General features: G+C 68.8%; 55 protein-coding genes, 1 tRNA gene and 1 pseudogene (1 of these 57 running past the window's edge). 33 read left to right on the forward strand and 24 right to left on the reverse strand.

The features are described 5' to 3' along the window. The first annotated feature begins 188 nt into the window (after positions 1-188). The 3 genes from CBM2594_RS00005 (at position 189) to CBM2594_RS00015 (ending at position 2,528) form a co-directional block, all read left to right on the forward strand. Positions 189-575, forward strand: a complete 387-nt coding sequence (locus CBM2594_RS00005; protein WP_116357630.1) for a DUF488 domain-containing protein — start codon at positions 189-191, stop codon at positions 573-575. Between the two features lie 66 nt (positions 576-641). Continuing rightward, on the forward strand, positions 642-1,886 hold the full coding sequence (locus CBM2594_RS00010; protein WP_116355041.1) for a nucleoside recognition domain-containing protein: 1,245 nt from the start codon (positions 642-644) through the stop codon (positions 1,884-1,886). Between the two features lie 363 nt (positions 1,887-2,249). Beyond that, positions 2,250-2,528 carry a DUF1488 domain-containing protein gene (locus tag CBM2594_RS00015; RefSeq protein WP_018006086.1) on the forward strand — a complete coding sequence of 93 codons (279 nt, stop codon included), beginning with the start codon at positions 2,250-2,252 and terminating at the stop codon, positions 2,526-2,528. Positions 2,529-2,564: 36 nt separating this feature from the next. On the opposite strand, the gene CBM2594_RS00020 is transcribed toward CBM2594_RS00015, so the two are convergent. Next, entirely contained in the window at positions 2,565-3,035 is a 471-nt protein-coding gene (locus CBM2594_RS00020) for a universal stress protein (RefSeq protein ID WP_116355042.1), read from the reverse strand. Between the two features lie 200 nt (positions 3,036-3,235). On the opposite strand from CBM2594_RS00020, the gene paaA reads away from it, so the two are divergent. The 7 genes from paaA (at position 3,236) to CBM2594_RS00055 (ending at position 8,788) form a co-directional block, all read left to right on the forward strand. Further along, positions 3,236-4,255: a 1,2-phenylacetyl-CoA epoxidase subunit PaaA gene (gene paaA, locus CBM2594_RS00025; RefSeq protein ID WP_116355043.1), complete on the forward strand. Its 1,020-nt coding sequence runs from the start codon at positions 3,236-3,238 to the stop codon at positions 4,253-4,255. Positions 4,256-4,281: 26 nt separating this feature from the next. Further along, positions 4,282-4,569, forward strand: a complete 288-nt coding sequence (gene paaB, locus CBM2594_RS00030; protein ID WP_012354162.1) for a 1,2-phenylacetyl-CoA epoxidase subunit PaaB — start codon at positions 4,282-4,284, stop codon at positions 4,567-4,569. A 10-nt stretch (positions 4,570-4,579) separates the two neighbouring features. After that, positions 4,580-5,431, forward strand: coding sequence for a 1,2-phenylacetyl-CoA epoxidase subunit PaaC (gene paaC / locus CBM2594_RS00035; protein ID WP_116355044.1), 852 nt, complete (start codon positions 4,580-4,582; stop codon positions 5,429-5,431). Between the two features lie 31 nt (positions 5,432-5,462). Continuing rightward, positions 5,463-6,032, forward strand: coding sequence for a 1,2-phenylacetyl-CoA epoxidase subunit PaaD (gene paaD / locus CBM2594_RS00040; RefSeq protein ID WP_116355045.1), 570 nt, complete (start codon positions 5,463-5,465; stop codon positions 6,030-6,032). Between the two features lie 24 nt (positions 6,033-6,056). Then, positions 6,057-7,145, forward strand: a complete 1,089-nt coding sequence (gene paaE, locus CBM2594_RS00045) for a 1,2-phenylacetyl-CoA epoxidase subunit PaaE (protein WP_116355046.1) — start codon at positions 6,057-6,059, stop codon at positions 7,143-7,145. 218 nt (positions 7,146-7,363) lie between these two features. Then, positions 7,364-8,161 carry a DUF1835 domain-containing protein gene (locus CBM2594_RS00050; protein ID WP_116355047.1) on the forward strand — a complete coding sequence of 266 codons (798 nt, stop codon included), beginning with the start codon at positions 7,364-7,366 and terminating at the stop codon, positions 8,159-8,161. A 9-nt stretch (positions 8,162-8,170) separates the two neighbouring features. Then, a complete protein-coding gene (locus CBM2594_RS00055) occupies positions 8,171-8,788 on the forward strand; it encodes a TetR/AcrR family transcriptional regulator (protein ID WP_116355048.1) in 618 nt (205 codons plus the stop codon). 28 nt (positions 8,789-8,816) lie between these two features. Here the strand turns inward: CBM2594_RS00055 and kefC are convergent, their stop codons facing one another. Next, complete coding sequence (gene kefC, locus CBM2594_RS00060) at positions 8,817-10,631, reverse strand: glutathione-regulated potassium-efflux system protein KefC (protein ID WP_116355049.1); 1,815 nt, start codon at positions 10,629-10,631, stop codon at positions 8,817-8,819. Then, positions 10,628-11,182 carry a glutathione-regulated potassium-efflux system oxidoreductase KefF gene (kefF, locus tag CBM2594_RS00065; protein WP_116355050.1) on the reverse strand — a complete coding sequence of 185 codons (555 nt, stop codon included), beginning with the start codon at positions 11,180-11,182 and terminating at the stop codon, positions 10,628-10,630. Before kefF ends, kefC begins: the two co-directional genes overlap by 4 nt. Before the next feature lie 326 nt (positions 11,183-11,508). Here kefF and CBM2594_RS00070 point away from each other — a divergent pair, with 326 nt between their 5' ends. Beyond that, positions 11,509-12,207, forward strand: coding sequence for a GNAT family N-acetyltransferase (locus tag CBM2594_RS00070; RefSeq protein WP_116355051.1), 699 nt, complete (start codon positions 11,509-11,511; stop codon positions 12,205-12,207). A 98-nt stretch (positions 12,208-12,305) separates the two neighbouring features. Here CBM2594_RS00070 and CBM2594_RS00075 read toward each other — a convergent pair whose 3' ends face one another. The 5 genes and pseudogenes from CBM2594_RS00075 to CBM2594_RS00095 form a co-directional block, all read right to left on the reverse strand. Further along, positions 12,306-12,800: an Lrp/AsnC family transcriptional regulator gene (locus CBM2594_RS00075; protein WP_010813460.1), complete on the reverse strand. Its 495-nt coding sequence runs from the start codon at positions 12,798-12,800 to the stop codon at positions 12,306-12,308. Positions 12,801-12,940: 140 nt separating this feature from the next. Continuing rightward, a pseudogene (locus tag CBM2594_RS00080) lies at positions 12,941-13,177 on the reverse strand (EF-hand domain-containing protein); the annotation flags it as partial. 154 nt (positions 13,178-13,331) lie between these two features. Further along, entirely contained in the window at positions 13,332-14,129 is a 798-nt protein-coding gene (locus tag CBM2594_RS00085) for a type II secretion system protein N (RefSeq protein WP_116355052.1), read from the reverse strand. A 126-nt stretch (positions 14,130-14,255) separates the two neighbouring features. Then, positions 14,256-15,476 (reverse strand): globin domain-containing protein, encoded by a 1,221-nt coding sequence (locus tag CBM2594_RS00090; protein ID WP_116355053.1) that lies wholly within the window; start codon positions 15,474-15,476, stop codon positions 14,256-14,258. Between the two features lie 93 nt (positions 15,477-15,569). Then, positions 15,570-16,022, reverse strand: coding sequence for an RrF2 family transcriptional regulator (locus tag CBM2594_RS00095; RefSeq protein ID WP_116355054.1), 453 nt, complete (start codon positions 16,020-16,022; stop codon positions 15,570-15,572). 243 nt (positions 16,023-16,265) lie between these two features. Between CBM2594_RS00095 and gspG the strand changes: the two genes are divergently transcribed. The 11 genes from gspG to gspF all read left to right on the forward strand — a co-directional run bounded on the left by gspG (position 16,266) and on the right by gspF (position 27,923). Then, positions 16,266-16,727 (forward strand): type II secretion system major pseudopilin GspG, encoded by a 462-nt coding sequence (gspG, locus tag CBM2594_RS00100; RefSeq protein ID WP_116355055.1) that lies wholly within the window; start codon positions 16,266-16,268, stop codon positions 16,725-16,727. 33 nt (positions 16,728-16,760) lie between these two features. Next, positions 16,761-17,261, forward strand: coding sequence for a GspH/FimT family pseudopilin (locus CBM2594_RS00105; protein ID WP_116355056.1), 501 nt, complete (start codon positions 16,761-16,763; stop codon positions 17,259-17,261). Then, positions 17,258-17,671 carry a type II secretion system minor pseudopilin GspI gene (gspI, locus tag CBM2594_RS00110; RefSeq protein WP_116355057.1) on the forward strand — a complete coding sequence of 138 codons (414 nt, stop codon included), beginning with the start codon at positions 17,258-17,260 and terminating at the stop codon, positions 17,669-17,671. Before CBM2594_RS00105 ends, gspI begins: the two co-directional genes overlap by 4 nt. After that, a complete protein-coding gene (locus tag CBM2594_RS00115; protein WP_116355058.1) occupies positions 17,649-18,356 on the forward strand; it encodes a PulJ/GspJ family protein in 708 nt (235 codons plus the stop codon). The genes gspI and CBM2594_RS00115 overlap by 23 nt, the downstream gene beginning before the upstream one ends. Next, positions 18,353-19,402: a type II secretion system minor pseudopilin GspK gene (gene gspK, locus CBM2594_RS00120; protein WP_116355059.1), complete on the forward strand. Its 1,050-nt coding sequence runs from the start codon at positions 18,353-18,355 to the stop codon at positions 19,400-19,402. The genes CBM2594_RS00115 and gspK overlap by 4 nt, the downstream gene beginning before the upstream one ends. Before the next feature lie 271 nt (positions 19,403-19,673). Continuing rightward, positions 19,674-21,119 carry a type II secretion system protein GspL gene (gene gspL, locus CBM2594_RS00125; RefSeq protein WP_116355060.1) on the forward strand — a complete coding sequence of 482 codons (1,446 nt, stop codon included), beginning with the start codon at positions 19,674-19,676 and terminating at the stop codon, positions 21,117-21,119. A gap of 16 nt (positions 21,120-21,135) precedes the next feature. Then, entirely contained in the window at positions 21,136-21,741 is a 606-nt protein-coding gene (locus CBM2594_RS00130; protein ID WP_116355061.1) for a type II secretion system protein M, read from the forward strand. Next, positions 21,741-22,550, forward strand: a complete 810-nt coding sequence (gene gspN, locus CBM2594_RS00135) for a type II secretion system protein N (protein ID WP_116355062.1) — start codon at positions 21,741-21,743, stop codon at positions 22,548-22,550. Before CBM2594_RS00130 ends, gspN begins: the two co-directional genes overlap by 1 nt. 34 nt (positions 22,551-22,584) lie before the next feature. Next, on the forward strand, positions 22,585-25,089 hold the full coding sequence (gene gspD / locus CBM2594_RS00140) for a type II secretion system secretin GspD (protein ID WP_116355063.1): 2,505 nt from the start codon (positions 22,585-22,587) through the stop codon (positions 25,087-25,089). 125 nt (positions 25,090-25,214) lie between these two features. After that, the gene (gspE, locus tag CBM2594_RS00145) at positions 25,215-26,690 is read left to right on the forward strand and encodes a type II secretion system ATPase GspE (protein ID WP_116357631.1); all 1,476 of its coding nucleotides are present in this window, start codon (positions 25,215-25,217) and stop codon (positions 26,688-26,690) included. A gap of 15 nt (positions 26,691-26,705) precedes the next feature. Next, complete coding sequence (gspF, locus tag CBM2594_RS00150; protein WP_116355064.1) at positions 26,706-27,923, forward strand: type II secretion system inner membrane protein GspF; 1,218 nt, start codon at positions 26,706-26,708, stop codon at positions 27,921-27,923. A gap of 283 nt (positions 27,924-28,206) precedes the next feature. Here gspF and CBM2594_RS00155 read toward each other — a convergent pair whose 3' ends face one another. Then, positions 28,207-29,496, reverse strand: a complete 1,290-nt coding sequence (locus CBM2594_RS00155; RefSeq protein WP_116355065.1) for an NYN domain-containing protein — start codon at positions 29,494-29,496, stop codon at positions 28,207-28,209. A gap of 339 nt (positions 29,497-29,835) precedes the next feature. On the opposite strand from CBM2594_RS00155, the gene CBM2594_RS00160 reads away from it, so the two are divergent. Then, the gene (locus CBM2594_RS00160; RefSeq protein WP_116355066.1) at positions 29,836-33,453 is read left to right on the forward strand and encodes an indolepyruvate ferredoxin oxidoreductase family protein; all 3,618 of its coding nucleotides are present in this window, start codon (positions 29,836-29,838) and stop codon (positions 33,451-33,453) included. 156 nt (positions 33,454-33,609) lie between these two features. Here CBM2594_RS00160 and CBM2594_RS00165 read toward each other — a convergent pair whose 3' ends face one another. Continuing rightward, a complete protein-coding gene (locus CBM2594_RS00165; RefSeq protein ID WP_116355067.1) occupies positions 33,610-34,221 on the reverse strand; it encodes an HD domain-containing protein in 612 nt (203 codons plus the stop codon). A gap of 188 nt (positions 34,222-34,409) precedes the next feature. Between CBM2594_RS00165 and CBM2594_RS00170 the strand changes: the two genes are divergently transcribed. From CBM2594_RS00170 to CBM2594_RS00185, 4 genes are all read left to right on the forward strand, one after another. Next, positions 34,410-34,760 carry a GFA family protein gene (locus CBM2594_RS00170; RefSeq protein ID WP_116355068.1) on the forward strand — a complete coding sequence of 117 codons (351 nt, stop codon included), beginning with the start codon at positions 34,410-34,412 and terminating at the stop codon, positions 34,758-34,760. Positions 34,761-34,764: 4 nt separating this feature from the next. Continuing rightward, positions 34,765-35,184: a VOC family protein gene (locus tag CBM2594_RS00175; RefSeq protein WP_116355069.1), complete on the forward strand. Its 420-nt coding sequence runs from the start codon at positions 34,765-34,767 to the stop codon at positions 35,182-35,184. 109 nt (positions 35,185-35,293) lie between these two features. Beyond that, positions 35,294-36,580 carry an MFS transporter gene (locus CBM2594_RS00180; protein ID WP_198048077.1) on the forward strand — a complete coding sequence of 429 codons (1,287 nt, stop codon included), beginning with the start codon at positions 35,294-35,296 and terminating at the stop codon, positions 36,578-36,580. Then, a complete protein-coding gene (locus tag CBM2594_RS00185; RefSeq protein ID WP_116355070.1) occupies positions 36,577-37,776 on the forward strand; it encodes an MFS transporter in 1,200 nt (399 codons plus the stop codon). The genes CBM2594_RS00180 and CBM2594_RS00185 overlap by 4 nt, the downstream gene beginning before the upstream one ends. A 4-nt stretch (positions 37,777-37,780) precedes the next feature. On the opposite strand, the gene CBM2594_RS00190 is transcribed toward CBM2594_RS00185, so the two are convergent. Further along, positions 37,781-38,677, reverse strand: coding sequence for a DODA-type extradiol aromatic ring-opening family dioxygenase (locus CBM2594_RS00190; RefSeq protein WP_116355071.1), 897 nt, complete (start codon positions 38,675-38,677; stop codon positions 37,781-37,783). Between the two features lie 270 nt (positions 38,678-38,947). Between CBM2594_RS00190 and CBM2594_RS00195 the strand changes: the two genes are divergently transcribed. Next, positions 38,948-39,280 (forward strand): hypothetical protein, encoded by a 333-nt coding sequence (locus tag CBM2594_RS00195; protein WP_116355072.1) that lies wholly within the window; start codon positions 38,948-38,950, stop codon positions 39,278-39,280. Positions 39,281-39,375: 95 nt separating this feature from the next. After that, entirely contained in the window at positions 39,376-40,686 is a 1,311-nt protein-coding gene (locus CBM2594_RS00200; RefSeq protein WP_116355073.1) for an MFS transporter, read from the forward strand. 70 nt (positions 40,687-40,756) lie between these two features. Here CBM2594_RS00200 and CBM2594_RS00205 read toward each other — a convergent pair whose 3' ends face one another. Then, positions 40,757-41,113 (reverse strand): DUF2314 domain-containing protein, encoded by a 357-nt coding sequence (locus CBM2594_RS00205; RefSeq protein WP_116355074.1) that lies wholly within the window; start codon positions 41,111-41,113, stop codon positions 40,757-40,759. A 105-nt stretch (positions 41,114-41,218) separates the two neighbouring features. Here CBM2594_RS00205 and CBM2594_RS00210 point away from each other — a divergent pair, with 105 nt between their 5' ends. After that, positions 41,219-41,845, forward strand: a complete 627-nt coding sequence (locus tag CBM2594_RS00210) for a DNA-3-methyladenine glycosylase I (RefSeq protein WP_116355075.1) — start codon at positions 41,219-41,221, stop codon at positions 41,843-41,845. Positions 41,846-42,201: 356 nt separating this feature from the next. Here the strand turns inward: CBM2594_RS00210 and CBM2594_RS00215 are convergent, their stop codons facing one another. Further along, positions 42,202-43,146 carry a cation diffusion facilitator family transporter gene (locus CBM2594_RS00215; protein ID WP_116355076.1) on the reverse strand — a complete coding sequence of 315 codons (945 nt, stop codon included), beginning with the start codon at positions 43,144-43,146 and terminating at the stop codon, positions 42,202-42,204. Between the two features lie 205 nt (positions 43,147-43,351). On the opposite strand from CBM2594_RS00215, the gene CBM2594_RS00220 reads away from it, so the two are divergent. Continuing rightward, positions 43,352-43,603 (forward strand): hypothetical protein, encoded by a 252-nt coding sequence (locus CBM2594_RS00220; RefSeq protein ID WP_018006124.1) that lies wholly within the window; start codon positions 43,352-43,354, stop codon positions 43,601-43,603. Between the two features lie 75 nt (positions 43,604-43,678). On the opposite strand, the gene CBM2594_RS00225 is transcribed toward CBM2594_RS00220, so the two are convergent. Continuing rightward, entirely contained in the window at positions 43,679-44,401 is a 723-nt protein-coding gene (locus CBM2594_RS00225; protein ID WP_116355077.1) for an aspartate/glutamate racemase family protein, read from the reverse strand. 973 nt (positions 44,402-45,374) lie between these two features. Between CBM2594_RS00225 and CBM2594_RS00230 the strand changes: the two genes are divergently transcribed. Together CBM2594_RS00230 and CBM2594_RS00235 are read left to right on the forward strand one after the other, a co-directional pair. Next, positions 45,375-47,147 carry a hypothetical protein gene (locus tag CBM2594_RS00230; protein WP_232346538.1) on the forward strand — a complete coding sequence of 591 codons (1,773 nt, stop codon included), beginning with the start codon at positions 45,375-45,377 and terminating at the stop codon, positions 47,145-47,147. 202 nt (positions 47,148-47,349) lie between these two features. Further along, positions 47,350-48,429: a hypothetical protein gene (locus CBM2594_RS00235; RefSeq protein ID WP_147310395.1), complete on the forward strand. Its 1,080-nt coding sequence runs from the start codon at positions 47,350-47,352 to the stop codon at positions 48,427-48,429. A gap of 90 nt (positions 48,430-48,519) precedes the next feature. Here CBM2594_RS00235 and CBM2594_RS00240 read toward each other — a convergent pair. The 10 genes from CBM2594_RS00240 to CBM2594_RS00285 form a co-directional block, all read right to left on the reverse strand. Further along, a tRNA-Ala gene (locus CBM2594_RS00240) sits at positions 48,520-48,595 on the reverse strand. Between the two features lie 73 nt (positions 48,596-48,668). Beyond that, positions 48,669-50,390: a thiosulfohydrolase SoxB gene (gene soxB, locus CBM2594_RS00245; RefSeq protein WP_116355078.1), complete on the reverse strand. Its 1,722-nt coding sequence runs from the start codon at positions 50,388-50,390 to the stop codon at positions 48,669-48,671. Positions 50,391-50,447: 57 nt separating this feature from the next. Beyond that, a complete protein-coding gene (locus CBM2594_RS00250) occupies positions 50,448-50,942 on the reverse strand; it encodes a redoxin family protein (RefSeq protein WP_116355079.1) in 495 nt (164 codons plus the stop codon). Between the two features lie 5 nt (positions 50,943-50,947). Then, positions 50,948-51,610, reverse strand: coding sequence for a sulfur oxidation c-type cytochrome SoxX (gene soxX, locus CBM2594_RS00255; protein WP_116355080.1), 663 nt, complete (start codon positions 51,608-51,610; stop codon positions 50,948-50,950). A gap of 19 nt (positions 51,611-51,629) precedes the next feature. Further along, positions 51,630-52,457: a sulfur oxidation c-type cytochrome SoxA gene (gene soxA, locus CBM2594_RS00260; RefSeq protein ID WP_115663621.1), complete on the reverse strand. Its 828-nt coding sequence runs from the start codon at positions 52,455-52,457 to the stop codon at positions 51,630-51,632. 79 nt (positions 52,458-52,536) lie between these two features. Beyond that, complete coding sequence (locus tag CBM2594_RS00265; RefSeq protein ID WP_116355081.1) at positions 52,537-53,001, reverse strand: DsrE family protein; 465 nt, start codon at positions 52,999-53,001, stop codon at positions 52,537-52,539. Positions 53,002-53,093: 92 nt separating this feature from the next. Continuing rightward, positions 53,094-53,405, reverse strand: a complete 312-nt coding sequence (gene soxZ, locus CBM2594_RS00270) for a thiosulfate oxidation carrier complex protein SoxZ (protein WP_116355082.1) — start codon at positions 53,403-53,405, stop codon at positions 53,094-53,096. A gap of 56 nt (positions 53,406-53,461) precedes the next feature. Further along, positions 53,462-53,917 carry a thiosulfate oxidation carrier protein SoxY gene (soxY, locus tag CBM2594_RS00275; RefSeq protein ID WP_092316643.1) on the reverse strand — a complete coding sequence of 152 codons (456 nt, stop codon included), beginning with the start codon at positions 53,915-53,917 and terminating at the stop codon, positions 53,462-53,464. A 156-nt stretch (positions 53,918-54,073) separates the two neighbouring features. Further along, the gene (locus CBM2594_RS00280; RefSeq protein WP_018006137.1) at positions 54,074-54,400 is read right to left on the reverse strand and encodes a c-type cytochrome; all 327 of its coding nucleotides are present in this window, start codon (positions 54,398-54,400) and stop codon (positions 54,074-54,076) included. Positions 54,401-54,517: 117 nt separating this feature from the next. After that, on the reverse strand, positions 54,518-55,301 hold the 3' portion of the coding sequence (locus CBM2594_RS00285; protein ID WP_116355083.1) for a c-type cytochrome. The gene runs 254 nt beyond the window's last position; 784 of the gene's 1,038 nt are visible here — the last part of the coding sequence; its start codon lies beyond the right edge, outside the window — the gene reads right to left on this strand; its stop codon occupies positions 54,518-54,520.

Genomic DNA, 55,301 nt, shown 5'->3' on the forward strand with positions numbered 1-55,301 from the left:
AATAGTAAGCGACGAAGACGGCGTTGGCAAGCGGTTCCACGAAATAATTCGATGACGCCCGAAAAGGGCGGCCCAGGCAGCGCCGGTTTGTCAGCCGCGGCACCATGATTCATGATCTGTCTGGGCTGAAGCAGACCCGGCACACCGCCGCGGCCTTGCAGGGCGGCCAGACCCAAACCGGGACCCTCATGACCATCAGAATCGTAAGACTGGGTACACCGCGCGCGGCCGACGAGGGCCTGCGCATCGGTACCGTGCGCAGGCCGCCGCGTGGCGTCCCCAAATCGGAGTTTGCGAGCCGCGATTTCTATGATGTCTGGTATCCGGTGCTTTCACCGTCCCCGGAGTTAGTGGCGCAGGCGCTACATGCGACCGACGATAAACAATGGCGAGTCTTCGTGCGGCATTTCCGCAAGGAAATGGCCGAGCCGGACGCCAGCCGCACGCTGGACCTGTTGGCAGCGCTGTCGCACCAGACCAATTTCTCGGTGGGCTGCTATTGCGAGGACGAAGCGCGTTGCCACCGCTCCGTCTTGCGCGAGCTGCTCGCCGAACGCGGGGCCGTGATCGGCTGAGTCGCACAGCGTGCCGGGGTTCGTCCCGGCTTTGTTCTCACGTTTTCCCGCTTCCTCCATTTTCCGATGGCGCTGAACGTAGTCTGGCTCGGCTTCTTCCTGATTTCCTTCTTCGCCGCCTGCGTCCGCGTGGCACAGGGCGACCTCGCCATCTTCCCGGCGATGCTAAGCAGCCTGTTCGACAGCGCCCGCACTGCCTTCGAGATCGCGCTCGGACTGGCGGGCGTGATGAGCCTGTGGCTGGGCATCATGCGCATCGGCGAGCGCGCCGGCGTGGTCGACGCCTTCGCCCGGCTCGTGAACCCGCTGCTGCGGCACTTCTTTCCCGGGGTGCCCCAGGGACACCCGGCGCAAGGCGCCATGATGATGAACGTGTCGGCCAACCTGCTCGGGCTGGACAACGCCGCCACGCCGCTGGGGCTGAACGCCATGCGCGAGTTGCAGACGCTGAACCGCCGCCCGGACGTCGCTACCGACGCCCAGATCATGTTCATCGTGCTCAACTCTGCCGGGCTGACGCTGATCCCGACTTCGGTCATCGCCATCCGCCAGGCCATCGCGGTCAAGCAGGGGCTGGTCGGCTTCAACGCCGCCGACATCTTCTTGCCGACGCTGCTGGCCACCGGGGGCGCATGCCTGGCAGGGTTGCTGGCGGTGGCATGGGTGCAGCGGATCAACCTGCTGCGCCCCGCGGTACTGGTGGCGTTCGGGCTGGTGACCGCGCTGCTTGGGGCGATGTTCGCGTGGTTGCGGCATGCGCCGCCCGAACAGGTCAGCACTTTCACGGCGCTGGCTGGCGCCGGCTTCATCCTGTCCCTGATCACCCTCTTCCTGATTTGCGGTGCGCTGCGCCGGGTCAACGTGTATGAGGCGTTTATCGACGGCGCCAAGGAAGGCTTCGGCGTCGCCGTGCAGATCATTCCCTATCTGGTGGCGATCCTGGTCGCCATTGGCCTGTTCCGCGCCGCCGGCTGCATGGAAGTGCTGATGGCCTGGCTCATGCAGGGCTTCGCAATGCTGGGCGTCAACACCGACTTTGTCCCGGCGCTGCCGGTCGGTCTGATGAAGATCCTGTCCGGCGCCGGCGCGCGCGGGCTGATGGTCGACGTGATGACGACCTACGGCGTGGATTCCTTCCAGGGACGGCTGGCGGCGATTATCCAGGGGTCGACCGAAACGACCTTCTATGTGCTGGCGGTCTACTTCGGCAGCATCAATGTGCGCAATACGCGCCATGCGCTTGGCTGTGCTCTTGTGGCAGACACTGCAGGGATCTTTTGTGCAGTCGGCGCCGCGTACCTTTTCCGCTGACCTCGTCAGTCCCGCCAATTTGTCGCCTTCTTACAACGGCATTGTGCGCACCATCGTACATTGACACATTGCACTTGGTGCGTCGCAACAAACCATGTATAGTGAAGTCTGTCTCCTCCACCACCTCGGTGGATTCCAACCCACGCACAACCTGCGTGGGTTTTTTTTCGCCTGTGTTGGGTAGCTGCCGTGATGGATTTCCGCACTGCAACAACAGCGGCGCGGGCGAAGGCATGGCAGTTCAGCGGGAAATCGACGGCGAAGGAAACATCGGCTGGATGGTCGCAATTGCCGTGGGACTTTACGGAACGCGGCCTTGGCCTATATTGATTGGATACGTCCGCCGCCAGCACGAGGCACGCCATGCCAGACATCACGTTCCCTCGCAGCCTCCCCACCTACTGTGCAGCCAGCCTGACGCTGTCCTGCCCCGCGACGGTCAACGGCAGTCCCACCTTGTATTCCGTCACCGCCGAGGCGCTCGAGGCCCATTTCGGCGCGCGCTCGCCGCGCGAGGAAGACCTGGTGGCGGCCTTTACCAATAACCGCCAACGGATCGAGCGCCTGGCCGAAAGCCTGTTCGAGCTGACCGAGGCGCGCGAGATCGTGCTGCGCAGCGGCCATTTTCGCTTCGCGGGCTGAACCTGCCGCCCGCGTCCGGGGCGCATTGTCCTGGCGTCAGTCGGCTTTCGCTTCGCCGCGCACCAGCAGCACCGGCATAGTGGACTGGCGGATCACCGCCTCGGCAACGCTGCCCAGCACCAGCCGGCGCACGCCGCGGCGGCCATGCGTGCCGATTACCAGCAGGTCTGCGCCCCATTGGCGCGCGGCCTCGTTGATTGAGGCACCGATGTCTCCCGGCACCGCGGCCGCGCTCACCAGCCGGGTTTCATGCGCCACGCCGGCGCCCGCCAGGCGCTGCGCCGCGCCCTGCAGGGCGCGCTGGCCGCTTTCCTCGAACGCCTTCTGCAACTGGCTCGGGTCGTAGTAGCCGGCGTCGAACATGGGCGTGCCGATGTCGACGATATAGAGCGCCAGCACGGTTGCGCCGCCGGGCGAGGCCACGCGAATGGCTTCGTCAACCGCCAGGTCTGACGTGCTGCTGCCGTCCACTGCTACCACGATCTTGCTGTATGCCGCGCTGGTCATGAGCGTACCTCCGTCGATGGAAAGGAATGCGGCGCGGGGGCCGCCTGTATTGGATAGTACACAGCGGCCGGTGCCCGCGTCATGCGCGGCGGCAAGCGACCAGCAGCCCGCCCCTTTAATTGACCGACCGGTCGGCTTATATATAATAGGGCCAGCCGTGCCGGACCGGATTGGCGCGGCGCCCCGCCAGAGGAGACGATATGTACACGCAGAGTCTTGACCTGCCCGGCCAGCACGCCGATGCGGCGCAGGCCAGCGCGCCCGCGGACGAAGCCGCCCGCCAGGCGGCGTTCGATGCCTGCATGGCCGCCGACGGCAAGATCGAGCCGCAGGACTGGATGCCGCAGGCCTACCGCAAGACGCTGGTGCGCCAGATCTCGCAGCATGCGCACTCGGAAATCGTCGGCATGCTGCCGGAGGGCAACTGGATCAGCCGGGCGCCGTCGCTCAAGCGCAAGGCCATCCTGCTGGCCAAGGTGCAGGATGAAGGCGGCCACGGCCTTTACCTGTATTCGGCGGCCGAGACCCTGGATGCCTCGCGCGACGACCTGGTCGATGCGCTGCACAGTGGCAAGGCCAAGTATTCGTCGATCTTCAATTACCCGACGCTGACCTGGGCCGACGTAGGGGTGATCGGCTGGCTGGTCGACGGCGCCGCGATCATGAACCAGATCCCGTTGTGCCGCTGCTCATACGGGCCGTATGCGCGCGCCATGATCCGCATCTGCAAGGAAGAATCGTTCCACCAGCGCCAGGGCTTCGACGCGCTGCTGGCCATGATGCGCGGCACCGACGCCCAGCGCGAGATGGTGCAGGACGCGGTCAACCGCTGGTGGTTCCCGGTGCTGATGATGTTCGGCCCCCCCGATGCGGCCTCGACCAACAGCGCGCAGACCATGGCCTGGGGCATCAAGCGCATCTCCAATGACGACCTGCGCCAGAAGTTTGTCGATGCCACGGTCGAGCAGGCGCGCGTGCTGGGCGTGACCCTGCCCGACCCCGGCCTGCAATGGAATGCCGAGCGTGGCCACTACGACTACAGCCCGCTCGACTGGGACGAATTCTGGCGTGTCATCAACGGCGACGGCCCCTGCAACAAGGAACGCCTCGCCACCCGCGTGAAAGCGCACGAGGACGGCGCCTGGGTGCGTGAAGCCGCGCTGGCCCACGCCGCCAGGCTGGCCGAACGCGAAGCCGGCGCCGGCCGCGCGGCCGCCTGACCACCGACATCGCCGAGGAGACCACCATGCAACGCAAGGAATGGCCGCTGTGGGAAGTGTTCGTGCGCAGCAAGCAAGGCCTGGAACACAAGCATTGCGGCAGCCTGCACGCGGCCGACGCGCAGCAGGCGCTGCACATGGCGCGGGACGTCTATACGCGGCGCCAGGAAGGCGTGTCGATCTGGGTGGTGCCGTCCGCGGCCATCACCGCCAGCGTGCCGGAGGAAAAGCCGGAGCTGTTCGACCCCATGGCCGACAAGATCTACAGGCATCCGACGTTCTACCAGCTGCCCGACGAAGTCAACCACATGTAAGGCCCGCACGATGACCGCGTCCCCACAGCCTGCCACGCCTGCCTCGCTGGACCACCTGCCGTCTGAGCGCTCCGCCGCGCTGCGCTACGTGCTGCGCCTGGCCGACAACGCCCTGATTCTCGGCCAGCGCAACGCCGAATGGTGCGGCCACGGGCCGGTGCTGGAAGAAGACATCGCGCTGGCCAATATCAGCCTCGACCTGATCGGCCAGGCGCGGCTGCTGTATGGCCGCGCCGGCGAACTCGAGGGCGAGCTGACCGGCCTGCCGCGCCACGAGGACGACTACGCCTACTGGCGCGCCGAGCGCGAGTTCCGCAACTGGACGCTGCTGGAGCTGCCGCATCGCGGCCCGCTCGCCGGCAACGCCGCCGCCGAACGCGACTACGCCGTCACCATCATGCGCAACTTCCTGTACAGCGCGCTGATGGTGGAGCTCTGGCGGGCCTTGCAGGACAGCCGGGACGAACCGCTGGCCGCGATCGCCGCCAAGGCGGTCAAGGAGGCGCGTTACCACCTGCACCATGCGGCGGGCTGGGTGGTGCGGCTGGGCGACGGCACCGAGGTTTCGCACGCGCGCATGCAGCGCGCGCTGGAGCACCTGCTCCCCTATATGAACGAGTGCTTTGCCGAAGACGCGGTCGAGATCGAGGCCGCCGCGCAGGGCGTCGGCGTGGTCACCGCCACGCTGCGCCCGGCCTGGGACGACACCGTCGCCGAGACGCTGCAGGCCGCCACGCTGGTCTTGCCGCCGGCCACGGGTTTTGTCTCGACCGGCAAGCACGGCGTGCATTCGGAACACATGAGCTACCTGCTGGGCGAAATGCAGGGACTGGCGCGGGCCCATCCGGGCGCGCAATGGTGAGCGCCCGCTTCAGCGCAAACGGTTGATCCACATGAACGTCACCGCCCTTCCCTCCTATCACGTGCACAACGCGGGCGCCACCGGCGAGCGCGTCGCGCGCGCGTGGGCGGCGCTCGAAGCGGTGCCGGACCCGGAGATCCCGGTGGTATCGATCCGCGAACTTGGCATCCTGCGCGAGGTGGTATCGGCGCCGGACGGCGTGCTGGAGATCGTCATCACGCCCACCTATTCCGGCTGTCCTGCGATGTCGCAGATCGCTGAGGACATTGGCCAGGCGCTGGACCGCGCGGGGCTGGCGCCATGGCGCATCCGCACCGTGCTGGCGCCGGCCTGGACCACGGACTGGATCACGCCGGCCGCGCGCGAGCGCCTGCGCGCGTACGGCATCGCGCCGCCGGGCCAGTGCGGTGCGCCGGCCGGAGCGCAGCCGCTGCGCTTCGTGCCACGCGCCGCGCGTGCCGGCGCGCCCGATGCCGTGGCCTGCCCGCGCTGCGGCAGCGTCCATACGCAGGAGATCTCGCGCTTTGCCTCGACCGCCTGCAAGGCGCTGTACCGGTGCCTGGACTGCCGCGAGCCGTTCGACTATTTCAAACCCTACTGAGCCCCCGGGCCGAGCCAGGCTGCCATGACTCCACAGTTCCACCCGCTGCGCGTGGCGCAGGTTCGCCCCGAGACCGCCGACACCATCTCGATCGCGTTCGAGGTCCCGGACGCGCTGCGCGATGCCTACCGCTTCACGCAGGGCCAGTTCCTGACGCTGAAGGCGCCGGTCGACGGCAACGAGCTGCGGCGCTCTTACTCGATCTGTTCGGCGGTGCAGGACTATGACGCGCACGGCGAATTGCGCGTCGCGGTCAAGCTGGTGGAGGACGGGCTGTTTTCCAGCCATCTGCACGATTCCATCGCCCCCGGGCAGGTGATCGACGTGATGACGCCCGACGGGCGCTTCCACGTGCCGCTCGATGCCGATGCCGCGCGCCACTATGTCGCCTTTGCCGCCGGCAGCGGCATCACGCCAGTGCTGTCGCTGGTCCGCACCACGCTGCAGGCCGAGCCGCGCAGCCGCTTCACGCTGGTCTACGGCAACCGCAATGTCGACAGCATCATCTTTTCCGAGGCGCTGGAGGACCTGAAGAACCAGTACCTGGCGCGCTTCACGCTGTACCACGTGCTGTCGCGCCAGCCGCAGGAGGTGGACCTGCTCCACGGCCGCCTCGACCACGCGCGGGTGACGGCTTTCCTGCAGACGCTGATCCCGGTCGACGACATCGACGCGGCCTTTGTCTGCGGCCCGGCGTCGATGATCGACGAGGTCGAGGCGGCGCTGCGCGACGCGGGCCTGGACCCGCAACGCATCCACGCCGAGCGCTTCGGGGTACCGCTGGCCCAAACCCGGCGCAAGCCGGCCGCCGCGCACGCCGATCACGCCGGCACGGCGGAGCTGGTGGTGGTGCTCGATGGCAAGCAGCACAGCATGCGCCTGCCGCTGGCGGATGCCAACGTGCTCGACACCGCGCTGGCCGCGGGGCTGGACCTGCCCTATGCGTGCAAAGGGGGGGTCTGTTGCACCTGCCGCGCCAAAGTGCTGGAAGGCAAGGTCGAGATGGAAAAGAACTACACGCTCGAGCCCTGGGAGATGGACAAGGGCTTCGTGCTGACCTGCCAGGCACGCGCGCTGACGCCGCGGGTGGTGGTCAGCTACGACGAACGCTGAGCCCGGCACGCCGCCGCGTGCGTCGTCAGACAATCGCCGACATTGGCCAGCACGGGCCGTGACTACAATGGCGGCAGGCGGCGCCCTGCTGGCGCGATGCTTGCAGGCGGGTGAACAGGCGCGCGGTGCGGGCGGCTTTCGACAGAGCCGCCGGGCAGTTGTCGTGCCGCCGCCGCGGCGGCGCCAGCGAACCGCCCCACCCATATACAATCACGGCCATGCAATATATCCACGTCGTCAACGGTGATGTAGCAGGCACGACCCTGCGCCAGGCGCTGGCCCAGGCTGCGCGGCCGGACCCTGTCGTGGTGCTGCGCGACGATCTCGCCGTCGGCCCGCTGGCCGACATCGACAGCACCGGGATGATCCGCTCCGGCTTCTGGCAGCGCGTCGCCCCGCACACCGACATCGACTTCGCCGCCGAGATGCGCCAGGCGCTGGACCAGCTGCTGGCGCTGCGGCAGGACGACATGGAAGTGGCGATCTGGCACGGCCAGAGCGCGGCCGACCAGCTGATGCTGCGCCGGGTGGTGTTCCACCTGTACCAGGCGCCGCAGCGGATCAACGAGGTGGCGATGGACCTGCGCGAACTCGAAATGCCCGCGCAGGGCAACCTGGCGGCGATCGGCATGTATTCGCCGGCGCGGCTGGCGCGGCGCTTCTCGACCATCGCCCCGGTCTCGGTGCTGCGCCTGGGGCGCCTGGGTTACGAATGGCAGCAGAACGTCAAGGAAAACGCCGACGTGCGGCTGTGGAAGGGCAACACCCTGGTGCCCGCGGCCTACCGCACCATCGACGACATCATCATGGAGCGCGCCCCGTCCGACTGGACCCCCGCGGCGCAGGTGGTGGGCAGCGTGATGGGCGCGATCGAGGGCCTGCTGGCCAGCGACTGGTTCGTGTTCTGGCGCTGCCGCGAGCTGATCGCCATGGGCCAGTTGGTACTGCGCGGCAACGCCGACTCGCTCGATACCTGCGAGCTGCGCCGCCACGCCGGCGGCAGCGGGGGCGAATAAAAAGAATATATGGCCCGTACCAAGGCACCCGATTTCGAGGCGCAGCGCGAGCAGATCCTGGACCTGGCCGCCGCCGCCTTTGCCAACAGCAGCTACCCCAGCACCTCGATGGCCGACCTGGCCGCCGCCTGCGGCACCTCCAAGGCGCGGCTGTATCACTACTACGAGAGCAAGGAAGCGATCCTGTTCGACCTGCTGGACCGCTACACGCGCCGGCTGATGCTGCTCGTCACCGAAGTGGAAGCCGACGCCGAGCGCCATGCCCGCACCGACAAGGACGCCTTCGGCAACCTGATCCGCGCGTTCCTGGCCGAGTACGAGACCTCGCAGACGCGCCATATCGCCCTGATCAACGACGTCAAGTTCCTGGCCGAGACCCAGCGCGACCTGATCCTGGGCCGCGAGCGCGACGTGGTCGCGGCGTTCTCGCGCCTGCTGCGGCGTGCCTACCCGGAGCGCGTCACGCGCGAGAACCAGACCGCGCTGACCATGACCGTCTTCGGCATGATCAACTGGACCTTCACCTGGCTCAAGCCGGGCGGCCGGCTTTCCTACGCCGACTTTGCCGAGATGGTGGTCGACCTGCTCGAAGGCGGCCTGCCCGGCCGCGCCGGCGCCGGGCGCTGAACCCGCCGCGCCGGCCGCCGCAGGCCGCTTACATCCACTCGGCCTCTTCACGCTGGCGCCGCTGCTCGCGGTCCTGGCGGAACATCTCTTCCAGTTCGTCGCGCGCCTGGCGCGCCAGCGAGACCAGCTTCTTCTGGTCGGTGTAGTGCGGGTAGAAGCGGTCGATCGCCTCGATGTTGTGGCGCCGGAACCGCAGCGCCACGTTGCGCGCCTCGCCCGGGTCGAAGCCCAGCCCTTCCAGTACGCGCCGGCCCAGCATCAGCGAGCCCTCGAACATCTCGCGCTCGAACAGCTGCACGCCGCGGTCCTTGAGCTGGTAGACGTGCGAGACATGGCGCGCGCGGGCGTAGATCTGCAGATCCGGGAAGCGCTCGCGCACGCGGTCGATCAGCGCCAGGCTGTCGTCCATGCTGTCGATGGCGACCACCAGGATGCGCGCATCGGCGATGCCGGCCGCCTCCAGCAGGTCCAGCCGGGTGGCGTCGCCATAGAAGACCTTGAAGCCGTACTGGCGCAGGAATTCGATCTGGTCCGGATCGTGGTCCAGCACCGTCACGCCCACGCCCTGGGTGTACAGCAGGCGCCCGATGATCTGGCCGAAGCGGCCGAAGCCGGCGATCAGCACCGGGTTGTGCTGCGGCGTGATGACTTCGTCGGCCCGCGCCTTGCCGGCACCGATGCGCGGCGCCACCAGCCGGTCATAGGCCAGCAACAGCAGCGGCGTGGCCACCATCGACAGCGCCACCACCAGCACCAGCAGGGCTTCGGTCTCGCGCGGCAGCAGCCCGGCGCCGCCGGCGACGCCGAACACCACGAAGGCGAATTCCCCGCCCTGCGAGATCAGCAGCGCGAACAGCAGGCGCTGGCCGCGGGCAATCGAAAAATGCCGCGCCAGCAGTGCCAGCACCGCGGTCTTGGCCACCACGAAGGCTGCCACCAGGCCCAGCACCAGCCACGGCGAGCGTGCCAGCACGGCAAAGTCGATCGACATGCCGACCGCCATGAAGAACAGCCCCAGCAGCAGGCCCTTGAACGGCTCCAGGTCGGCCTCGAGGGCATGGCGGTATTCGGAATCGGCCAGCAGCACGCCGGCCAGGAAGGTGCCCAGCGCCATCGACAGGCCCACCGCATCCATCATCAGCGCGATGCCTACCACCAGCAGCAGCGCAAAGGCGGTGAACATCTCGCGCATATCGGTGCGGGCGATGAAGCGCAGCGCCGGGCGCACCAGGTAGCGGCCGCCGGCCACCACCGCGCCGATGACCGCCACCGCCTTGCCCGCCGCCAGCCAGCCGGCCGCGCCCGCGCCGGCGCCTGCGGCGCCTTGCGTGGCCAGCAGCGGCAGCAGCGCGATCATCGGGATCGCGGCGATATCCTGGAACAGCAGGATGCCGAAGCTTGCCGCGCCCGCCGGCGTGCCGAACAGGTTGCGCTCGGTCAGCGTCGCCAGCGCGATCGCGGTGGACGACAGCGCCAGCCCCAGCCCCGCCACCAGCGCCACCTGCCAGGACGCGCCGGCCAGCACCGCGGCCGCGCCGAGCACCAGCGCGCAGGCGGCAAGCTGCGCGCCGCCGTAGCCGAAGATGCTACGCCGCAGCGCCCACAGCTTGCGCGGCTCCAGTTCCAGGCCGATCACGAACATCATCAGCACCACGCCGAACTCGGAGAAGTGCAGGATCGATTCGACATCGGTCACCAGGCGCAGCGCGAACGGCCCGATCGCCGCCCCCGCCAGCAGGTAGCCCAGCACCGCGCCGAGCCCGCCGCGCCGCGCCAGCGGCACCGCCACCACGGCCGCCACCAGGAACACCAGCAGCGCAATCAGGAAGTCATGCTGGTTCATGCCTGCGCCTCCGCCGGCGCCGCATGGGTGCCGAGGCGCCTGCAGACGTGGGCGATGTGGTCGGCCAGCGCCTGGGCGTCGGCATTGTGCGCGTCATGCAGCACCACCGGCGGCAGCCACGTCATGCCGCACAGCAAGGCGGTCTGTTCAAGCGGCAGCAGGAATTCGGCAATCGGGTGGCCATGCGTGCCATCGGGGCCGTACGCATCGGCCGTGCCGCCGGTGCTGACCACCGCCAGCAGCGACTTGCCGCGCAGCGCGGTGCCGCCCGGGCCATAGGCCCAGCCCGGCTCCAGCACTTCATCCAGCCACAGCTTGAGCAGGGCCGGCACGCTGTACCAGCGCACCGGGAACTGCAGCACGATGGTGTCCGAGACCGACAGCACGCGCTGCTCGGCCACGACGTCGATGTCGTAGTCGACATAGCTGCGGTAAAGGTCGCGGACCTGGACTTGCGACAGCGTAGCCAGCGCGTCGGCCAACGGACGGTTGACGCGCGAGCGGCTCGGCGTCGGGTGCGCGTAGATCACAACGATGGGGGGCTCGGTCATCGAAAGCGGTTGGGGCTGGATTGATCGAAAAATCGGCGGGGCCGGAGGAATTGCCGCGTTGCACCAAATCCACACTTGACGGCGCGCAACAATTCATCACATTTTTTTAAGTGTTTGTTTTTACTCGTAATTATTTGCCAGCCTGACCGGGCGGGCGTCTGTTGCGGCGCAGGATGCTTACGTCAAACTGACAATTCCACTACAATACTTTTCGTGCCGCATCAAGTTGGTGTTTCCCCGAGTCTCGCACGAAGACCAGCAAAAGTGCCTGGAAAAACACCATCGCAGTGCCTATTTTTTATCTGACAGCACCGGAAGGAATCATCGTGAACCCGCTCGAACTGAGCAAGGCCGTCGGCGCACTGACCGACGAAGATCTGCGCAAGGCAGCCGAAGCCGCCCAAGCCGCCCATCGCTCCACCGTACTGGTGCGCGAACTGTCGGCCCACCACCGCTCGCGCCTGCTGAAGCATTTCCTCGCCCTGGGCGAGGAGGATCGCCTGCTCCGTTTCGGCCAGTCGGTGGGCGACCACGTGATCGAAGCCTATGTCGACAGCATCGACTTCGACCATGACAGCGTGTTCGGCGTCTACGACGACAAGCTCGAGCTGATCGGCGTCGGCCATTTCGCCAACCTGCGCGACAACGCCCAGGGGCGCGTGGCGGAGTTCGGCGTGTCGGTGTCGGGCAGCGCCCGCGGCCGCGGCATCGGCAGCGCGCTGTTCGAGCGTGCCGCCATCCATGGCCGCAATACCAGCGTCCGCACGCTGTACATGCACTGCCTGTCGCGCAATGCCGCGATGATGCATATCGCCAAGAAGGCCGGCATGAAGGTCCAGTATGCCTACGGCGAAGCCGACGCCTACCTGGAACTGCCGCCTGCGGATACCGCCAGCCGCCTGAGCGAGGCGCTGGACGAGCAGCTCGCCGACCTCGACTACGCGGTGCGCCGCAACCTGCGCGACGCACGCCGCTTCGGCCTGCGCTTCTGGCGCACCATGGTGCCGCAGAAGCATACCGCCTGACCGGCCCGGCCCACCGGCCGCACATAACCGACGGCATCGACAAAAACGGCGCATCGCAACGATGCGCCGTTTTGCCTTGCGGGCCCGGGCCGCGCCGCTCAGGCCGCGCCGCCCACCGGCAGCGCGGTGGTGTCCTTGATGCTTTCCAGCGCGAAGCTCGAGCGCACGTCGATCACCGACGGATGCGCCAGCAGCTGTTCCTGCATGAAGCGCGCAAAGTGTTCCATGTCCTCGACATAGACCTTGAGCAGCAGGTCCATCTCGCCGGTCATGGCATGGCAGGCCGCCACCTCCGGCCACACCGCGATGGAAGCGCGGAACAGGTCCAGCGGGGCCTTGCCCTTGGGCGCGCCGCCATGCTTTTCGAGCCGCACATTGATATAGGCCAGCAGGCCGAGCCCGATCTTGTTGGGCTCAAGCAGCGCCGCGTACTGCCGGATCACGCCGATCTCTTCCAGCCGCCGGATGCGGCGCAGGCAGGGGCTGGGCGACAGGTTCACGCGCTCGGCCACCTCCAGGTTGGTCAACCGGCCGTTGGTCTGCAGCACTTCCAGGATCTTCCGGTCGATCTTGTCCAACTCCACCTTGCTCACGATATTGTTGCTCCGCAATATGTTTATTGGCAATTTTTTTGCGCAAATTTAGCAAGCCGTGCACAAGTACGCAATTTTTTGTGAGATTACGTCCGATCTGCGCTCGATTTTGTGGGGTCGGCAGCCTTATCGGTCACTCATGCGTCGGCCTCGGCCTTGGAAATGGCGCCATCGCCGTCGGTATCGATCGCCTTCATCCACATGCCGCCGCCATGGTGGCGATGGTGGTGGCCCATGCCGGGCTTGCCGGCCGGTGCCGGCGATGTGCCCGGTGCAGTGGGGGCGCTGGCCTGGGCAAAGGCGCCGCCGGCAACCAGCAGGGCGGCCGAGGCGGCCAGGAACTGTTTCAGGATCTGCGGCTTGTGATTGCGTTGCATGTCTTGCTCCTTGTCATCACGTTGGCATGTACGGATTAGAACGCAGACGATGCAGCGAAGTTGGCGCTTTTAATACGATGTTACCCGCCTCACAGAAAGCCGGGGGCGGCGTAAGGGAACGCAAGCAAGCGCGAATAATTGCGGCGCCGGCAGCCTAGGGCTGCCCTTTCGGCGCCATCTGGCCGTCCTCAGCGGCCTCGGGCGACACCGACTGGTACTGGCGCGGATCGACGGGCTGAGGCTGGGGCTGGGCCGGCTGGCCCGATTGTGCCGGCTGGACCGGCTGTGGCTGAGGTGGAATCTGCGGCTGGATCTGCGGCTGGGCTTGCTGCGCCGCGGGCTGGGACTGTGCCTGGGCCTGTTGTCCCAACGGCTGGCTGCGCGGCGGCTGGCCTGGCGCGGGCTGGGCAGCGGCCTGCGCCGGGGGCGGCATGGGCGTTGCCATGGGCGCCGCGGCGCCGGCTGGCGGCGTCGGCAGCGGGCTGGCCGCACGCGGCGCGCCGCGCGTGGCCCCGGTCTGCAGCGGCAGGACGATCTCCTGGCGCACGCCATTGCGCTCGATCACCACGCCGCGCTGGCGCACTTCCACCAGCCGGATCTGCGGCGCAAGGTCCGCCCCCATGCGCACCGCCTTGGCCGGGCCGCCATCGATGGAGACGATCGCCGCGCTGGCGCCACCGCCCAGCTCGGCCACCACGCCGAGCAGCTGCACGTTGCTCGGGCCGGCCTGGGCCGAGCCGCCGAACAGCGTCGCGACCGCGCCGGTCTCGACCGCCTCGGTCTGCGCCACGCGTGCGCTCTTGGGCACCGGGATGGTCCGCATCGCGCTGAACGTCAGCACCCAGTAGGTGAGCAGCGCGCACAGCGCGATAAACAGCACCACGCTGGCCAGGCGCGGCAGCCACAGCGCGGAGGCGTCGAAGCGGAACGAAGGCCGGAGGGACAATTGCATGGATCGGGACCCTGGAAACCCGCCGCGGCGGGTCATGGCGCGAAAGCGCGGACGCGCCAAGCGTACCAGAGCCCCATGACGCTGTCTGCCGCGCGGGCGAGGCCCGCGGCGCCTCGGCCGCCCCCCTTAAAGCAGGTCGTCCAGCAGGTCGGGGCCGAACACTTCGCGCTCGATATGCGCCACCGGCACGCCTGCGCTGAGCAGCGCGTGGCGCTGCGCCTGCATGAAGCCCAGCGGCCCGCACAGGTAGAAGCGGCCATCGACAAAGCGCTGCAGGTCGGACTGGCGCAGCAGGTCGGCCAGCGGCATGGTGCCGGCATGGTCGTAGTCGCGGCCCGCGGCGTCGCCGGCTTGCGGGAACTCGTAGCTGATGTGCGTGACCAGCCCCGGCAGGCGCTCGCGCGCCCATTGCAGGTCGGCGCGATGGGCATGGTGGTGGCCGTCGCGGGCGGCGTGGGCGAACAGCACCGGCCGCTGCGAGCCTTGCGCGGCCAGCGTGCGCAGCACCGACAGCATCGGCGTGATGCCGATACCGCCCGACAGCAGCACCAGCGGTCGGCGGCTTTCCAGCTGCGGCGTGAACTCGCCGAACGGCGCGCTCACCTTAAGTTCGACACCTTCCTGGGCGTGGGCATGCAGCCAGTTCGAGACCGCGCCGGCCGGCGTGGCCTGGTCGCCGTCCTCGCGCTTGACCGAGATGCGCCAGGTCGGCAGGCCTGCCTCGGCCGACAGCGAGTACTGGCGCAACTGGCGCACACCGTTGTCCAGCCGTGCCTCGACGCTGATGTACTGGCCCGGGCGGAAATCGCGCAGCGGCTGGCCGTCGGCCGCCGCCAGCGTCAGCGCCACCACCTGGCCGCCCTGCGCCTCGCGGCGCACCACGCGCACCGGCATCAGTTTGCCGGCGGCCACGCCGGTGCGCTGGTACAGGCGCGCCTCGGCGGCGATCAGTTCGCCGGCCAGCAGCCAGTAGGCCTCGTCCCAGGCGGCCAGCAGCGGCGGCGTGGCGGCTTCACCCAGCACCGCGGAAATCGCCCCAAGCAAGTGGCGGCCGACGATCGGATAGTGCGCCGGCGTGATGCCCACGGCCGCGTGCTTGTGCACGATGCGCTCGACCACCGGACCCAGCGCCGCCGCATTGTCGATGTTGGCCGCGTAGGCGAACACCGCCGACGCCAGCGACTGCTGCTGGCTGCCGTTGGCCTGGTTGCCCATGTTGAACAACTGGGTCAGCTCGGGCCGGTCGGCGAACATCTCGCGGTAGAAATGCGTGGTGATGGCCAGGCCGTGCTCGCGCAGCACGGGCACGCTGGCATCGATATAGGGGCGGGAAGCGGCGGACAGCATCGGGTATCACTCCGTTTTATTCATGCAATGGAGATGCATGTTTTTGGACAACAAAAAACCGGCATTCGCCGGCCACGCGCGGATCCCGTCCGCTCAGGCCGAACGCCGGTTCAGGAAATCACGATGCAGGCGGATGATCGATTCGGCGGTGTGGCTGCCGGTGACATCGGCCAGCGTGACGTCGTCGAGCGCGCGGTAGAACGCCTGCTCGGCCACGTCCAGCGCCCGCTTCAGGCGGCAGTTGCCGTTCAGCGCGCAGGGCGGGTTGTCGCAGTCGATCACCGGCCGGTGCCCTTCCAGCTCGCGCAGGATGGTGCCGACGGTCAGGCGCTCGGCGCCGGGGCCCAGCTGCAGGCCGCCATGGCGGCCGCGCGTGGCGCTGATCCAGCCCAGCTTCGACAGCCGCGCAGCCACCTTGACCAGGTGGTTGTGCGAGATGCCGAACTGCTGGCCCACCTCGGCGATCGTGATGGGCCGGCTGCCGTCGCCACGGGCGACGTACATCAGCAGGCGCAGCGCATAGTCGGAGAAGCGGGTCAGTTGCATCGTGGCGCTATGTTAAGAAAAGATGCATCCTGGATGCAAGTTATTTTTTGCGCCGGCATGCTACGGTTCGGGGTCGCCGAATGGTGCCGGTGTACTTTGTGATTCACAGCAAACTTTCCTGCGGCCCGTACAGGGGCCGCCCATAAAAGAGTCATAAGGCGCCGGTTATACTGATTGGCGAACCCGGCCCCGCCAGCCCCCTGGCGCGGGTCCAGCCATTCCAGCAAAGAGGTCTTACCAACAATGCGCAGATTCACTTCCCAGCTTGCCCGTCCCGCCCGTCCTGCCCGCCGCGCGCGCGGCTTTACCCTGATCGAGATCATGGTCGTGATCGTGATCCTCGGCGTGCTGGCGGCACTGGTCGTGCCCAAGATCATGAGCCGTCCGGACGAGGCCCGCATCGTCGCGGCGCGTCAGGATATCTCGTCGATCATGCAGGCGCTCAAGCTGTACCGTCTCGACAACAGCCGCTACCCGACCACCGAACAGGGCCTGGGCGCGCTGGTGAGCAAGCCTACCACCGAGCCGGTGCCCAACAACTGGAAGGGCGGCGGCTACCTGGAAAAGCTGCCCAAGGATCCGTGGGGTCATCCGTACCAGTACCTGAACCCGGGCGTGCGCGGCGAGATCGACGTGTTCAGCTTCGGTGCCGACGGCCAGGCCGGCGGCAACGCCAACGACGCCGACATCGGCAACTGGGAGTAAGCCCCCCTGCCGCCCGCCCTTGCCGCTTCCCTCATGACCACGGCGCCGCGCCGCCGCGCCCCCCGGCAGCGGCACTCCGGCTTCACGCTGCTGGAACTGCTGGTGGTCATGGTGATCGCCGGCATCGTGATCTCGCTGGTCGCGGTCAATGCCTCGCCCAACGAGCGCGGCCGCGTGCTTGACGACGGCCAGCGCATCGCGCGGCTGTTCGAGCTGGCGCAGGAAGAAGCGCAGCTGGGCGCGCGCCCGCTTGCATGGGAAGGCGATGCCGGCGGCTGGCGCTTTCTCGAATCAACCCCCAACGGCTGGGTGCCGCTGCGCACCGACGTGTTCGCACCCGGCACCTGGCGCCTGGCGCTCGACCAGGTCATCGTCGCCGAGGGCGGCCGCAGCACCGGCACCAACAGCCCGCCGCGGCTCATCTTCGGGCGCGAGCTGATCGATGCCCCGCAGCGCCTGGTGCTGGTGCGCGGTGACATCCGCGTGGATGTGGCCGGCGACGGCAGCGGCCGCTATTTCGCCAGCATCCCATGACGCGCCGGCACTTTCCCGGACGCCGGCGCGGCCGCGCGGCCGGCTTCACGCTGATCGAAGTGCTGGTGGCGCTGACCATCCTGGCCGTGGCGCTGACCGCGGCGATGCGCGCGATGGGCTCGATGGTCGATGCCAGCGCGTCGCTGCAAACCCGCATGCTGGCCGAATGGAGCGCCGAGAACCACCTGGCCTCGGTGCGCCTGGCCAAGACCTGGCCCGAGCCCGGCGTCAGCGGCTATGCCTGCCCGCAGGGCGGCATGCCGCTGTACTGCGAGCAATCCGTGTCGGCCACGCCCAACCCGGTGTTCCGCCGCGTCGAGATCGCGGTCTATCCGTCCGCCACCGACAAGTCGGTGCGGCTGGCCTGGCTTGTCACCATCGTTCCCAATGAACTCCGCAACGTGCTCTGAGCGCCGGCGCGGGCGCAGATCCGCCGGCGGCTTCACGCTGCTGGAAATGCTGGTCGCGATCACGCTGCTGGCGGTGATGGCCGTGATCGGCTGGCGCGCGCTGGACAGCCTGACGCGCAGCCGCGAACGGCTGATCGACCATGACGCCCGGCTGGATGCGCTGAAGGTGCTCTACGGCCAGCTGCAGTCCGACTGCGAGCACCTGGCCAACCCCACGCTGCTGCAGGGCAGCCCGGTCGAGATCGGCCAGAACCGGGTGCTGCTGGTGCGCGACCGCCGCGACGAAGGCCAGCCGCCGGCATGGCAGGCGCTGTCGTACCAACTCGATGGCAACACGCTGGTGCGCGTGGCCGCGCCGCCGGTGGTCAACCGCGCGGCGCTGCAGTCGTCGCTGCTGGCGCTGCGCCAGGGCGGGGGCAGCAACGCGCAGGTGCGGCGCGTGCTGGCCGACGTCGACGGCATGAGCGTGCGCGCCTGGATCGAACCCGGCGGCTGGCAGGCGGACAGCAACCGCATCCGCAACGTGCTGTTCAGCGGCAACGCCGCCAGCGCGGTGGCGGCGTCGGACGTCGGCGCGGCGGTGCCCAACACCGCGGTGCGCGCGGTGGAACTGACCATCCTCGCCCGCATGGGCGACGGCGACGCGCCGCGGCAGTTCCAGAAGATCTGCATGTCGGGGCTATGACGCACGCCCGCCGCCTGTTCCGCTTGCGGCCGTTGCGCCGCGCCCGCGGCGCCGCCGTGGTCACCGCGCTGCTGATGGTGACGCTGGCCGTGGTGGTGGTGTCGGGCATGCTGTGGCGCCAGCAGGTGCAGATCCGCGCCATCGAAAACCAGCGCCTGCTGGCCCAGGCCACCTGGATCGAGCGCGCCGCGGTCGACTGGGCGCGGCTGATCCTGCGCGACGACCAGCGCCGCAGCAACATCGACCAACTGGGCGAGCCGTGGGCGGTGCCGATCGCCGAGACCCGGCTGTCGGATTTCCTGGGCGCGTCGCTGCGCACCGACGTCGCCGGCGAGACCTCGTTCCTGTCCGGACGCGTCCTCGATGCGCAGGCGCGCTTCAACCTGGCCAACCTGGTAACGTGGTCCGCCACCGGCGGCCAGGGTGCGCCGGTCGGGCGCGTCGCCAACATCGACCAGGGGGCGCAGGCAGCCTACGGCCGGCTGCTGCGCACCGTGGGGCTGAACCCGGCGCTGGCCGAGACCACCGCGCGCCACATGCTGCAGGCCGCCCAGGGTGGCCATGGCGGCGACGGCTCGGGCGGCCGGCAGGCGCCGCGCCCGCTCGACAGCGTGCAGGGCCTGCTGGCGCTGCCCGGCTACACGCCCGAGATGGTGGCCGTGCTGGAGCCCTTTGTCATCGTGCTGCCCGAGCGCACGCTGGTCAATGCCAACACCGCCGAGGCCGAGGTGCTGGCCGCGATGATCGACAAGCTGCCGCTGGAGCGCGCGCGCGAGCTGGTGCGCCAGCGCGACCGCGCCTACTTCAACAACATCGGCAACCTGCAGACGCAGCTGTCCACGCTGGCGCCGCAGGCGAGCAGCGGCAACCTGGGCAACCTGCTCGACGTGCGCTCGCATTACTTCCTGGTCTACGGGCTGGTGCGGCACGAGCGCGCCAGCCGGCTGCAGGTGTCGCTGATCTACCGCGGCGAGCCGCTCGGTGCGGCCAACACCACCCGCGTGGTCTGGATCCAGGATGCGGAGCGGCTGCCCGACCTGCGCTGAACCATGGCAGGGCGGGCTGGCGCACATATGAAAACAGCACACCGGAGCAACCGGGGAGAATGGTATTGACGCGGTTTTGTCACGCAGGCAAGGTATGCTGCGGCGCTGGCGCGAGCCTGGCACCAGCCCGCTCGCCGCCGAACGGCCTCCCAGGCCGGCCGCCGGCATCCCCGCCCCCCGGCAAGTATCCTGCGCCGGGGCGATCCCGGGCGCACCCCCATGGGCCATGCGCCTTATCGAGCCGTTCTACTGAAGCCAAAGCAAGGACACCTTGAGCACCACCCTGTACGTGCGCATGCCGCACCGGCCGCATGACCAGCCGCAACCGTGGCAGTTCGGCGCCCTGCCCTTTGCGCTGGTGCGCACGGCGGTGGCCGAGCCGGCGCGGCGCGGCTTGCCGCGTGCCGCGCCGGAAGTGTTGCGAGAAGGCCACGCCCGCATCGCCGACCTGCCCGCCGCGGAGCGGCTGGTGCTGATCCTGGCCGCCAGCGACGTACTGCTGACCAGCGCCAGCGTGCCGCCGCTGCCGCCCGCGCGTTTGAAGCAGGCGCTGCCCAACCTGGTCGAAGACGCGCTCGCCACCGACGCGCAGCCCTGCCACATCGGCATCGGCCCCGCCCTCGATGGCGCCGCGCCCGGCCGCGGCCCGCGCCAGCGTTTGCTGATGGTGGCGGACCGTGCCTGGCTGCGCGCGGTGCTCGATGCCTTTGCCGAGCACCGCCATCGCCGCCGCCACGTGCTGGCGGCGCAGCTGTGCGTGCCGCTCGCTGCGGTGGAAGAGGAAGAAGCCGGCGCCGAACCGTCGCTGGCGCCCCCCGGCGAAGTGCCAGCGGTAGTGCAGCCGGCCACGCTGGTGGTCGAGGCCGCCGCCACTGCGCTGGCTGAAGGTGGCGCACTCGGTGCTGCGCTGGGCGAGGCCTTGCCGGACACCGCGTCCAGCACCGCGCGCCAATGGCAACTGACCGTGCGCACCGGCGCGCACGCCGGCTACGGCCTGCTGCTGGGCGACGACGCCCTCGCCGCATGGCAGGCGCTGGCGCCTGAGGGCATCTGGTACGCCGATGCCGACGCCGCCGCCATGGCGCCGGTGCCCGCCCTGCGCCAGGCCGCGCGCGCCAGCTGGCGGCTGTGGATCGACGGTGCGCAGGAATGCCTGCGCGAGCCGGGACTCGACCTGGCGCAGTTCGAATTTGCGCAGGGCCGCGCCGACCGCTGGAACCTGGTGGCGTGGCGTCTGCCGCTGGCGCTGCTGGCCGGGCTGGTGCTAGTCCAGCTGGTCGGCATGAACACCCACTGGCTGCTGCTGCGCAACGAGCAGCAACGGCTGGAGGCCGCGCAGGCGCAGGCGCTGCGCGGCACCTTCCCGCAGACGCCGACGGTGATCGACGCCCCGCTGCAGATGCGCCGGCAGGTCGAGCAGCTGCGCATCGCCAGCGGGCGCAGCACGCCGGACGATTTCCTGCCGCTGGCCGACCGCTTCGCCCAGGCCGCGCGCCGGCTGCCGCCCGATGCGCTGCAGGCGCTCGAGTACCGCGGCCGCATGCTGGTGGTGACGCTCAAGCCCGGCACCGATACGGCGGGCCTGCGCAGCGCGGCGCGCCAGGCCGGGCTGCAGATGGAAGAAGACAAGGCCGGCAATGCCGCGGGCAGCACCGGCTCCAGCGCAGGCACGCCTGTGACCCCCGGCTCGCGCTGGACCATCAAGCCCGGCCTGTGACCGGCGCACGCGCAACATGAACCCATTGAAAGATTCCGCCCGCGCCCAGTCGCCCGCCGCCCGCCGCGGCGGCGCCGCCCCGCTGCGCACGCGCCTGGCGCGCCTGCGCCCCTCGGTGCCGCAGGCGTGGCGGGAACGCTTCGACGCCTTCTGGTCGGCACGCAACCCGCGCGAACAGGCCATCCTGGGCGGCGGCGGCGCGGTGCTGGCGCTGGTGCTCGGCTACCTGCTGCTGTGGGAGCCGGCCGCCGACGGCCGCGAGCGCGCCGCGCGCAACCTGCCGCAGCTGCGCGCCGACCTGGCCGAGATGGAATCGCTGGCGCAGGAAGCCCGCGGCCTGAAGGCGACGCCGGCGCCGTCGCTGCGCGGCGATGCGCTGACCGAGGCGCTGCAGGAAAGCCTGGGCCAGTACGGCCTGAAAGCCACCCGGCTGGCGGCCGCCGCCGACAACAGCGTGCAGGTGCAGCTCGACAAGGTCCCGTTCGGGGCGGTCAGCACCTGGCTGCAGGACGTGCGCCAGCAGCAGCGCATGAAGGTGATCGACGCGCGCGTCGTCTACGTCGGCGCCACGGCGCTGGTGAACGTTACCGCGACCCTGCAGGGTCCGGGCGGCCGCAGCTGATGGTGCGGCTGGAAACCCTGCGCCTGCCGCGCCGCGCGCTGCGCCAGCCCGCCGCCGCGCGGCGCCTGCGCTGGCTTGCGCTGGGCCTGGCGACGGCCGCGCTGACCACCGTGGCGATGCTGCCGGCGGCATGGATTGCCGCGCGCGTCGCCACGCAGACGCAGGGCCGCGTCTTGCTGGCCGATGCCAGCGGCTCGCTGTGGCGCGGCAGCGCCACGCTGGCGCTGTCGGCCGGCGCGGGCAGCCAGACCGCGACCGTGCTGCCCGGCCGGCTGGAATGGACGCTGGCGTTCTGGCCGCTGCTGACCGGCCGCGCGCGGCTGGTGCTGACGCACTCCGAGGCCATGGCCGCGCCGGTCGCCGTGACCGCGACGCCGGGCGGCTGGACCGCGCAGTCGGGCGCGATACGCCTGCCCGCGTCGCTGCTCGAGGGCGTCGGCGCACCCTTCAACACGCTGCGCCCGGACGGCCTGATGCGGGTGGACTGGTCCACGCTGCAGGGCCGCTTCTCCGGCCAGGGCATGACCGGCCATATGACGCTGCGCATAGAGCAGGTCTCGGCCGCGGTCAGCCGGCTGCGCCCGCTGGGCAGCTACCGCGCCGAGATCGACTGGACCGGCGCAGGCGGCGGCAAGCTGCAGTTGAGCACCATCGATGGGCCGCTGCACCTGGAAGGCAGCGGCACGCTCGGGCGCCAGGCGCGCTTCGAGGGAACCGCGCATGCCGAACCGGAGGCCGCGACGCAGCTGACCAGCCTGCTGAGCCTGCTGGGACGACGAGACAACAATGTGACTAGGCTGCGTTTCTGACGCCACGCAGAGCGCACAGCCCACGGAAATGACTATGACAACCCACGCCAACCGACCTGTTTTCAAGACCGCCTGCGCCCGCGCCGTGGCATTGCTCTGCGGGCTCTCCCTGCTGGCGCCCGCGCCGCTGTGGGCCCAGCCCGGGGCGCCGGCTTCGCGTCCCCAGGGAAGCCAGGGCACCCCGCCGGCGCCGCCCGACGTGACCCCCGCCAACCGCGACCAGGTGGTGCTGAACTTCGTCAACGCCGACCTCGACTCCGTGATCAAGGCGGTCGGCCAGGCCACCGGCAAGAACTTCGTCATCGACCCGCGCGTGAAGGGCACCGTCAACCTCGTCACCGAGCAGCCGGTCTCGCGCGCGCAGGCGCTGCAGACGCTGGGCTCGGTGCTGCGCATGCAGGGCTATGCCATGGTCGAGAGCAACGGCTTCACCAAGGTCGTGCCCGAGGCCGACGCCAAGCTGCAGGGCTCGCCCACCGTGATCGGCGGCAGCCCCAGCCGCGGCGACCAGGTGGTGACCCAGGTGTTCCGGCTGAACTACGAGTCGGCCAACAACCTGGTGCCGGTGCTGCGGCCGATGATCGCGCCCAACAACACCATCACCGCCTATCCGGCCAACAACACCCTGGTCATCACCGACTACGCCGACAACCTGCGCCGCATCGCCCGCATCATCGCCGCGGTCGACGCGCCGGCCTCGGGCGAGGTCGAGCTGGTGCCGCTCAAGCATGCGCTGGCCAGCGACACCGCGGCGGTGCTGCAGCGGCTGCTCGATCCCGCCGCGGCAGGCGCTGCCGGCGGCGGCGGCGCCACGGCCGTCGACGCCAGCCTGCGCACCTCGGTGGTGGCCGAGCCGCGCAGCAATTCGCTGATGATCCGCGCCACCAGCCGCGCGCGCCTGCAGCAGGCGCGCCAGCTGATCGAGAAGCTCGACCAGCCCTACGCGCGTCCCGGCAACATCTGGGTAGTGCCGCTGAAGAACGCCGATGCGATCAAGCTGGCCGCCACGCTGCGCGCCATCGTCGCCGCCGACAGCAGCTTCGCCACCACCACCCAGCCCGGCGGGCAGGCGGGCGGCATCGGCGGCGCGGCGGGCATGACCAATGTCTCGACGCCGACCGGCGGCCAGTTCACCGGCGGCGCCACCACCACCCAGACCGGCATGCGCAGCGGCACCGGCAGCGGCGCCGGGGGCGGCAGCGGCGGCGCCTATGGCAACTCGGCCTTCGCCGCATCGTTCGGCACCACCACGCAGCCGACCACGGGCGGCATCATCCAGGCGGACCCGTCCACCAACTCGCTGATCATCACCGCCAGCGAACCGGTCTACCGCAACCTGCGCGGCGTGATCGACGACCTCGACGCGCGCCGCGCGCAGGTCTATATCGAATCGATGATCGTCGAGGTGACCGCCACCCAGGCGAGCGAGCTGGGCATCCAGTGGCAGGGCCTGATCAGTTCGCCCGGCGGCAACAACAACGTCTTTGCCGGCACCAACTTCGGCACCGGCGGGCAGAACATCCTGAACCTGACGCTGGCCGGGGCGCTGGCCGACAGCAACCGCACCGCCGGCATCGCCGCGGCGCAGGGGCTGGTGCAGGACATCGGCGGCCTGAACCTGGGCATCGTCAACCGGGCCATGGGGCTGGGCGCGCTGTTGCGCGCGCTCGGCACCAACGGCAGCGTCAACCTGCTGTCGACGCCGAACCTGATCACGCTGGAGAACGAGGAAGCCAAGATCCTGATCGGCCAGAACATCCCGATCACCACCGGCTCCTATGCCCAGACCGGCGGCGCGGCCTCGGTCACGCCGTTCCAGACCTTCGACCGCAAGGACGTCGGCATCACGCTGCGGGTCAAGCCGCAGATCACCGACGGCGGGCTGGTGAAGATGCAGATCTTCCAGGAATCGTCGAACGTGGTGCAGGCCACCGCCAACCTGATCCAGGGCCCGACCACCAACGTGCGCTCGATCGAGACCAACGTGCTGGTCGACGACGGCCAGATCATCGTGCTGGGAGGCCTGATCGAGGACAACTATGGCGACGGCGTGCAGAAGGTGCCGCTGCTGGGCGACATCCCGCTGATCGGCGGCCTGTTCCGCTACGAGAACAAGAACCGCTCGAAGACCAACCTGCTGGTGTTCCTGCGGCCCTATGTGATGCGCACGACCGGCGCCACCGACCGCCTCACCGCGGACCGCTACGACTATATGCGCGCGCAGCAGCAGGGCTTCGTATCGCCTAACATCATGGTGCGGGACACCAACACGCCGATGCTGCCGCCGGCCGACGCCCCGACCACGCCGTTCGTCAACCCGCGCAACAACGGCTCGGTGCCCGGCCCGCTGCCGCTGCCGCAGACGCTGCCCCCGGGCTCGTCGCAACCCGGCGTGCCGGGTCAGACGCAGCCGCTGCCGGAAGGTGCGCAACTGGTGCCGCAGCCGGTCCCGCAACCTGCGCCCCAACCCGCGCCGCAGGCGCCGGTCAGCGCCCCGCAGCCGCTCAACCAGCGCGGCGAATCCGCGCTCCCGTACTGAGGCCCGTCATGGCCAGCGAAGTCCAAACCGCCCTTCCTCCCGGCATCGCCGGCACCGCCGGCACCGCTGGCACCGCTGGCATCAACCCGCCGCCGCCGCCGGCCGAACTCGAGCCCCCCTCGCCGATGGCGGCGCGGCTGGTCTCCTACGGCTTCGCGCGCGAGGCCCCGCTGCTGATCGCGCACCAGCGCCCCGACGGGCTGGAGGTGTGGGTCAGCCGCGCCACCTCGCCCACCGCGCTGGCCGAAGTGGCGCGCGTGCACGGCGCGCTGCGCCTGCGCGTGCTGGAGCCCGAGGCGCTGGAGCATGCCATGTCCGACGCCTACCACCGCCAGGACGGCAGCGCCGCGCAGGTGGTGGGCGAGGTCGAGGGCGAGGTCGACCTGTCGCGCCTGATGCAGGACATTCCCGCGGTGGAAGACCTGCTCGAATCCGAAGACGATGCACCGATCATCCGCATGATCAACGCGCTGCTGACGCAGGCCGCGCGCGAAGGCGCCTCGGATATCCATATCGAGCCGTTCGAATCGTCGTCGGTGGTGCGCTTCCGCGTCGACGGCACGCTGCGCGACGTGGTGCGGCCCAAGAAGGCGCTGCACGGCGCGCTGATCTCGCGCATCAAGATCATGGCGCAGCTCGACATTGCCGAAAAACGCCTGCCGCAGGACGGCCGCATCACGCTGCGCGTGGGCGGGCGGCCGGTCGACGTACGCGTGTCGACGCTGCCCACCGGCCACGGCGAGCGCGCGGTGCTGCGCCTGCTCGACAAGGAAGCCGGCCGGCTCGACCTGGCCAAGCTGGGCATGGCGCCCGGCACGCTGCGCGGCTTCGACCACCTGATCCGCCAGCCGCACGGCATCGTGCTGGTGACCGGCCCCACCGGCTCGGGCAAGACCACCACGCTGTATGCCGCGCTGTCGCGGCTGGATGCGCGCACCACCAACATCATGACGGTGGAAGACCCGGTCGAGTACGACCTCGAGGGGATCGGCCAGACCCAGGTCAACCCGCGCATCGACATGACCTTCGGCAAGGCCCTGCGCGCGATCCTGCGCCAGGACCCGGACGTCGTCATGATCGGCGAGATCCGCGACCTGGAGACCGCGCAGATCGCGGTGCAGGCGTCGCTGACCGGCCACCTGGTGCTGGCCACGCTGCACACCAACGACTCGGCTTCGGCGGTGACGCGGCTGGTCGACATGGGCATCGAGCCTTTCCTGCTGTCGTCGTCGCTGCTGGGGGTGCTGGCGCAGCGGCTGGTACGGCGCCTGTGCCCGCACTGCAAGCGCGAGGAAGTGATCGAGGTCACGCCCGCCGAGGCCGAAGTGCTGCACGCGCAGGGCAAGCCGCTGCAGACCCTCTGGCATCCGGTCGGCTGCGACAAGTGCGGCCAGTCGGGCTACCAGGGACGCATGGGGGTCTACGAGCTGCTGACGGTCGACGACGAGATCCGCACCATGATCCACCGCCAGGCGCCGGAATCGGAGATCAAGCAGGTGGCGCTGGCGCACGGCATGCACACCATGCGCGGCGACGCCCAGCGCTGGATCGACAGCGGCGCGACCTCGCTCGAGGAAGTGCTGCGCGTCACGCGCGACTGACGCGGAGCCGCCCGGATGCCAGCTTTCCGCTATGAAGCCGCCGACGCCGCCGGCAAGACCGACCGCGGCGTGATCGAGGCCGACAGCGCACGCCAGGCCCGCCATCAATTGCGCGCGCGCGGGCTGACGCCGCTGACCGTCGATGCTCTCGCCGGCGCCGGCCTGGCGCCGCGCCGCGGCAGCCAGCTGCTCGCGCGCAAGCTGTCGACGCAGGAGCAGGCGCTGTTCACGCGCCAGCTGGCCAGCCTGGTGGTGGCCGGCCTGCCGCTGGACGAAGCGCTGGGCGCGCTGGCCGACCAGGCCGAGCGCCCCTATGTCCATGAGCTGCTGGCCGGCATCCGCGCCGAAGTGATGGGCGGCAGCGCGCTGTCGGTGGCGCTGGCGCAGCATCCGCGCGATTTTCCGGACATCTACCGCGCGCTGGTTTCCGCCGGCGAGCATTCGGGCCACCTGGGCGTGGTGCTGGAGCGGCTGGCCGGCTATATCGAGTCACGCAACACGCTGACCTCCAAGATCCGGCTGGCCTTCACCTATCCGGCCATCGTCACGGTGGTGGCGTTCGCGATCGTGATCTTCCTGCTGTCGTACGTGGTGCCGCAGGTGGTGAGCGTGTTCGCCAACACCAAGCAGAAGCTGCCCACGCTGACCATCATCATGCTGTGGCTGTCGGATTTCGTGCGCAACTGGTGGTGGGCCGCGCTGGCGGTGATCGCGGTGGCGGCGTTCAGCATCCGCCGGCTGCTGCGCCAGCCCGCGGTGCGGCTCGAATGGCACCGCTGGCTGCTGACCGCGCCGCTGCTGGGCAAGCTGGTGCGCGGCTACAACACCGCGCGCTTTGCCGGCACGCTGGCGATCCTGGTGTCAGCGGGCGTGCCGATCCTGCGCAGCCTGCAGGCCGCCGGCGAGACCCTGACCAACGAGGCGCTGCGCGCCAACGTGGAAGACGCCAACACCCGCGTGCGCGAAGGCGCCTCGCTGGCGCGCGCGCTGGCGGCGCAGAACCAGTTCCCGCCGGTGCTGGTGCACCTGATCCGCTCCGGCGAAGCCACCGGCAACCTGCCGATCATGCTGGAGCGCGCCGCGCAAGGCGAAGCGCAGGAACTGGAACGGCGCACGCTGTTCCTGACCAGCCTGCTGGAGCCGCTGCTGATCCTGACCATGGGCGTGGTGGTGCTGCTGATCGTGCTGGCGGTGCTGATGCCGATTATCGAGATCAATCAGTTGGTGCGGTAGGGCTGCGCGCTGATGGCGCTTGCATGGGCTGATGACCCTGGTGGCGGGCTCCCCTACCCAGGAACCTTCGCTAAGCCTTTGATCTTGTTGGTGCCACCAAAAAATCAAAGACCACCGTCATTCCCGCGAAAGCGGGAATCCAGCGACTTTGAGAAGCGCTTGCGCTTCAAAGACACTGGGTCCCCGCCTATGCGGGGACGACGTGTCGGTGACTGGGAGCAAGCCGGCATGGCCAGCGTGCGGGCTACTCTCTCCCGCAAGCGGAGAAAACCGGCGGCCGGCTTTACTCCGCTTTCTTGCTCGCCCGCTTGCGCGTCTTGCGCGCCGGCGCCGGTGCGGCTTCTGCTTCAACAGCGGCCGGTTGCGGTTGCGCCTCCGCCTCCACCGTCGCCGTCAGCACAGTGGTGCCCGGCGCCGCGAACACCGACTGGTCGATCGGCCACGGCGTTTCGCTGAGCGTCACTTCCGGCCGGCGCGCCGCGCGCTTGCGCGCGCCGGTGCCTGACTTCGGTTGCGGGTCCGGCTGCGGCGCTGCTTCGAGCGGCGGCACTGGCTGCGGCTCGGGCTCGGCCTGCACCGCATCGGCGGCGACAAAGGGCGGCTCGGCTTGCGCCGGGACTTCGGCTTCGGGGTCGTCCGACTCCGGCGTGGGCAGCGGCTCGACGCCGCGGGCGGGTTCCGGCGCTTGTGCCGACGCTTGTGCCGGCGCCTCGGCCGGCGCGGGTGCGGGGGTGGGCTGGCGCCGTGCCGGCTCGGCATGCTGGGCCGGCGGCTGCGGCGCACGCTGCTGCGGCTCGCCGCCCTTGGCGCGCTTCTTCAGCCGCACCCAGATGGTCTTGTTGTTGCCGCCGTTGCGCGTCTCCACTTCGAACAGGCCGGTGGCCAGCACCAGTTCCGACAGCTTGCCGTAGCCGTAGTTGCGCGAGTCGAATTCGGGCGCCTGCTTGGCGATGTGGTTGCCCATGCTGCCCAGCGTCAGCCAGCCGTCTTCGTCCGAGACCGCCTGCGCGGTGTTCTGCAGCAGCCGCACCAGGCGCGAGTCCTGGCGCAGCTCGCCGGTGCTGCGCTTGCGCGTGGGCGCGGCCGCGCCGTCGGCCCCGTCGGCACCTTCGGTGTCGACCTCTGCGCGCAGCACGTCGGAATAGATGAACTTGTCGCACGCGGTGACGAACGGCTTGGGCGTCTTGCGCTCGCCAAAGCCGTACACCGTCAGGCCCTGCTCGCGGATGCGCGAGGCCAGGCGGGTGAAGTCGCTGTCGCTGGAGACGATGCAGAAGCCATCGAAGCGCCCGGTGTAGAGCAGGTCCATGGCGTCGATGATCATGGCGCTGTCGGTCGCGTTCTTGCCGACGGTGTAGCGGAACTGCTGGATCGGCTGGATCGAGTGCGACAGCAGCCGTTCCTTCCAGCCTGCCAGGTTGGGCCGGGTCCAGTCGCCATAGATGCGCTTGACGGCGGCCACGCCGTACTTGGCGACCTCGGCCAGCAGGCCTTCGACGATGGCGGGCGCCGCGTTGTCGGCGTCGATCAGCACGGCCAGGGTTGCGGTGCCCTGGCGGGGGGAAATGGTCATGTTCGGATATTCGCTGGCAAGCCGCGCCTGAGCGCGGGCGGTCAAGAGATCGGGTTGCACCATGATGGCAACGCAGATATGACGCTTGAGAGACCGCCCGGCAACGGCACGGGTGGTCTCGGTGCAACGCAGTGTACACGCCAAGTCCTGTCCATACGGGAAATTACCGGCGTAACGGGCACGCTTCGTGCTGCATTGCAAGGTACCGCCGATTTTGTGGCGGTGCTACCATGCCGCGCAGAGACACAGCCACCCACAGCCTTCACAAGAGGCGACGCGGCGGTTGCCCACAACTGTAGGTGTCGGTGATCCCGACAGCACGCCCATAGAGGAGCACGCATGAATGCCCCCCTGACCTCTCCGGTCAGCGACGCCATCCGCCAGGCGCTCGCCAACGTTTCCCTCGAAGACAAATACACGCTCGAACGCGGCCGCATCTATATCAGCGGCACCCAGGCGCTGGTGCGCCTGCCGATGCTGCAGCAGGAGCGCGACCATGCCGCCGGGCTGAATACCGCCGGCTTTATCTCCGGCTACCGCGGCTCGCCGCTGGGCGCGCTGGACCAGTCGCTGTGGAAGGCCAAGAAGCACCTGGCCGCGCACAACATCGTGTTCCAGGCCGGCCTGAACGAAGACCTGGCCGCGACCTCGGTGTGGGGCTCGCAGCAGGTCAACATGTACCCCGATGCGAAGTTCGACGGGGTCTTCGGCATGTGGTACGGCAAGGGGCCGGGCGTGGACCGCACCGGCGATGTGTTCAAGCACGCCAATTCGGCCGGCTCTTCGAAGCACGGCGGCGTGCTGGTGCTGGCCGGCGACGACCACTCGGCAAAATCGTCCACGCTGGCGCACCAGTCCGAGCACATCTTCAAGGCCTGCGGCCTGCCGGTGCTGTATCCGTCGAACGTGCAGGAGTACCTGGACTACGGCCTGCACGGCTGGGCCATGAGCCGCTATTCCGGGCTATGGGTGGCGATGAAGTGCGTCACCGACGTGGTCGAATCGTCGGCCTCGGTCGAGCTGGACCCGCACCGCGTGCAGATCGCGCTGCCGGGCGACTTCATCATGCCGCCGGGCGGCCTCAATATCCGCTGGCCCGATCCGCCGCTGGAGCAGGAAGCGCGGCTGCTCGACTACAAGTGGTACGCCGGGCTGGCCTATGTGCGCGCCAACAAGCTGGACCGCATCGAGATCGATTCGCCGCACGCGCGCTTCGGCATCATGACCGGCGGCAAGGCCTACCTGGACACGCGCCAGGCGCTGGCCGACCTGGGCCTGGACGACGCCACCTGCGCGCAGATCGGCATCCGGCTGTACAAGGTGGGCTGCGTGTGGCCGCTGGAAGCGCATGGCGCGCGCGCCTTTGCCGAGGGCCTGCAGGAAATCCTGGTGGTCGAAGAAAAGCGCCAGATCATGGAGTACGCGCTCAAGGAAGAGCTGTACAACTGGCGCGACGACGTCCGCCCCAAGGTCTACGGCAAGTTCGATGAAAAGGACAACGCCGGCGGCGAATGGTCGATCCCGCAAAGCAACTGGCTGCTGCCGGCGCACTATGAGCTGTCGCCGGCGATCATCGCCAAGGCCATCGCCACGCGGCTGGACAAGTTCGAGCTGCCCATGGACGTGCGCGCGCGCATCACCGCGCGGCTGGCCATCATCGAGGCCAAGGAAAAGGCGCTGGCCACGCCGCGCGTTGTGGGCCAGGGGAAGGGCCAGGCGAAGGCCGAGCGCAAGCCGTGGTTCTGCTCGGGCTGCCCGCACAACACCTCGACCAATGTGCCCGAGGGCTCGCGCGCGCTGGCCGGCATCGGCTGCCACTACATGACGGTGTGGATGGACCGCAGCACCAGCACCTTCAGCCAGATGGGCGGCGAAGGCGTGGCGTGGATCGGCCAGGCGCCGTTTGCCGGCGACCAGCATGTGTTCGCCAACCTGGGCGACGGCACCTACTTCCATTCCGGGCTGCTGGCGATCCGCGCGTCGATCGCCGCGGGCGTCAATATCACCTACAAGATCCTCTACAACGACGCGGTGGCGATGACCGGCGGCCAGCCGGTCGACGGCCAGCTGTCGGTGCAGGACATCGCCTGGCAGGTGCACAGCGAGGGCGCGAAGCAGATCGTCATCGTCAGCGACCAGCCCGAGAAATACAACGCGGCGATCAAGCTGCCGGCAGGCATCGACATTCACCATCGCGACCAGCTCGACCGCGTGCAGCGCGAATTGCGCGAGGTGCCGGGCTGCACCATCCTGATCTACGACCAGACCTGCGCCACCGAGAAGCGCCGCCGCCGCAAGCGCGGCACGATGGAAGACCCGCCGCGCCGCGCCTTTATCAACGACGCGGTGTGCGAAGGCTGCGGCGACTGCTCGGTCAAGTCCAACTGCCTGTCGGTGGAACCGCTGGAAACCGATCTCGGTACCAAGCGGCAGATCAACCAGTCGTCGTGCAACAAGGACTTCTCGTGCGTGAACGGCTTCTGCCCCAGCTTTGTCACGGCCGAAGGCGCGCAGGTGCGCAAGCCCGAGCAGCACGGCGTGTCGATGGACAGCCTGCCGCCGCTGCCTGAGCCGCAACTGCCGGCGATCCGCCGCGCCTACGGCATCCTCGTGACCGGCGTCGGCGGCACCGGCGTGGTGACCATCGGCGGCCTGCTGGGCATGGCCGCGCATCTGGAGAACAAGGGCGTCACCGTGCTCGACATGGCCGGCCTGGCGCAGAAAGGCGGCGCGGTGCTGTCGCACGTGCAGCTGGCCGCGCGCCCCGACGACCTGCATGCCACCCGCATCGCCATGGGCGAGGCCGACCTGGTGATCGGCTGCGACGCCATCGTGTCGGCCACCGACGAGGTCATCTCCAAGACCCAGGCCGGCCGCACCCGCGCCGTGGTCAACACCGCGCAAACCCCGACCGCCGACTTCATCAAGAACCCGAAGTGGCAGTTCCCGGGCCTGTCGGCCGAGCAGGACGTGCGCAGTGCGGTGGGCGAGAAGTGCGACTTCATCAATGCCTCGGGCCTGGCCGTGGCGCTGCTGGGCGATGCCATCTACACCAACCCGCTGGTGCTGGGCTACGCCTGGCAGAAGGGCTGGATCCCGCTGACGCTGCAGGCGCTGGAGCGTGCCATCGAGCTGAACGGGGTGGCGGTCGAGAAGAACAAGGCCGCGTTCGACTGGGGCCGCCATATGGCGCACGACCCGGAGCACGTGCTGTCGCTGACCGGCAAGCTGAAGCGCACCGCCGAAGGCGCGGAAGTCGTGAAGCTGCCGGCCTCGAGCGGCGCGATGCTTGAAAAGCTGGTCGCCCGGCGCATGGAACACCTGACCGCCTACCAGGATGCCGCGTACGCGCGCACCTATCGCGAAGCCATCGACCGCGTGCGCGCGGCCGAGAGCGCGCTGGTGGGCAGCGGCAAGGCGCTGCCGCTGACCGAGGCGGCGGCGCGCAACCTGGCCAAGCTGATGGCGTACAAGGACGAGTACGAAGTGGCGCGGCTCTACACCGATCCTGTGTTCCTCGACAAGCTGCGTGCGCAGTTCGAAGGCGAGCCGGGCAAGGACTACCAGCTCAACTTCTGGCTGGCACCGCCGCTGACCTCGAAGCGCGACGACAAGGGCCACCTGGTCAAGCGCAAGTTCGGCCCGTCGACGATGAAGCTGTTCCGCGTGCTGGCGAAAATGAAGGGACTGCGCGGCGGCCTCTTCGACATCTTCGGCAAGACCGAAGAGCGCCGCACCGAGCGCGCGCTGATCGGCGAGTACCGTGCCTTGCTCGATGAGTTGGTGGCGGGCCTGAATGCCGCCAACCACGACACCGCGGTGGCGCTGGCCGACCTGCCCGACGATATCCGCGGCTTCGGGCATGTGAAGGAAAACAACCTGAAGGCGGTGCGTGCGCGGTGGGCGAAGCTGCTGGAGCAGTTCCGGCATCCGGAGTCGGCGCAGCGCGCGGCCTGAGGCGCGCTTCTTCCTCCCCTCTCCCGCTCGCGGGAGAGGGGCCGGGGGAGAGGGCCGGCGTTTCTCGATGCGTGGTGCCTTGCCAAACCACCCCTCACCCTGCCCTCTCCCCATGAGGGGAGAGGGGAACACCGCCGGTTTGCGTCAGTCGACGACTTACGCCTGCGCCAGCGTCGTTTCCCCCGGCTTCACGTACATCGAATGCTTCGGTTGCGACAGCACGCGGCGCACCATCGGCTCGAAGAACGACAGCGGCAGCGTGTCGTAGTCCGTCATGAACGCCGCCGCATCGTACTTGCGGCAGAACTCGGCGGTACGCTCGAACAGCTCGGGCTGAGCGCGGTACTGCTCGCGCAGGTTGCGATCGAGTCCGAGATGATGGAAGAAGTAGTAGCCCTGGAACACGCCGTGCTTTTCCACCATCCACAGGTTCTCGGGGCTGACGAAGGGCTTCAGGATCGCGGCGGCGATATCGGGATGGTTGAAGCTGCCGAGCGTATCGCCGATATCGTGCAGCAGCGCGCAGACCACGTATTCCTCGTCCTGGCCGTCGCGGTGCGCCAGGGTCGCGGTCTGTAGCGAATGCGTGAGGCGGTCCACGGGGAAGCCGCCGCAGTCGCCGTCGAGCAGGCGCAGGTGCGCCAGCACGCGGTCCGGCAGCGCGCGGGCGTACGGCATGAACTCGGCCGAGATGGCGGCCCAGTCTTCGCGGGTGCCTTGTTCCATATGGCTGAAGGTGGCGCGTGCAGGCGCGTGGGTGTCGCTCATGCGGGTCTCCTGTTGTGGGTGTGCGGGGTCGTGCGTGGACATGCCGCCATCGTCTTGCAACGACTTGCGGGCATTGTGGCACCCGCGGCCGGACTACACTGTCAAAAACCGAACAATGTGCCGCCATATTGCGGCGCAGCAGCTTTGATGTGATTTGGTTCGAACGGACTTCATTTCAAGGAGACGACATGACCTTCAACGGAAGCTGCCATTGCGGCAATATCGCCTTCGAAGTCGAGGCCGACAGCATCCCCAGCGTGATCCGCTGCAACTGCTCGATCTGCCGCCGGCGCGGCCACCTGCTGCGGTTCGTGCCGCGCGCCACGTTCAAGCTGGAAACGCCCGAGAGCAACGCCTCCACCTACCGCTTCAACACCATGAAGATCGCGCACCGCTTCTGCCCGGTGTGCGGCTGCGGCCCGTACGCCGATGGCCAGGACAAGGACGGCAAGCCGATGGCCGCGGTCAATGTGCGCTGCCTGGACAATGTCGACCTCGACAGCCTGAAGGTGATCGACTATGACGGATTGCACCACTGACCCCATGTTCCGCATCCTCGGCATCGACCACCTGGTCTTGCGCAGCGCCGATGTGGCCGCGCTGCGGCGCTTCTATGTCGACGTGCTCGGCTGCAGCGTCGAGCGCGAGCAGACCGAACTGGGCCTGACCCAGCTGCGCGCGGGCGGCGGCCTGATCGACCTGGTTTCGCTCGATGGCCCGCTGGGCCGCGCGGGCGGCGCCGGGCCGGGCGACGAGGGCCGCAACCTCGATCATTTCTGCCTGCGCATCGACCCGTTCGACGCCGACGCGCTGCGCGCGCAGCTGGCGCGGCATGGGGTCGACGCGGGCGAAGTGGCGCAGCGCTTCGGCGCCGAAGGCAAGGGCCCCTCGCTGTATGTGCAGGACCCCGACGGCAATGTGGTCGAGCTGAAAGGACCGCCCACGCCGGTGACCGCACAGTAACGCGCGTGGCGGCCGGCACACCGCGAGCAGCCGGCGCGCAGCATCGCTACAATTTCCGACTGGCCCAGGCGCGCCGCTCCCATGGCGGCCATCCCCCGCCGGGCCCGCCATGACCACACTAGAAGCCAGCCCCGGGGCGGACGCCGACACCCGCCATCCTGCCAGCCCGGCCCGCACCGGGCCCGCGCAGCCCGCCACGCCGCCGCGCCGGCTGGTGTGGATCCTCGGCCTGACCGAGACCATTTCCTGGGGCACGCTGTTCTTCGCCTTCACCGTCTTCATCGACCCCATGATCCGCAGCCTGGGCTGGTCCAAGCCGTTCCTGGCGGGCGGCTATTCGCTGGGGCTGCTGGTGTGGGCGCTGTGCTCGTTCGCGGTCGGGCGGCTGCTGGACCGCGCGCCGGCGCGCAAGGTGATGGGCGCGGGCTCGGTGCTGGCCGGGCTGGGCCTGCTGCTGTGGGCGTGGACGCCGTCGCAGGCGGTGTTCCTGCTGATGTGGGTGCCGCTCGGGCTGGCGATGGCGACCACGCTGTACGAGCCCGCTTTCGTGGTGCTGCGCCAGGCCTATGGCGACCAGTACCAGAAGCCGATCGTCGTAGTCACGCTGATGGCCGGCTTCGCCAGCACGATCTTCGTGCCACTGGCGCAATGGCTGGTGCTGCATACTGGCTGGCGCCCGACCCTGGTCGGCTTTGCCCTGCTGAATCTGCTGGTCTGCGCGCCGCTGCACGCGCGCATGCGCTACGCCCTGCATCCGTCTTACTCCGGTACGGGCACCGGCACCGGCCCCGCCGGCAGCCGCGACATTGCCCGCGCCACGCTGCGCCAGCCGGTGTTCTGGGCGGTGGTGCTGGCCTTTACCGCGACCGCGGTGGTGGCATCGCTGCTGGGCGCGCACCTGATCCCGATGCTGACCGAGAAAGGCATGCCGGTGGCGCAGCAGCTGGCGGTCGCGGCGCTGATCGGCCCGGCCCAGGTGGCGGGCCGCATGCTGATGATGCGCGCGGGCGTGCGCCACCCGGTGCGGCTGTCGCTGCCGGTCTATGCGCTGATGAGCGCCGGGCTGCTGTGCTTTGCGCTGGGGCATGGCGCATGGCTGATGGTGGCGGCCGTGCTGTACGGCTGCGCCAACGGCGTCAACACCATGCTGCGCGCGATGGCGATGCCGGAGCTGATCTCGCGCCACCACTACGCCACGCTCAACGGGCTGATGATGACCCCGGTGCTGCTGATGCAGGCGGCGGCCCCGTGGCTGGGCGCGCTGCTCTGGCGCGCGGCCGGGGGCTACTGGCTGATGCTGTGGGTCATGCTGGCGCTGGCGCTGGCCGCGCTGGCGGCCTTCGGCTACGCGCTGCACCGGCGCGGGTTGCTGCGCGTGGACGCGTCCCGCCCATGAACGGCTCGCCTGCGCCCGCCGCCGCGCTGCCCGCGGGCCGGGTCGCGCGCGCCACGCGCGGCACCATGGCGCTGTTCTTCGTCAACGGCGCCACCTTTGCCACCTGGGGCGTGCATATCCCGACCATCAAGGCGCGCTTCGGCCTGTCCGACGCGATGCTGTCGCTGGCGATGCTGGCGGTGGCCGGCGGCGCCATCGTGGCGATGGGCCCGGTGGGGCGCTGGGTGGCGCGCGCCGGCAGCGCGCGCGCGTCCGTGGCCGGCGGGCTGCTGTTCGCGCTGGCCACGGTGGCCATCCTGGCGATGCCGTCGTTCTGGCTGCTGTTGCCCGCGCTGCTGGCGTTCGGCATGGCCAATGCGGCGTTCGACGTCGCCATGAACGCGCAGGCCGCCACGGTCGAGGCCAGCCGCACGCGGCCGGTGATGTCGTCGCTGCATGGCATGTTCAGCCTGGGCGGCATGGCGGGCGCGGGCTTTGGCGGCGCGATGCTGGCGCTGGGGGTGGCGCCGGTGGCGCATGCGGCGATGATGGCCGGCGTGACCGCGGCGGTGGCGGTGGCAACGCTGCCGGGGCTGCTGGCCGACCACCCGGTGCTGCCTTCCGCGCCCCACCATCGTGACCACGCGGTGCGCGCGCTGTGGCTGCTGGGGCTGCTGGCCTTTCTCGGGCTGATCGGCGAGGGCGCGATGTACGACTGGACCAGCGTCTATATGCGCGACGTGGCACGCGCGCCCGACGGCTGGGTCAGCCTGGGCTATGCCGCGTTCTCGGGCGGCATGGCATGCGGGCGCTTCGGCGGCGACCGCCTGCGCGCGCGCCTCGGCGACAGCGCCACGCTGACCGGCAGTGCCTGGCTGGGCTTTGCCGGCATCGCGCTGGCGCTGGCAGTGCCGCTGCCGCTGGCCGCGCTGGCGGGCTTTGCGCTGATGGGGCTGGGCGCGGCCAATATGGTGCCGATCTTCTTTGTCGCGGCGTCGCGGCTGCCGGGCGTGGCGCCGGCGGAAGCGATCGCGCGCGTGGCGCGCTTCGCCTACGTCGGGCTGCTGCTGGGCCCGGTGCTGATCGGCGGCGTGGCGCATCTGGCCAGCCTGCGCGCCGGCCTGGCGCTGGTGGCGCTGACCATGGGCTGGATCGCGCTGGCGGGCGCGCGCTCGGCGCGGCGCTACCTGCCGCCGCGCCCGCCGGCGGGCGGTTAAGCCCTCAGGCCGCGGCGCGCAGCGGCGCCGCCGCGCCGATGCCTTCGAACACGAAGCTGTCCATGGCCAGCACGCCATAGGTGACCTCGTCGGCCACGCGCGACACCCTGGCCGGCTCCGGCAGCGCGGCACGCGCGCCCTCCGGCCCGGGCGCCGCACCGAGCGCCGCACCCAGCGCCACGAAGAACGGCAGCAGGTGTTCGTCGGTCGGGTGCGCCCGGCGCGCATAGGGCGCCTGGGCGCGGTAGTCGGCAATACGGCGGGTGTCGCCGGTGGCCAGGGTGTGGTCCAGCGCCTCGGCCATCCATGTGCGGAAGGCTTCGACATACGGTTCGGCTTGCGGGCCGTGCTGTTCGCGCCGGCCGCCGCCAAACACTTCCTGCAGGTTGTGCGTGAAGCTGCCGGAGGCCAGCACCAGCACGCCTTCGTCGCGCAGCGGCGCCAGTGCGCGCCCGATCGCGATCTGCGTCGCGGGCGACAGGTAAGGATTCAGCGCCAGCTGCACCACCGGCGTGTCAGCGTCGGGGAAGAAGTGGCGCATCGGCATCCAGGCGCCGTGGTCCAGCGGGCGCTCGTCGTCATGGCCGACAAAGCCCGCGCCGGGAATCGCCGCCGACTCGACCAGCACCTTTACCCGCGCCGCCAGGTCCGGCGAACCCGGGGCGTCGTAGCGCAACGCGTATAACTCGCGCGGGAAGCCGCCGAAATCGTGCCAGGCTTCCTGGCGTTCGCGGCTGGTGACGGCCAGCGTGCTGTAGATCCAGTGCGCCGAAATCACCAGCACCGCGCGCGGGCGCTGCGCGCGCAGCCGGGCGCCCAGGGCCTCGAACGCGGCGCCGGTGGGCCCGGGATCGATGGCCAGCATCGGCGAACCGTGGGAGATATAGAGCGAGGGAAGCATGGCAATACCGCCTTCAAACGGTTTGTGTACTGGCTTCCAGTTTGGCAAAGAACGGCGGCGCTCGCGGGCGTGGTTTGCGGACACGTCATGCAAAAAAATTGAACCACTGGGGCCATCCGTGGCGCGGCCCACACAACCCGCGCGGGGCCTGCACCGCGGCCGATGCGAGGGGCTTATGCTGCAGCCGGGAGCTCGCGGTCAGAAGCTTCTCAGGGACTTTCGCAACACGGTCGCCACGGCGCTTATCCGCGCGGATGGCAGGAGAATCAGGTGGCATCGCGCAATCCGCGCCGCGCCGGACGGCACAACCGCATCCCGGTCCAGTGGTGGCAGCCGGGCGTCTATGGCAGCGTACCCGCCGTCGCGCTGTGGATCCTGGCGCGGCTGCCGGCCGGCCTGCTGCTGTCGGTGACAGGCATGGCGGCCCTGCCCGCCTGGCTGAACCGCGCCGGGGACACGGTATTCGTGGCCGGCTGGGTGGCCAGCGCCCTGCTGATGTGGATCATGCGCCGCCGCCCCGCCCCTGATCCGCCTGCCACGATGGCCTCACAGGCGCCAGCCGAGGCCGCGCCGGGCGCCGGACGGGGCCAGACCGCGGGGTGACGAAGTCGGCGCACCAGATTGCGCAGCTTGTCGCGTGCAGGTGCGGGATTAAGGAATCGCTTAAAATCGCGATTTCCCCGCATCACCAACGCTTCATGACCGCGACTACCGCCCCCGTCCCAGAACTGACCAACGCCACCCGACGCAAGGCGATCATCGCCGCCACCATCGGCAATGGCCTGGAGTGGTTCGACTTCACCGTCTACAGCTTCTTCGCCGTCATCATTGCCAAGCTGTTCTTTCCCACCGGCAATGACCTGACCTCGTTCCTGCTCACCGTCGCCACCTTCGGCGTGGGCTTCTTCATGCGCCCGGTCGGCGCCATCGTGCTGGGGGTCTATGCCGACCGCGTCGGCCGCAAGGCGGCGCTGACGCTGACCATCCTGCTGATGGCGCTGGGCACGGCGATCATCGGGCTGGCCCCGACCTACGACCAGATCGGCCTGTGGGCGCCGGCGCTGATCGTCCTGGCACGCCTGATCCAGGGCTTTTCCGCCGGCGGCGAAGTGGGCGGCGCAACCGCCTTCCTGATCGAGCACGCGCCCGACGCCGAGCGCGGCGCCTACGCCAGCTGGCAGCAGGCCAGCCAGGGCATCTCGTTCATGCTGGGCGCGGCCATGGGCGCGCTGGTCACCAACGGGCTGGCGCCGGAACAGATCGACGCCTGGGGCTGGCGCATCCCGTTCCTGTTCGGCCTGCTGATCGGCCCGGTGGGCATGTATATCCGCTCGCACCTGCACGAACCGCCCGAGTTCGAGGCGCGCCAGGCCGCCCGCCGCGCGTCCAGGGTGAAGTTCTCGCCGCTGTCGCAGGTGCTGCGCGACCACCCGCGCGAAGTGCTGGCGGGCCTGGGCGTGACTATCCTGTGGACGGTCTGCACCTATGTGCTGGTGTTCTACATGCCGTCGTACGCCAAGCAGCAGCTGGGCCTGCCGCTGGGCGCCACGTTCCAGTCGACCGCGCTGTGCGGCGCCATCATCCTGGTGCTGTGCCCGCTGATGGGCATGCTGTCGGACCGCGTCGGCCGCAAGCGCATGCTGGGCGTGGTGGCGCTGCTGATCGGCGTGCTGGCCTATCCGCTGTTCCACTGGCTCAATGTGGCGCCGACCACGCAGACGCTGCTGCAGGTGCAGATCGTGCTGGGCATCCTGCTGGCGGCCTTTACCGGCCCGGCCCCGGCGGTGCTGGCCGAGCAGTTCCCGACCGAGGTGCGCTCCACCGGCCTGTCGCTGGCCTACAACTTCGCCGTGACCATCTTCGGCGGCTTTGCCCCGCTGATCGTGACGTGGCTGATCGAATCGACGCAGAACAAGCTGGCGCCGGCGTACTACGTGATTGCCGCCGCCGTGGTCAGCTTTGTCGCGCTGGTGTTCATGCATGACCGGACCGGCAGGAAACTGGCCTGAGCGCGTCGCGCATCGATGAAAAAAGCCAGCCGCGAGAGGCTGGCTTTTTTGTTGCCCGCGGGCGGGCCGGTCAGGCGTCCTCGCCGCCTTCGCGGTAGATATGGATCACATGCCGGGCCTCGAAGCACAGCGGCATGCCGGGGGTCATCTCGTCGGTGCAGTACGGCTGGTTGTCGAGTTCGCCGGTATAGAGCGCGCCTTCGCGCCCGGTGACGTTGACCCACATCCGTTCGACGTGGACTTCCTCGTTACCGGCCTCGTCCGCGACCAGGATGCGGAAGATCAGCTTGACCTGCTGGCCGGCGGCGAGCGCGTCGCGCTCAGCGCGGGGCGGCATCCAGAAGGTGTCGGGGTGGGCGGCGGCGATGGGCTCGGCGTCGTCGAGCTCCCATCCGTCGTCGTCCAGCGTGGTCAATCGCATGTCCATTTTCAGCCTTCCGCAAATTCTCAGGTGCGGGCATGATCGCAGCAAATGCGCCGGCCGGCGAGCGCCAGGCCGGCGCCCCATCCATTCGATACTGGAAAGGTACGCATGACGAGCAACAAGGAAGCGCTGGCCGCACCGGTGCGCTGCGGCTGGTGCGGCACGCTGGAGGACTACTGCCACTACCACGATACCGAGTGGGGCTTTCCGGTGGCCGACGACCGCCGGCTGTTCGAGAAGCTGTGCCTGGAGGGCTTCCAGTCCGGCCTGAGCTGGCTGACCATCCTGCGCAAGCGCGAGGCCTTCCGCAAGGCCTTTGCCAATTTCGACATCGAGAAAGTGGCGCGCTTCACCGAGCGCGATATCGCGCGCCTGCTGGGCGATGCCGGCATCGTGCGCCATCGCGGCAAGATCGAGGCGGCGATCAACAATGCCAGGCGCGCCCGCGAACTATTGGAAACCGAGTCCTCGCTGGCGGCCTACTTCTGGCGCTTCGAGCCCGATCCGGCCAGCCGCCCCAGGGTGGTGACGCCCGAGGTGCTGCGAACCATGGCCACTTCGCCGGAGTCCACCGCGCTGTCCAAGGACTTGAAGAAGCGCGGCTGGCGCTTTGTCGGCCCCACCACGATGTATGCGCTGATGCAGGCGATGGGGCTCGTCAACGACCACCAGGAGGGCTGCGCCACGCGCGCGCAGGTACTGGCGGCGCGCAAGACGTTCAAGGTGCCGCGCTGACGCGGTATACGTGCCGTTGCGTATACCGCGTCAGCGTGGCACCTGGCATATCGTCGTCCGGCACAAAGGTCCTGGCTTTTGTCTTTATATTGTTTACGTATGTAAACATAGTAGTAGTAGGTAAACCGGGCTCCAGGCCGTGGATAAGTCACCTTTTCCCTTTCCGCTCAGTGACTTGCCGTACAGATAACGGCTCCGGGATAACCCTGATTTGCCGGGACAAGCCGGCGCCCGCGTATACCGCCGGCCGTTGATGGCGGAAGTTGTCCGTATACGTCCCACAGCGCGTCCCCAGGCGCGACACAGCTTGTCCGGCGGGTTATCCCCAGCCCGGGGCAAAGCTATCCACAGCCGGCTCAGCCCTCGGCGGCCTTTGCGGCGATGTATACCGGGTCGACGTGCGTCATCACGTTCAGTACATGGTGGTGTTCGAGCGTGCGGCGCCGCGCCTCCACCGCGATGGCATGGCCCTGCGCCACGGTCAGGGTGGCGTCGATCTCGAGATGCACATCCACCAGCACCTGGTCGCCCATCTTGCGGGTGCGCAGGTCGTGCAGGCCGAGCACGCCGGGCGTGGCCAGCATGGTGGCGCGGATCGCGGTGACGGTCTCCGCGTCGGCGGCGCGGTCCATCAGGTCGTTGAGCGCATCCCAGCCAAAGCGCAGCCCCATGCGCGCCACCATCAGCCCGACCACGATCGCCGCGATCGGATCCAGGACGTGGTAGCCCAGCAGGTTGCCGCCGATGCCAAGCGCCACCACCAGCGACGACGCCGCATCCGAGCGCGCATGCCAGGCGTTGGCCACCAGCATGCTCGAACGCACCCGCCGCGCCACCGCCAGCATGTAGCGGAACAGCAGTTCCTTGGCTGCCAGCGCGGCCAGCGCCACCCACAGCGCCACCGGCTGCACCGGCTGCGCCCCGGCCGGATGCTGCAGCTTGCCCAGCGCCGCCCACAGCATGCCCGCGCCCACCGTCAGCAGCAGCACCCCGAGGGCCAGCGAGGCGGCGGTCTCGAAGCGCAGGTGGCCGTACTGGTGGTCGGCGTCCGGATCCTTGCGGCTTTGCCAGCCGGCGGCCAGCACGACGAAGTCTGACAGCAGGTCGGACAGCGAATGCGCGGCGTCGGCAAGCAGCGCCTGCGAGCCGGAGATCACGCCCGCGACCGCCTGTACCGAAGTCAGGCCGATATTGACCGCGACGCTGACCAGCGTGCTGCGCCGGCCGGCGCGGTGGCGCACCTCGGCTTGCGCCGCGGGGGTGGCGCCGTCGTCGGGCGGGCTGTCCGGTCTTGCGTGCATGCGGGGGGAGCGTGAATCCATCGGGTGACTATAGCCGAACCTGCCGGGAGCGCGGCGCGGCGTACGGCCACGCCATCGTGCCGATTTCGTAACAGCGCTGGCTAACTTATTGCGCCAGCTTTACGGTAGAAAGGACGGGCACCGCACGAAGCGTGCGGACCAGCGCCAGCGAGCGCACCCGGTCTTTGCAAGGAGGGCTCTCACGATGGCGATCCGTTCGCTAGCCTCGCACAGCACATCCCAGCTACGCCGCCTGGTCGGGCAGATGCAGGCGGAAGTCGACGCACTCGAAAACCTTTCCACGCCCGATGCCGATGCGCAAAGCCGCCTGGGCTATGCCACCGGCCGCCTGCGCGACGGCATTGAAGCGGTCGAGGATGCCCTGCAGTCACTGCGCGCGCTGCAACAGGTACGCCCCTCGGCCATGAAGGCCAGACGTCCGACGCGGGTAGCCTAGTCGCGGCGCCACGGCGCATGCGTCATGACGCAAGCGCCATTAAGCGTGCGCCATTAAGCGTCCATTAGGCTCCCATTACGTTCCAGCGGCATCCGCCGCAGCCGCAGCCGGCGATGCCGCCGGCCCCTGGCGCCAGGCCAGCCGCATGGCACGGGCCAGCGCCTCGCAGGCCGCAGGGATGGGCCCGATCACCGGTACCGAGAAGCGCTGTCCCAGCGCGCGCGCGGCCTCGCCCAGCGGCCCGCCGCCGATGATCACGGCCTGCGCGCCATCGTCGATACACGCCTGCACGGCGCCCCCGAGTTGTTCTTCCTGTTGTTGCGGCGCGTTGCCCAGCGCGCGCGGATCGCCATCGGTGAAGCGCACGCCGGTGAACCAGGCCTGCAGCCCGTGCCGGCTCACCGCGGACTCGATCGACGCCGCCAGCCGCGGCGTGGTGGTGGCGATGCCGAAGCGCCGCCCGCCCGCCGCGGCGGCATGCATCGCGGCCTCGCCGATGCCCACCACCGGCACCGCCAGCTGCGCGCGCAGCGCGTCCAGGCCGGGGTCGCCGAAGGCACCGACGATCACGCCGCCAGCCAGGCGGGCCTGGCGCAGCAGGTCGGCATCGCCCATCGAGGTGGTGGCCACCGCCAGATCGGCATCGTCGACGATCATCGGCGCCCCGCGCGCGGCCGTCGCACCCACCACGGCCGGCGCGGCGGCCAGGTGCTGCGCGAGCCAGGCCTGCGCAATGCCAACCATCATCTGCGTGGTGGCGGTGGAAGTATTCGGGTTGATCAGCAGGATATCGGGCATCGGCGTCTCGGGACTCAGGAGTGCTGGCTGGCAGCGGGCGCGGGCCGGACCGGCGCCTGGCCGGCCGGATCCGGCGATGCATTGCCCGGCTCGTCGTCGGCGCCATCCAGCGCCCCAAGCCGAAGGTCTCGGGCACGGGGTTGCGCCCGGCGCGCGCGCCGGGCTCGGGGGGCTCAACGATAGCGCATGGCGGCGAACGAGGCGAGCCGAATGCACTGGCCCGCCCGGCCGGCGTGCGTGCGTGGGTGGCGCTTAACGGCGCGCTGCGCTGGCATTCATGTGGAATTGAGGTGGCATTAACCCCTGCCGCCTCTGGCGTCGCGCCGGCATTAAATCCCCGCAATGGCATCGCCCAGCCCGTCCTGTTTCCCCTTTTTTAATCACGAAAAATCGCGCGCGATGATATTGCCCCGTACGGAAAACTGTCCACAAATCGAACAAAAACTTACATGTGATCCGCGGTCGAGTAATCGTTACGTCGCAACCATGCCCCGCAATAGTGCATAGGTGCCGCGCCCGAAAATCACACGTAACCCATTGTTACCGTTCTGTACGGTCTCGGACACGTGCCCCTAGTATCGCCGCTGCCGGGTTTTCCAAGGGGTTAACCCGATCCGCTTTTTATGCCACTGCAATTCGTCGCGCACACCGCAAACCGGCTCAAGAACGGGCGTGGTGATGTTTATTCACTTTCATCTTTTATCCGTTTACTTAAAAATCAATGACAGGGAAACATCTACTCCGCGATAACCCATCCGACCTGCGCAGAGCGCGTAATTCTTACATTTTGCCGAGCCTGAACTTCCTGGCCGCCGCCTGTGCTGCTGTGGTCCTTACGGCATGCGGCGGCGGTGGCGACGGCACCGATGCAACCACCTCTGGTAGCACCTCGTCGACCGAAGCTTCGCGTAGCCCCACTACGCCCGCTGAATCGACCCAGGTTGCCGACGAGATTTTCGACGGCTCCGGCAATTTGAATGCCGACGAATATGTCGCCATTGCCTCGGATTATTCCGGCGAAAAAGCCATGGCTTATCGCTACGGCCCGAGTAATTCCGCCGCCGCAGCAGTTGGTACGGTATGGAAACCGGAGGACAAGACCTTTTACCCGCACGGCAATACCTGTTTCCAGCAGGATTACCCGGGCGCCGCGATGGATACCAGCACCAACGTGATCTATCAGCTGGGTAACGTCGACTGCGGCCGCAACGACTACGGCAGCAACATGGGCGACGTGATTTTCCGCGCGGACAACGCTTCGGACTCCGGCGTCACGCCGCTGCTGACGCTCGCGCTGAGCGCCGGCACCATTGCCGAAAAGCCGCAGACCCCGTGGTTCTGGGGCCATACCACCACCAATCCGCTGCTGAAGGACCACGTCACGGCCAACGGCGGCGCGATGCCGACGCAGCCGATCGCCATGGGCCGCTGCAGCGAGCACGATTGCGCACAATCGCTGGTGGCTTTCCAGAACGGCCTGATTGCCTCGGTCGGCATGAATACGGCTTCGCACTCGGCTTCGGTGAAGCTGCCGGAGGGCAAGGTGCCCACCGCCATCGCCATTACGTCGAATTCCGAATTTGCCCTGGTGACCATCTGGGACACCAAGAACCTGAAGGGACAGGTGGCGGTGATCGCGCTGGGCAGCCTCGCCGACGGCAGCCAGGTGGGCGGTCCGTATGACTCCAGCGATATGTCGTGGCATGGCCTCTATCCGGGCTTCCGCAACATGTCGAACTTCGTCTTCATGAAGCTGCTGGGCTTCGTTGACCTGCCGGATATGAAGGCCCCGACGGAGATTTCCGCCGTGACCGACTTCAGCGTCATGCAGGACAACACCACCCAGGGCTGGATGCGTGACCCGGTGGGTGACCGCGGCGCGAGCCTGGGTCGCGACGAAGCGACGCCTGGCCTGAGCGAAGCCAACCAGAAGAGCTACGCCGTGGGTGGCGTCAACGCGGACCTGATCTCCCGCGCCGGCGTGGCCGCAGTGATCTCGAAGTCGGAAAAGAAGGTGGTGTTCCTGGACCTGAAGCCGCTGTTCGACAAGGTCAACAACACCTACTTCGAAGGCAGCTTCAACGATCTGCAGAACACCCTGAACAATACCGGCCTGGAAGACTCGCAATGGCCGCAGACGTTCTCGGTGGACAACTACGCTCCGACCATCGTCAAGACCATGAGCCTGGCCGAAAAGCCGACCGCGGTGCGGGTCTCGATGCTGGCCAACCCCGGCCAGGCCTGGGTGGCGACGGAAGACGGCGTGATCCACGCGATCTCGGTGGCTGGCGTGCAGTCCGGTACCAACCTCGATCCGGAACTGATCAAGGAAGTGACCAGCCTGCAAGTGGGCAAGAACCCGACCAGCATGATCCACCAGGTGAATCGCGAGAGCTTCGGCAACTCGAACACCAAGTTGTGGGTGGTGTCGCGTGGCGAGCAGAAGGTCCAACTGGTCGACATGGCAACGCTGACGGTCGAAAAGACGCTGCAGGATTCGCGTATGATCGATCCGATCACGGTGTCTGAAACCCAGCAAAGCCCGCTGCTGACCAGCGTGTTCTCGGTGACCGACTATGCCGGCAAGCAGGTGCTGAACTATCGCTATGCGCCGATCAACCTGCAGGGTGGCAACAGCCCGATGTATATCGGTGTGGGCCAGTCGGGCAATGAAGAGTTCGAGTTCGGCGGTTCCTATGCGGTGGCCGGCAAGCCGTTCAACTTCACCCAGAGCAATGTACCCTGAGCGTCATGTCAGCCTGAAGCGCGCCGGTTGATCCTGGCAAGCTTCTTCCCCTGATATCGCTTCATCGAGGCCCGCACGGTTCGCCGTGCGGGCCTTTTTATTTGGCGGACCACGGTCACGCCGAGAGCCGGCGTGCGCTGGAGCACAGAATTCCAGCCCGCAGACATGACAACCTCGCCATATGCGCAAGGAGCCAGTCCCAATGCCGAGTCCATCCGTCTCCGCCCCTAACCTCAGCGGCACCAGCGGCACCAGCGGCACCAGCGGCACCAGCGGCACCAGCGGCATCAACGGTATCGGCGGCCCGGTCAGCCTGGTCGCGCCCGGCGAGGGTGGCGTCAAGGACTATGCCGCGACGCTGAACGGGCTGTTGCAGGGACATCTGGTCGAGGCCACCCCCGACCTGCCGGCGGCCGCTCTGGCGGGCGCCGACGTGATCCTGCATTACTGCGGCTACGGCTACGCCAGGCGCGGCACGCCGCTATGGCTGCTGCGGCGCCTGCGCGAGGCCCGCCCGCGCATGCGCCGCCTCGGCATCTTCTTCCACGAACTGTATGCCGACGGGGCGCCCTGGCGCTCGGCGTTCTGGCTTTCGCCGATGCAGCGCTACATCGCCGCGGAGCTGGCATCGCTCGCCGACTTCTGGCTGACCAACCGCGAGGGTTCCGCGCAATGGCTCAACGCCCACGCGCCGCCGCGGCCGCACCTGGTGCTGCCGGTGTTCTCGAATCTGGGGGAAAGCGACACGCAGCACCGGGACCGGCACGCCGCCGTGGTGGTGCTCGGGGGCTCCGCACTGCGTGCCCAGACTTACCTGGAGGCAGGCGAGGCCCTGTTCGATTGGGTCGACCGCGCCGGCTTCACGCTGCACGACGTCGGTCCACCCCTGGGCGACACCGGCCTTGCGGCCCGCATCGCCCGGCGGGGCGCGGTGGTGCACGGCCGCGTCGAGGCCGCCGAAGCGGCGCGGATACTGTCAACCGCGACCTATGGCGTGCTCGCCTATCCGGTCGACTATGCGGCCAAGAGCGGGGTATTCGCCGCGTACTGCGCGCATGCGCTCTGCCCCGTGCTGCTGTCTCGCCACCGCGGCGTGCACGATGGCATCACGCCCGCGCACTACCTGTCTTCGATCCAGGCCATGACGCCTGACCTGGATGCCGCCTGGCGCATCGGCCGGGCGGCCCACACTTGGTACGCGCCGCATGCGCTGCGGCATCATGTGGCGGGGTTCAGGGAGTTGCTGGGTGCAGGGCCGGTGCAGCTTGTTGCAGCGTTGTGACGGTGGCTTCTGCAAGCCCCAACAAAAAACCCCGGCAGCCTGGCGGCTCCGGGGTATTCGGCGTGTACTGCGGAATGTTTGAAAAAATCCTGGTGGACCGAAGGAGGATCGAACTCCCGACCTCTGCATTGCGAACGCAGCGCTCTCCCAGCTGAGCTATCGGCCCGACGCGGAGGATTGTAGCGTACTTGGGCCGGACGCTTCAATCCTCGGCGCGACCATGCGTGGTGTTTGCCACATCACGCCGCGATGCCGGCGTTGCCGTCCATGCCGCGTACGCGCGGCAGGTTCAGCGGGCGGGCGCTGACTTCGCGGGTGCTGCGCAGCCACTGCGCCATCACGTCCCAGATGGGCGCGCCGCCGGCCTCGCGGGCTTCTTCGGCCACGGGGGCCCAGCCGGCCACCTTGTAGGTCCTGGCGGCGTCCAGCGGCTTGCCGGCCAGGCGCATGTCGGTGATGCGCTTGCCCATGCCGGCGGCGGGGTCGATGGTGTACTGAAGGCCGCCGACGCGCACCATGTCGCCGCCCTGCTGGTAGTACGGGTCCGGGTTGAACAGGTTGTCGGCCACGTCTTCGAGGATGGTCTTGATGGTCGCGCCGCTCATCTGCGTCACCGTGGTGTACGGATAGGTGATGGCGGTCTGGTCCATCAGGTGCTCCATGGTGATGGCCTGCCCCGGCAGCAGCGTGGTGCCCCAGCGGAAGCCGGGCGAGAACGCGATCTGCGCGCCCTGCACCTGCATCAGGCCATCCAGGATCAGCTGGTCGAAGGTGCCGTTGAAATTGCCGCGCCGGTACAGCAGGCCACGGTTGACGGCGAGCACTTCGCCAAGCTTCTGTTCGTACGGCGCCCGTACCTTGCTGATGAGGGCGTCCATGGCCGGGTCCGCCGGCAGGTAGTTGGCGAACACCGGCAGCAGCCGGTAGCGGAAATCCGCGACCTTGCCGCCTTTCACGTCGAAATCGAGCACCCCCAGGAACTTGCCGTTGGAGCCGGCATTGGTGACCAGCGTGGTGCCGCCGGCGTTCTTTACCGGCACCGGCGCCGGCACCCCGTCATGGGTGTGGCCGCCGAGGATGGCGTCGAGCCCGCGCACGCGCGAGGCCAGCTTCAGGTCGACGTCCATGCCGTTGTGCGACAGCAGCACCACTGCCTGTGCCCCCTTGCCGCGCGCGGCGTCGATGACTTGCTGCAGGTTTTCTTCCTGGATGCCGAAGGTCCAGTCCGGCACGAAATAGCGCGGGTTGGCGATGGGGGTGTACGGGAACGCCTGGCCGATGATGGCCACCGGCACGCCGTTGATCTCGCGGATCACGTACGGGTCGAACACCGGGTCGCCGAAGTCGTTGGTCTTGATGTTCTGCGCCAGGAAGGCGACCTTGCCCTTGAAGTCCTTGTCGACGATCTCCCTGACGCGCTCGGCGCCCAGCGTCATTTCCCAGTGCGGCGTCATCACGTCCACGCCCAGCGCCAGCGCGGCGTCGACCATGTCCTGGCCCTTGGTCCACAGCGCGGTAGCGGAACCCTGCCAGGTATCGCCGCCGTCCAGCAGCAAGGCGCCCGGGCGCCCGGCCTTGAGCCGTTTCACCAGCGTGGCCAGGTGCGCAAAGCCGCCGACCTTGCCGTAGCGGCGCGCAGCCTCGTTGAAATCGAGATACGTGAACGCATGCGCCTGCGGCGTGCCGGGGCGGATACCGTAATGGCGCAGCAGCGCCTCGCCGACCAGGTGCGGCGGCTTGCCGGCATAGTCGCCGATGCCGAGGTTGACGTTGGGCTCGCGGAAGTACACCGGCCGCAGCTGCGCGTGGCAGTCGGTGAAATGCAGCAGGTGGACGTTGCCGAAGCGCGGCAGCTCGTACATGGCCTCGGCCGCCTGCGCGGCGTGCGCATCCTGGTGGGGGAATGTCATGCCGCCGGCGCCGGCGATGGCCAGCACCTGCAGGAACTCGCGTCGGTTCATGTCTCTTCCTGTGGATAAGTGCGTGCCGGTGGGCGCGGGGCGTCCGGCAGCGCATGGCTATGGCCTGGCGTAGCGCTCCAGCGCGGCCACGTCTTCTTCGAGCATTTCGCCCACTTCCTTCTGCACCACGCGGCCGCGCGCGTCGATCACGTACAGCTCCGGCAGTCCCTTGCGCTTGCCGAACACCGCCTGCAGCGCGGCGGAATCCATGGTCGCGGGGAAGGTGTAGCCGCGCTTGGTCATGTAGTCGGCGGCCTCGCGCGGGTCCTTGTCGATGCTGATGGCCAGCACCTGCAGCGGCGTGCCGCGCGTGCGCTCGTACAGCTTCTGCAGGCGCGGGTTCTGCATCGCGCAGAACGGGCACCACGTGGCCCAGTATTCGACCACCAGCGGCTTGCCGGCCAGCGCGGCCGCGCTCAGCGTGCGGCCGTCGAGAGTGCGGACCTCGGGCAGGCGCACGGTGTCGCCCACTTCCAGCGCGGCGGCGCCGGCCGCGGCCAGCAGCAGGCCCGCAGCCAGCAGCGCGCGCAGCAGCATGGCGGGCGCGCGCACCGGCGTTACTGGTTGACCGGCGACGCCGGGTCGAGCAGCAGCGCCATCACGTCGCGGATCTGGGCCTCGGTCAGGATGCCCTTGTGGCCGAAGCGCGGCATGTTGGAGCAGGCGGCGTAGGCGCTGGAGTCCCAGATCTTGCCCCAGGTGTACTTGATGACGTCCTGCGAGTTGCCGCGCAGCTTGCCGTACTGGTACAGCGACGGGCCGATATTGCCGAACGAGATCTCGGCCTTGGTCATCTGGTGGCAGGCGTAGCAGTTGCCGCCATTGGTGCCGCCGACCTGGTCGGTGAACTGCATGCCGCGGCCGTTCTGGGCGACCTTCTCGCCCTCCTTCCAGTCGCCCAGCCATTTGTCGTCGGCGGGGTACTTGACCTGCTTCAGCTCGGCGGCCTCGATCTTCTTCGCCAACTTGGCCGGCACCTTGCTGCGGTCCGGGTACTGGCTGCAGGCCTGCTGCATGCCGTCCTGGTTCAGCACGCCCTCGACCGTGACCGGGCCGCGCGACGCGAACGAGTCTTCGATCAGGTGCTTCATGTCGGCGCCGCTGACGGCGGCGGGCTTGCCCTTGGCGGGGCGGGCCTTCGCGTTGTCCTGCGCAAGCGCGCCGGTTGCCAGCAAGGCGGCCAGGGCCGCGACGGCCACTGCCTGGTTGTGTCGTTGCATGGTGTCTCTCCCGTACTGGTCAGCGCTTCATCGCCGGGCCGTCGTAGGTGCCGCCGTTGGCGTTCTTGGCCAGGAACATGGTCAGCGCGGTGATCACGTCCGAGCCATAGGCGGGTTCGGGAAAGCGCTGCTGGCGCAGGCAGTCGTACAGGCGGTGCTGCATGGTGCGGACCTCGCCCTGCGACACGCGGTACGCCGGCCAGGTGGTGTAGGCCGCCTGCGCGCCCTTGTCGGTCAGCAGGTTGGGCAGGTCCTGCAGGCGGATGCGCTGGCCGTCCACCGCATGGCAGGTGGCGCAGGCAAAGTCATAGGCGCCGCCGCGGTAGAAGAACATCTTCTCGCCCAGCGCATAGGTGCGCTTTTCTTCCGGATGGCTGAGCTGCACGTTCATCTTCACGCCGCGCGACTCGCCGGTCAGGTAGGCCACCAGCCGTTCGATCTCGGACGGCTTGCCCGATGACGAGAACGGGTTTTTCGTCGCTTCTTCCCGGGTCAGGCCCTGCAGCGTCATGCGGCAGTGGGCCAGCCGCTGCTCCAGGTCCATCACCTTGTTGGTGTCCTTGAAGTAGCGCGGCAGCTCGGCGTAGGCGCCCTTGGTCACGCCCGGGCCCTTGCCCAGGTCGCATTGCTCGAGCGAGGCGTTCTTCGGGCCGGCGGGCTTCTTCCACAGCTCTTCGCCGGCGGCTTCCCACAGCTCGGCGGGATTGCCTTCGGCCAGCATCTGGCGGTACTTGGCGATTTCGTCGGCGGTGCTGCCCTGCGCGTGCACGGCGGCAGCGGCTGCGGCCGCCGCGGTGGCGGCCAGCGCCAGTGCAGCGCGCCGGGCCAGGCTTCGGATCGGTTTCATGGGGCTTCTCCTCGCGGCCGCGCCTTGCAGGACGGGCCGATTCTTCTCTTGTGTTGCCGTCAGGCCGCGCCAGCCCGGCTCAGGGCTTGATATACGCGTAGCCTTCCTCGGCCTGCAGGCGGGCAATCTCGACCACGCCGGCCTGGACCACCTTGGCTTCCATCAACAGCTGCGATTCGCTGATCTTGCGCGCGGTCAGCGTATTGCGGCACACGCGGAACTCCACGCCTTCGGCGGCCAGCGCGCCCACCGGGCTGTCGAAGCCGTTGCCGCGCGCGTCCTTGGCGCCTTCGACCAGGAAGTCGACGCCATAGCCGAACGCGACCACCACGATCCTGGTGCCGGGGGCGCCATTCAGGTGGTTGCGCAGGTTGCCCATCGCGCGCACCGCCTGGTCGATGCCTTCCGACAGCTGGTACACCACCTTGACGCGTCCGCCCTTGCCCGTACCAGCCTGTGCCGACTGGCCGGACTGTGCCGAGGCCTTCGCCGCCAGGCCGATCGCGGCCAGGGCCGCCGATGCTCGAATAAATGCTCGCCGCATAATGCTCCTTCGGGCCGGGTCCGTCCCGGCATTCCGCCCCGAACCTTAGCAGAGGACGGCTTGCCGTGCCGACCCCATGCAGCCGGGCGGCCTCAGGCGATGGTGGCCTCGTCGGTACGCTTGTCGCCCTTGTTGTCGATCCAGGTCACCGCGACCTTGTCGCCCTTGGCGCCGCCCTTGAACTTGAAGTTCAGGAACGGGTCCTTCGACACCGCCGGGCCGAACTGGGCGCGGAACACTTCCTTGCCCTTGCACTGGGCGGTCACGGTCTGGATATGCCAGGCCGGGATGACCTTGCCGGACGCATCCTTGCGCTGGCCGGTCTCCATGTCGTGCTTCATCAGAATCTTGACGTCCACCACGCCGCCGTTTTCGGTGGCGCGTACGCGCATCGGGTCTGCCATGTGTTTCTCCTGTTGCAGTTGGGCGGGAATCTCGGTCCGGGGTCCGGGGCTCGGCGTCAGCCGCCGCAGCCGCCCAGCGTGACCTTGATTTCCTTCGATGCCACGTACCACTTGCCGCCGGCCTTGACCGCGGCGTGCACCACCGAGGTCTGGCCCATCTTCACGCGCGTGGAGACGAACGGCTCGGTGCCGGCCGGGATGATGAAGTCGGCGGCCAGCGTGTTGGGGTTCTTTTCCACCAGGATCGCGATCTGCTCGGTATCCGGGAGGGTGCTGGTCACGGCCACCGGCACCACGGCGCCGTTCTCGGCGATATCGGGGGCGTTGAAGGTGATGGCGGTGCTTTTCTCGGTGCCGCTGCCGCCGAGCGCCTTGATCACGTCGGCAACGCTCTTGCCGTCAAAGGCGTTCTTGTTCCACTCGGCCGCCTGCGCTTCGCTGATCAGGCCGGTGGCGGCCATCAGCGACAGGACAGCGGTGACCCGCAGCACTTCTCGTCGTTTGGAATTCATTGCTTGCTCTCCGGCTACTCCGTTCCAGTCGGTCGTGGACCGTTCCAGGGGTGTTGCATGCGGCCGGTACATGGCCGGCCGCTGGTTGTCCCAGGCCGCACGGCGGTTGCCGCCCGGCCCGGCGCATCGGTGCACTGCCCGCGCGGGCAGTCGGTCTTACTTGGCGGGGGCGCCGGCCAGCACCCACTCGACCACGGTCTTCAAGTCGGCGTCGCTGATGGCGGCGTTGGCCGGCATCGGCACCGGGCCCCAGACGCCCGAGCCACCGCTCTTGACCTTCTTGCTCAGGGTCGCCAGGGCGTTCTTGTCGCCCTTGTACTTGGCCGCCACTTCCTTGTAGGAGGGGCCGACCAGCTTCTTGTCGACCTGGTGGCAACCCATGCAGGCGTTCTTGTTGGCGATCTCCTGTGCCTTGGCGGCATCGACCGCGTGGGCCGATGCGGCGGCGCCGAGCATCAGCGCTGCGATGACAAACTGCTTCATTGTTAAGCTCTCCAAGCTCTGTAAAGCCGTGGGGACGGCAAAGGCCGCGCGGCCGTGCTGCAATGGCCTGGCGGCACACACCGGCCGCCGCCTGGGGGCACTGCGGCGGCCAGTCCGCTATTTTGCCTCAAGAATCCAGCCCACCATGGCCTGTACGTCCGAATCCGGGATTTGCGGCTGCGGCGGCATCGGCACCGCGCCCCACGCGCCCTGCCCCCCCGCCTTGACCTTGCGCGCCAGCGCCGCATGCGCATCCTGCCCCTTGTACTTGCCGGCGATGTCGGCGAACGACGGCCCCACCAGTTTGCGGTCCATCGCGTGGCAGGCCACGCACTGGTATTGGCTGGCCAGGCGCGCGCCGGGCGCGGGCGCCGCCGGCGCCACGGCTACGCCGCCTGGCCGGGCTGCGGCGGCGGCCGCGATGCCGCGCACCGGGCCGAAGGCGCGCTGCTGCTGCGCCAGGTCGCCGTGGGCGTCGCGGGCATAGTCCGGCATCGACGAAGCGATCGAAACCTGGTCCGCGCAGCGCGACATGCACGCGGTGTTGCGCGTATCCGGCCGGCCGCGCCCCGGCCACAGGCCGTGATCGGTGGTCATGCCGGCGCGGTTGGGCATGCGCCGCTGCACCTCGGCGATATTGGCGTCGGACAGCGCGAAGTCGGCCGGGACGATCTCGCCCAGGTTGAGCAGGTAGGCGGTGACCGCATAGACCTCGTTCACGCTCAGGCTCTTGGGCGCGTTCCACGGCATGGCGCGGTGGATGTAGTCCCACAGCGTGCTGACGGTGCTGACCTTCATCAGCGTGGTGCGGTACGGCTGGTTGCCGGTCATGGCGGCGACGCGTCCGCGCCGGATGTCTTCGGCGGTGGTGCCGCCGACCAGCGGCGTGAACACCTCGTTG

This window comes from Cupriavidus taiwanensis (assembly GCF_900249755.1).
In the GTDB taxonomy this organism is placed as follows: Bacteria; Pseudomonadota; Gammaproteobacteria; order Burkholderiales; family Burkholderiaceae; genus Cupriavidus; species Cupriavidus taiwanensis_D.

Bases quoted from the DNA above. Each gene is read 5' to 3' on its own strand.
- CBM2594_RS00005 (WP_116357630.1), top strand. From the start codon at position 189: ATGACCATCAGAATCGTAAGACTGGGTACACCGCGCGCGGCCGACGAG.
- CBM2594_RS00010 (WP_116355041.1), top strand. From the start codon at position 642: ATGGCGCTGAACGTAGTCTGGCTCGGCTTCTTCCTGATTTCCTTCTTC.
- CBM2594_RS00015 (WP_018006086.1), top strand. From the start codon at position 2,250: ATGCCAGACATCACGTTCCCTCGCAGCCTCCCCACCTACTGTGCAGCC.
- CBM2594_RS00020 (WP_116355042.1), bottom strand. From the start codon at position 3,035: ATGACCAGCGCGGCATACAGCAAGATCGTGGTAGCAGTGGACGGCAGC.
- paaA (WP_116355043.1), top strand. From the start codon at position 3,236: ATGTACACGCAGAGTCTTGACCTGCCCGGCCAGCACGCCGATGCGGCG.
- paaB (WP_012354162.1), top strand. From the start codon at position 4,282: ATGCAACGCAAGGAATGGCCGCTGTGGGAAGTGTTCGTGCGCAGCAAG.
- paaC (WP_116355044.1), top strand. From the start codon at position 4,580: ATGACCGCGTCCCCACAGCCTGCCACGCCTGCCTCGCTGGACCACCTG.
- paaD (WP_116355045.1), top strand. From the start codon at position 5,463: ATGAACGTCACCGCCCTTCCCTCCTATCACGTGCACAACGCGGGCGCC.
- paaE (WP_116355046.1), top strand. From the start codon at position 6,057: ATGACTCCACAGTTCCACCCGCTGCGCGTGGCGCAGGTTCGCCCCGAG.
- CBM2594_RS00050 (WP_116355047.1), top strand. From the start codon at position 7,364: ATGCAATATATCCACGTCGTCAACGGTGATGTAGCAGGCACGACCCTG.
- CBM2594_RS00055 (WP_116355048.1), top strand. From the start codon at position 8,171: ATGGCCCGTACCAAGGCACCCGATTTCGAGGCGCAGCGCGAGCAGATC.
- kefC (WP_116355049.1), bottom strand. From the start codon at position 10,631: ATGAACCAGCATGACTTCCTGATTGCGCTGCTGGTGTTCCTGGTGGCG.
- kefF (WP_116355050.1), bottom strand. From the start codon at position 11,182: ATGACCGAGCCCCCCATCGTTGTGATCTACGCGCACCCGACGCCGAGC.
- CBM2594_RS00085 (WP_116355052.1), bottom strand. From the start codon at position 14,129: ATGCAATTGTCCCTCCGGCCTTCGTTCCGCTTCGACGCCTCCGCGCTG.
- CBM2594_RS00090 (WP_116355053.1), bottom strand. From the start codon at position 15,476: ATGCTGTCCGCCGCTTCCCGCCCCTATATCGATGCCAGCGTGCCCGTG.
- CBM2594_RS00095 (WP_116355054.1), bottom strand. From the start codon at position 16,022: ATGCAACTGACCCGCTTCTCCGACTATGCGCTGCGCCTGCTGATGTAC.
- gspG (WP_116355055.1), top strand. From the start codon at position 16,266: ATGCGCAGATTCACTTCCCAGCTTGCCCGTCCCGCCCGTCCTGCCCGC.
- CBM2594_RS00105 (WP_116355056.1), top strand. From the start codon at position 16,761: ATGACCACGGCGCCGCGCCGCCGCGCCCCCCGGCAGCGGCACTCCGGC.
- gspI (WP_116355057.1), top strand. From the start codon at position 17,258: ATGACGCGCCGGCACTTTCCCGGACGCCGGCGCGGCCGCGCGGCCGGC.
- CBM2594_RS00115 (WP_116355058.1), top strand. From the start codon at position 17,649: ATGAACTCCGCAACGTGCTCTGAGCGCCGGCGCGGGCGCAGATCCGCC.
- gspK (WP_116355059.1), top strand. From the start codon at position 18,353: ATGACGCACGCCCGCCGCCTGTTCCGCTTGCGGCCGTTGCGCCGCGCC.
- CBM2594_RS00130 (WP_116355061.1), top strand. From the start codon at position 21,136: ATGAACCCATTGAAAGATTCCGCCCGCGCCCAGTCGCCCGCCGCCCGC.
- gspN (WP_116355062.1), top strand. From the start codon at position 21,741: ATGGTGCGGCTGGAAACCCTGCGCCTGCCGCGCCGCGCGCTGCGCCAG.
- gspD (WP_116355063.1), top strand. From the start codon at position 22,585: ATGACAACCCACGCCAACCGACCTGTTTTCAAGACCGCCTGCGCCCGC.
- gspE (WP_116357631.1), top strand. From the start codon at position 25,215: ATGGCGGCGCGGCTGGTCTCCTACGGCTTCGCGCGCGAGGCCCCGCTG.
- gspF (WP_116355064.1), top strand. From the start codon at position 26,706: ATGCCAGCTTTCCGCTATGAAGCCGCCGACGCCGCCGGCAAGACCGAC.
- CBM2594_RS00155 (WP_116355065.1), bottom strand. From the start codon at position 29,496: ATGACCATTTCCCCCCGCCAGGGCACCGCAACCCTGGCCGTGCTGATC.
- CBM2594_RS00160 (WP_116355066.1), top strand. From the start codon at position 29,836: ATGAATGCCCCCCTGACCTCTCCGGTCAGCGACGCCATCCGCCAGGCG.
- CBM2594_RS00165 (WP_116355067.1), bottom strand. From the start codon at position 34,221: ATGAGCGACACCCACGCGCCTGCACGCGCCACCTTCAGCCATATGGAA.
- CBM2594_RS00170 (WP_116355068.1), top strand. From the start codon at position 34,410: ATGACCTTCAACGGAAGCTGCCATTGCGGCAATATCGCCTTCGAAGTC.
- CBM2594_RS00175 (WP_116355069.1), top strand. From the start codon at position 34,765: ATGTTCCGCATCCTCGGCATCGACCACCTGGTCTTGCGCAGCGCCGAT.
- CBM2594_RS00180 (WP_198048077.1), top strand. From the start codon at position 35,294: ATGACCACACTAGAAGCCAGCCCCGGGGCGGACGCCGACACCCGCCAT.
- CBM2594_RS00185 (WP_116355070.1), top strand. From the start codon at position 36,577: ATGAACGGCTCGCCTGCGCCCGCCGCCGCGCTGCCCGCGGGCCGGGTC.
- CBM2594_RS00190 (WP_116355071.1), bottom strand. From the start codon at position 38,677: ATGCTTCCCTCGCTCTATATCTCCCACGGTTCGCCGATGCTGGCCATC.
- CBM2594_RS00200 (WP_116355073.1), top strand. From the start codon at position 39,376: ATGACCGCGACTACCGCCCCCGTCCCAGAACTGACCAACGCCACCCGA.
- CBM2594_RS00205 (WP_116355074.1), bottom strand. From the start codon at position 41,113: ATGGACATGCGATTGACCACGCTGGACGACGACGGATGGGAGCTCGAC.
- CBM2594_RS00210 (WP_116355075.1), top strand. From the start codon at position 41,219: ATGACGAGCAACAAGGAAGCGCTGGCCGCACCGGTGCGCTGCGGCTGG.
- CBM2594_RS00215 (WP_116355076.1), bottom strand. From the start codon at position 43,146: ATGCACGCAAGACCGGACAGCCCGCCCGACGACGGCGCCACCCCCGCG.
- CBM2594_RS00220 (WP_018006124.1), top strand. From the start codon at position 43,352: ATGGCGATCCGTTCGCTAGCCTCGCACAGCACATCCCAGCTACGCCGC.
- CBM2594_RS00225 (WP_116355077.1), bottom strand. From the start codon at position 44,401: ATGCCCGATATCCTGCTGATCAACCCGAATACTTCCACCGCCACCACG.
- CBM2594_RS00235 (WP_147310395.1), top strand. From the start codon at position 47,350: ATGCCGAGTCCATCCGTCTCCGCCCCTAACCTCAGCGGCACCAGCGGC.
- soxB (WP_116355078.1), bottom strand. From the start codon at position 50,390: ATGAACCGACGCGAGTTCCTGCAGGTGCTGGCCATCGCCGGCGCCGGC.
- soxX (WP_116355080.1), bottom strand. From the start codon at position 51,610: ATGCAACGACACAACCAGGCAGTGGCCGTCGCGGCCCTGGCCGCCTTG.
- soxA (WP_115663621.1), bottom strand. From the start codon at position 52,457: ATGAAACCGATCCGAAGCCTGGCCCGGCGCGCTGCACTGGCGCTGGCC.
- CBM2594_RS00265 (WP_116355081.1), bottom strand. From the start codon at position 53,001: ATGCGGCGAGCATTTATTCGAGCATCGGCGGCCCTGGCCGCGATCGGC.
- soxZ (WP_116355082.1), bottom strand. From the start codon at position 53,405: ATGGCAGACCCGATGCGCGTACGCGCCACCGAAAACGGCGGCGTGGTG.
- soxY (WP_092316643.1), bottom strand. From the start codon at position 53,917: ATGAATTCCAAACGACGAGAAGTGCTGCGGGTCACCGCTGTCCTGTCG.
- CBM2594_RS00280 (WP_018006137.1), bottom strand. From the start codon at position 54,400: ATGAAGCAGTTTGTCATCGCAGCGCTGATGCTCGGCGCCGCCGCATCG.